47 protein-coding genes and 1 CRISPR repeat array (1 of these 48 running past the window's edge) are annotated in these 57,671 nt (G+C 45.2%); of the genes, 17 read left to right on the plus strand and 30 right to left on the minus strand.

The window, feature by feature from the left end:
- A partial coding sequence (locus tag J7529_RS10640) for a beta strand repeat-containing protein (protein ID WP_318728939.1) occupies positions 1–2,988 on the minus strand: 2,988 nt, incomplete at its 3' end.
- Between the two features lie 217 nt (positions 2,989–3,205).
- Entirely contained in the window at positions 3,206–4,315 is a 1,110-nt protein-coding gene (locus J7529_RS10645; RefSeq protein WP_318728940.1) for a TIGR03032 family protein, read from the minus strand.
- Positions 4,316–4,419: 104 nt separating this feature from the next.
- On the opposite strand from J7529_RS10645, the gene J7529_RS10650 reads away from it, so the two are divergent.
- Positions 4,420–5,994: a B12-binding domain-containing radical SAM protein gene (locus tag J7529_RS10650; protein WP_318728941.1), complete on the plus strand. Its 1,575-nt coding sequence runs from the start codon at positions 4,420–4,422 to the stop codon at positions 5,992–5,994.
- Positions 5,995–6,374: 380 nt separating this feature from the next.
- Here J7529_RS10650 and J7529_RS10655 read toward each other — a convergent pair whose 3' ends face one another.
- From J7529_RS10655 to J7529_RS10665, 3 genes are all read right to left on the minus strand, one after another.
- A complete protein-coding gene (locus tag J7529_RS10655) occupies positions 6,375–7,856 on the minus strand; it encodes a carotenoid oxygenase family protein (RefSeq protein WP_318728942.1) in 1,482 nt (493 codons plus the stop codon).
- 100 nt (positions 7,857–7,956) lie between these two features.
- Positions 7,957–8,244 carry a DUF2470 domain-containing protein gene (locus J7529_RS10660; protein ID WP_271938682.1) on the minus strand — a complete coding sequence of 96 codons (288 nt, stop codon included), beginning with the start codon at positions 8,242–8,244 and terminating at the stop codon, positions 7,957–7,959.
- A 67-nt stretch (positions 8,245–8,311) separates the two neighbouring features.
- Positions 8,312–10,630: a CRISPR direct-repeat array (repeat unit 37 nt; unit sequence GTTTCAATCCCTAATAGGGATTTAGGTTGGTTTCAAC).
- A gap of 318 nt (positions 10,631–10,948) precedes the next feature.
- Entirely contained in the window at positions 10,949–11,977 is a 1,029-nt protein-coding gene (locus tag J7529_RS10665; protein ID WP_318728943.1) for an isochorismatase, read from the minus strand.
- Between the two features lie 111 nt (positions 11,978–12,088).
- Between J7529_RS10665 and J7529_RS10670 the strand changes: the two genes are divergently transcribed.
- The 5 genes from J7529_RS10670 (at position 12,089) to J7529_RS10690 (ending at position 15,887) form a co-directional block, all read left to right on the plus strand.
- On the plus strand, positions 12,089–13,030 hold the full coding sequence (locus J7529_RS10670; RefSeq protein WP_318728944.1) for a hypothetical protein: 942 nt from the start codon (positions 12,089–12,091) through the stop codon (positions 13,028–13,030).
- A 62-nt stretch (positions 13,031–13,092) separates the two neighbouring features.
- Positions 13,093–13,323, plus strand: coding sequence for a hypothetical protein (locus tag J7529_RS10675; protein WP_318728945.1), 231 nt, complete (start codon positions 13,093–13,095; stop codon positions 13,321–13,323).
- 113 nt (positions 13,324–13,436) lie between these two features.
- Positions 13,437–14,015, plus strand: coding sequence for a Uma2 family endonuclease (locus J7529_RS10680; protein ID WP_318728946.1), 579 nt, complete (start codon positions 13,437–13,439; stop codon positions 14,013–14,015).
- 29 nt (positions 14,016–14,044) lie between these two features.
- Complete coding sequence (locus J7529_RS10685; RefSeq protein WP_318728947.1) at positions 14,045–14,671, plus strand: hypothetical protein; 627 nt, start codon at positions 14,045–14,047, stop codon at positions 14,669–14,671.
- A gap of 244 nt (positions 14,672–14,915) precedes the next feature.
- Positions 14,916–15,887, plus strand: coding sequence for a Rieske 2Fe-2S domain-containing protein (locus tag J7529_RS10690; protein WP_318728948.1), 972 nt, complete (start codon positions 14,916–14,918; stop codon positions 15,885–15,887).
- A gap of 304 nt (positions 15,888–16,191) precedes the next feature.
- Here the strand turns inward: J7529_RS10690 and J7529_RS10695 are convergent, their stop codons facing one another.
- Both J7529_RS10695 and ntcA read right to left on the minus strand, forming a co-directional pair.
- Positions 16,192–17,721 carry a DUF3084 domain-containing protein gene (locus J7529_RS10695; RefSeq protein ID WP_318728949.1) on the minus strand — a complete coding sequence of 510 codons (1,530 nt, stop codon included), beginning with the start codon at positions 17,719–17,721 and terminating at the stop codon, positions 16,192–16,194.
- A 445-nt stretch (positions 17,722–18,166) separates the two neighbouring features.
- On the minus strand, positions 18,167–18,838 hold the full coding sequence (ntcA, locus tag J7529_RS10700; protein WP_271938669.1) for a global nitrogen regulator NtcA: 672 nt from the start codon (positions 18,836–18,838) through the stop codon (positions 18,167–18,169).
- A gap of 339 nt (positions 18,839–19,177) precedes the next feature.
- Here ntcA and fabI point away from each other — a divergent pair, with 339 nt between their 5' ends.
- The 7 genes from fabI to petG all read left to right on the plus strand — a co-directional run bounded on the left by fabI (position 19,178) and on the right by petG (position 22,867).
- Complete coding sequence (fabI, locus tag J7529_RS10705) at positions 19,178–19,954, plus strand: enoyl-ACP reductase FabI (RefSeq protein WP_318728950.1); 777 nt, start codon at positions 19,178–19,180, stop codon at positions 19,952–19,954.
- A 15-nt stretch (positions 19,955–19,969) separates the two neighbouring features.
- On the plus strand, positions 19,970–20,134 hold the full coding sequence (locus J7529_RS10710) for a hypothetical protein (protein WP_318728951.1): 165 nt from the start codon (positions 19,970–19,972) through the stop codon (positions 20,132–20,134).
- A 78-nt stretch (positions 20,135–20,212) separates the two neighbouring features.
- Positions 20,213–20,446 carry a hypothetical protein gene (locus J7529_RS10715; RefSeq protein ID WP_318728952.1) on the plus strand — a complete coding sequence of 78 codons (234 nt, stop codon included), beginning with the start codon at positions 20,213–20,215 and terminating at the stop codon, positions 20,444–20,446.
- 109 nt (positions 20,447–20,555) lie between these two features.
- Complete coding sequence (gene hisB, locus J7529_RS10720; RefSeq protein ID WP_318728953.1) at positions 20,556–21,167, plus strand: imidazoleglycerol-phosphate dehydratase HisB; 612 nt, start codon at positions 20,556–20,558, stop codon at positions 21,165–21,167.
- 101 nt (positions 21,168–21,268) lie between these two features.
- On the plus strand, positions 21,269–21,532 hold the full coding sequence (locus tag J7529_RS10725; protein ID WP_271938660.1) for a hypothetical protein: 264 nt from the start codon (positions 21,269–21,271) through the stop codon (positions 21,530–21,532).
- Between the two features lie 8 nt (positions 21,533–21,540).
- Positions 21,541–22,704: a murein transglycosylase A gene (locus J7529_RS10730; protein WP_271938659.1), complete on the plus strand. Its 1,164-nt coding sequence runs from the start codon at positions 21,541–21,543 to the stop codon at positions 22,702–22,704.
- A 52-nt stretch (positions 22,705–22,756) separates the two neighbouring features.
- On the plus strand, positions 22,757–22,867 hold the full coding sequence (gene petG / locus J7529_RS10735) for a cytochrome b6-f complex subunit V (RefSeq protein ID WP_271938657.1): 111 nt from the start codon (positions 22,757–22,759) through the stop codon (positions 22,865–22,867).
- Between the two features lie 107 nt (positions 22,868–22,974).
- Here petG and J7529_RS10740 read toward each other — a convergent pair whose 3' ends face one another.
- The 3 genes from J7529_RS10740 to J7529_RS10750 all read right to left on the minus strand — a co-directional run bounded on the left by J7529_RS10740 (position 22,975) and on the right by J7529_RS10750 (position 25,965).
- Complete coding sequence (locus tag J7529_RS10740; RefSeq protein WP_318728954.1) at positions 22,975–23,337, minus strand: STAS/SEC14 domain-containing protein; 363 nt, start codon at positions 23,335–23,337, stop codon at positions 22,975–22,977.
- A gap of 234 nt (positions 23,338–23,571) precedes the next feature.
- On the minus strand, positions 23,572–25,122 hold the full coding sequence (locus J7529_RS10745) for an NAD(P)H-quinone oxidoreductase subunit N (protein WP_318728955.1): 1,551 nt from the start codon (positions 25,120–25,122) through the stop codon (positions 23,572–23,574).
- Positions 25,123–25,509: 387 nt separating this feature from the next.
- Positions 25,510–25,965: a regulatory protein RecX gene (locus J7529_RS10750; RefSeq protein ID WP_318728956.1), complete on the minus strand. Its 456-nt coding sequence runs from the start codon at positions 25,963–25,965 to the stop codon at positions 25,510–25,512.
- 122 nt (positions 25,966–26,087) lie between these two features.
- Between J7529_RS10750 and J7529_RS10755 the strand changes: the two genes are divergently transcribed.
- Positions 26,088–26,708 (plus strand): hypothetical protein, encoded by a 621-nt coding sequence (locus J7529_RS10755; protein ID WP_271938358.1) that lies wholly within the window; start codon positions 26,088–26,090, stop codon positions 26,706–26,708.
- A gap of 102 nt (positions 26,709–26,810) precedes the next feature.
- The gene (locus J7529_RS10760; protein WP_318728957.1) at positions 26,811–27,149 is read left to right on the plus strand and encodes a P-II family nitrogen regulator; all 339 of its coding nucleotides are present in this window, start codon (positions 26,811–26,813) and stop codon (positions 27,147–27,149) included.
- 206 nt (positions 27,150–27,355) lie between these two features.
- Here the strand turns inward: J7529_RS10760 and rdgB are convergent, their stop codons facing one another.
- The 15 genes from rdgB to ctpB form a co-directional block, all read right to left on the minus strand.
- Entirely contained in the window at positions 27,356–27,940 is a 585-nt protein-coding gene (gene rdgB / locus J7529_RS10765; RefSeq protein ID WP_318728958.1) for an RdgB/HAM1 family non-canonical purine NTP pyrophosphatase, read from the minus strand.
- Positions 27,941–28,006: 66 nt separating this feature from the next.
- Entirely contained in the window at positions 28,007–28,768 is a 762-nt protein-coding gene (locus J7529_RS10770; protein WP_318728959.1) for a Uma2 family endonuclease, read from the minus strand.
- A 118-nt stretch (positions 28,769–28,886) separates the two neighbouring features.
- Complete coding sequence (locus J7529_RS10775) at positions 28,887–30,362, minus strand: phosphoglucomutase/phosphomannomutase family protein (RefSeq protein ID WP_318728960.1); 1,476 nt, start codon at positions 30,360–30,362, stop codon at positions 28,887–28,889.
- 181 nt (positions 30,363–30,543) lie between these two features.
- A complete protein-coding gene (locus J7529_RS10780) occupies positions 30,544–31,005 on the minus strand; it encodes a hypothetical protein (protein WP_318728961.1) in 462 nt (153 codons plus the stop codon).
- 112 nt (positions 31,006–31,117) lie between these two features.
- Positions 31,118–33,916: a CHASE2 domain-containing protein gene (locus J7529_RS10785; RefSeq protein ID WP_318728962.1), complete on the minus strand. Its 2,799-nt coding sequence runs from the start codon at positions 33,914–33,916 to the stop codon at positions 31,118–31,120.
- 30 nt (positions 33,917–33,946) lie between these two features.
- Positions 33,947–34,657, minus strand: coding sequence for a DUF928 domain-containing protein (locus tag J7529_RS10790; RefSeq protein WP_318728963.1), 711 nt, complete (start codon positions 34,655–34,657; stop codon positions 33,947–33,949).
- A gap of 121 nt (positions 34,658–34,778) precedes the next feature.
- A complete protein-coding gene (locus J7529_RS10795) occupies positions 34,779–35,837 on the minus strand; it encodes an ABC transporter ATP-binding protein (protein ID WP_318728964.1) in 1,059 nt (352 codons plus the stop codon).
- Between the two features lie 308 nt (positions 35,838–36,145).
- Entirely contained in the window at positions 36,146–37,411 is a 1,266-nt protein-coding gene (gene sigC / locus J7529_RS10800) for an RNA polymerase sigma factor SigC (protein ID WP_318728965.1), read from the minus strand.
- Between the two features lie 593 nt (positions 37,412–38,004).
- Positions 38,005–38,958: an NAD(P)H-dependent glycerol-3-phosphate dehydrogenase gene (locus J7529_RS10805; protein ID WP_318728966.1), complete on the minus strand. Its 954-nt coding sequence runs from the start codon at positions 38,956–38,958 to the stop codon at positions 38,005–38,007.
- 87 nt (positions 38,959–39,045) lie between these two features.
- Positions 39,046–39,729, minus strand: a complete 684-nt coding sequence (locus J7529_RS10810; RefSeq protein ID WP_318728967.1) for a Uma2 family endonuclease — start codon at positions 39,727–39,729, stop codon at positions 39,046–39,048.
- 17 nt (positions 39,730–39,746) lie between these two features.
- Positions 39,747–40,472, minus strand: a complete 726-nt coding sequence (locus J7529_RS10815) for a Uma2 family endonuclease (protein WP_318728968.1) — start codon at positions 40,470–40,472, stop codon at positions 39,747–39,749.
- A gap of 20 nt (positions 40,473–40,492) precedes the next feature.
- Complete coding sequence (locus tag J7529_RS10820) at positions 40,493–40,618, minus strand: hypothetical protein (RefSeq protein WP_318728969.1); 126 nt, start codon at positions 40,616–40,618, stop codon at positions 40,493–40,495.
- Positions 40,611–41,369 (minus strand): class I SAM-dependent methyltransferase, encoded by a 759-nt coding sequence (locus J7529_RS10825; protein ID WP_318728970.1) that lies wholly within the window; start codon positions 41,367–41,369, stop codon positions 40,611–40,613. The genes J7529_RS10820 and J7529_RS10825 overlap by 8 nt, the downstream gene beginning before the upstream one ends.
- Positions 41,362–42,516, minus strand: a complete 1,155-nt coding sequence (grrM, locus tag J7529_RS10830; RefSeq protein ID WP_318728971.1) for a cyclophane-forming radical SAM/SPASM peptide maturase GrrM/OscB — start codon at positions 42,514–42,516, stop codon at positions 41,362–41,364. The genes J7529_RS10825 and grrM overlap by 8 nt, the downstream gene beginning before the upstream one ends.
- 453 nt (positions 42,517–42,969) lie before the next feature.
- Entirely contained in the window at positions 42,970–44,274 is a 1,305-nt protein-coding gene (ctpB, locus tag J7529_RS10835; protein ID WP_318728972.1) for a carboxyl-terminal processing protease CtpB, read from the minus strand.
- 287 nt (positions 44,275–44,561) lie between these two features.
- Here ctpB and J7529_RS10840 point away from each other — a divergent pair, with 287 nt between their 5' ends.
- The gene (locus tag J7529_RS10840; protein ID WP_318728973.1) at positions 44,562–45,287 is read left to right on the plus strand and encodes a YdcF family protein; all 726 of its coding nucleotides are present in this window, start codon (positions 44,562–44,564) and stop codon (positions 45,285–45,287) included.
- 68 nt (positions 45,288–45,355) lie between these two features.
- Here J7529_RS10840 and J7529_RS10845 read toward each other — a convergent pair whose 3' ends face one another.
- The 3 genes from J7529_RS10845 to sat form a co-directional block, all read right to left on the minus strand.
- Positions 45,356–47,026, minus strand: coding sequence for a tetratricopeptide repeat protein (locus J7529_RS10845; RefSeq protein ID WP_271938387.1), 1,671 nt, complete (start codon positions 47,024–47,026; stop codon positions 45,356–45,358).
- A 93-nt stretch (positions 47,027–47,119) separates the two neighbouring features.
- Positions 47,120–49,429 (minus strand): caspase family protein, encoded by a 2,310-nt coding sequence (locus J7529_RS10850; RefSeq protein ID WP_318728974.1) that lies wholly within the window; start codon positions 49,427–49,429, stop codon positions 47,120–47,122.
- Between the two features lie 141 nt (positions 49,430–49,570).
- Complete coding sequence (gene sat, locus J7529_RS10855; RefSeq protein ID WP_318728975.1) at positions 49,571–50,743, minus strand: sulfate adenylyltransferase; 1,173 nt, start codon at positions 50,741–50,743, stop codon at positions 49,571–49,573.
- A gap of 366 nt (positions 50,744–51,109) precedes the next feature.
- Between sat and J7529_RS10860 the strand changes: the two genes are divergently transcribed.
- Complete coding sequence (locus J7529_RS10860; protein WP_318728976.1) at positions 51,110–52,930, plus strand: aspartate kinase; 1,821 nt, start codon at positions 51,110–51,112, stop codon at positions 52,928–52,930.
- Between the two features lie 104 nt (positions 52,931–53,034).
- Here J7529_RS10860 and J7529_RS10865 read toward each other — a convergent pair whose 3' ends face one another.
- Positions 53,035–54,477, minus strand: coding sequence for a diguanylate cyclase domain-containing protein (locus J7529_RS10865; RefSeq protein WP_318728977.1), 1,443 nt, complete (start codon positions 54,475–54,477; stop codon positions 53,035–53,037).
- Positions 54,474–57,671, minus strand: the 3' portion of a protein-coding gene (locus tag J7529_RS10870; protein WP_318728978.1) for a PAS domain S-box protein. The gene runs 921 nt beyond the window's last position; only the last 3,198 of its 4,119 coding nucleotides appear in the window; its start codon lies off the right edge, out of view; it ends in the stop codon at positions 54,474–54,476. The genes J7529_RS10865 and J7529_RS10870 overlap by 4 nt, the downstream gene beginning before the upstream one ends.

The raw sequence follows: 57,671 nt of genomic DNA on the forward strand, positions 1-57,671 counted from the left end.
ATTCCAGGAAACATCCACAAATAGCCCCTGGTTCCAGCTAAGTCCTGGACCTTCCAAGAACCATGGGTGGAGTGGGGTGGGAGTTGGGGTGGGAGTTGGAGTGGGAGTTGGGGTGGGAGTGGTATCGTTATCAGCGATCGCCGCTGTCACACTAGCCAGAGTAATATTATTAAAACTCGCATCCGTGCTAGTGCTGGTATGACGAATTGTACTACTATGATTCCCTTCCACTGCCGTATCATCGACTGCTGTTAAAGTTGCCGTTTGCGGTGTATTCCAGTTTGCAGGAGTAAAGGTAAACGTCGTTGGATTGACCGTCGATTGATTATCGGGTGTTGCTGTAATGGTGACATTGGCAGACGGTTGTTGAGTTAAAACCAAGGTATAACTGTCCGTTGCCCCTCCTTCGGTTAAATTCGTGCTTCCTCCAGATTCTACAAAGCTCACTGAACCAGGAGAAGGAGATCCAGTGTCATTATCCGTAATGGTAGCGGTAACGGTTGGCACAGGGGAATTATTATAACCTGGATCGCTTGGAGCATTAACCGTATGGCTAATGGTACTACTGTGATTTCCCTCAGTCACATTATCATCGACTGCTGTCAGAGTAACGGTTTGGGCGATATTCCAACTGTTAGGAGTAAAGATAATCGTTGACGGTGCTGCTGTGGATTGATTATCTGGAGTAACACCAACAATAACATTACCAATCGGTTGGCGACTCAGACGTAGGGTATAAGTATCCGTATTGCCGCCTTCTGCGATCGCTGTACTTCCTCCAGTTTCCTCTACAATAACCCGTCCCACTTCCGCATTTGTCACGGAGACATCACTCGGATCGATACCGTTGTAGTTCGTATCCGTACTGGTAGCTGCTGCCAACAGCACTTGATAGGCAATATCGCCATCTTCAAGATTATCAGCAACTCCAGTAACTGTAACCGTTTGCACCGTATCCCAATTACTTGGTGTAAACACCAGGTTTTGGGGCGCAACCGTTCCTTCTGTGGTATCACTACTGCTAACCGGAATGGTCACATCTGCCGTTGGCTGGGTATTGAGTACGACTGAAAATTGGGCTGTGCCTCCGGCTTCCGTTGTCGTCAGTCCGGTGGTTGGATTAACCGTAATACCAACCGTGTCGTTATCTACATTAGTGGCGGTAACTTGGGAAGGAGAGAGGGTATTGTAATTGGTATCGCTACTGCTGGCACTGACGGCAATCGTATAATCAATATTACCATCAGCAATTTGATCGTTAACTCCAGTAAGAGTAACCGCTTGAGTGACATTCCAGTTTTGTGAAGTAAAGGTTAATGTGGCTGGAGAAACCGTCCCTTCACTGGTGTCATTACTGGTCAGATTAACGGTCACGTCAGCCGTAGGTTGGGTATTGAGAGAGACATTGAAATTAGCCGTTCCCCCCGCTTCGGTGGTGGTTAATCCGGTTTGAGGTTCGAGCTTCAAACCGGGAATATCATCATCTAAGATCTCTAAAACTGTAGTACTCTGCGAACCAAGTTCGGCATTACTGAGGTTATCCAGGTTAAAATTAATGGTTTCTGTGGATTCCGTTTCTGAGTCTTGTTGAATGGTAACGGGAACAGTTTTGGTGGTTTCATTCGGATTAAAAGTGACCGTGAGGGGGAAGTTACTATTGTCATAATCCCCATTTGCTCCTCCAGTGGCGGTTCCTCCAGTAATATTAACCTGCACTTGGGAAGTAACATCTAAGTTGCCACTGCGGTTGAGGGTAATTTCGCCATTGACGAGACTGCCATCTTCATTCACTTGATAGGTGGCTTCTGAGAATTCAATCAAGGTATTGGAGAGATAGCGTTGGGCGTAGATTCCTGTGGCATCGCCATCTTGGACTTCACTTTCCCAAGCGATCGCCAGTCGCCCATTATCAGACACTGCGATCGCGGGATTGTTCTGATCGTTCGCCGTCTCGGTATTGACTTGAAATTCCGCCCCTTGCGGTTGTCCTTGAGAATTATACTGCCGAGCGTAAACCCCGTCTGCATCGCCATCTTGCCCAGCACTTTCCCAGGTAATAAAAAAGCCACCACTATTCTCCATGGTGACTTCCGGCGATTTTTGCTGCCCCGTGGTAAAGGTATTAACCTGAAATTCCGCGCCTACTGCTGCACCATTACTATCGTAGCGTTGGGCATAAACCCCTTCCTGGCTTCCATCTTGACTGGCACTTTCCCATACAATGACAAATGCCCCATTATCATTCATGGATACTGAAGGACTACGCTGATCGTCAGCAGTAAAGGTATTAACTCTAAATTCTCCTCCCACAGCGCTGCCATTACTGTCATAGCGTTGGGCATAAATACCAGCACCGCTACCATCTTGCCCGTTACTTTGCCAAGTAATAATAAAATTGCCATTGGCATTCATGGCTACTGAAGGGAAAGCTTGAGAGCCATTGGTCGTGGTATTAACTCTGAATTCTGAACCAGCTACAGTTCCATCGCTATTGTAGCGCTGGGCATAAACTCCACCTTCGCTCCCATCCTGGCCATTGCTTGTCCAAGACACGACAAAGTTACCATTGGCACTCATCCCCAAGCTAGGAGCAGACTGGTTATCATTGGTTGCGGTATTAACCTGAAATTCACCTCCTTGAGGAGAGCCAGCACTATTGTAGCGTTGGGCATAGATTCCGTAGCCACTGCCATCTTGTCCACCGCTCGTCCAGGCGATCGCAAAATCACCATCGGAGTCAATCCCAATCGTTGGCTCATATTGAAAGTTATCCGTAAAGGTGTTCACTCTAAATTCGCCACCCTGAGCTACTCCCGCATTGTTGTAGCGTTGAGCATATACGCCAGATTGATCGTCTCCTGGCTGGAAGTAGCTTGTCCAGGTCACGACGAAATCACCATCGCTGTCTATGGCGATCGTTGGAAGTTGTTGAACGCGTGCTGTTGTCGTATTAACTTGGAATTCTGAACCAACCGGATTAACAGCCATTAGTTTTCTCTCCTAGGGGAATATAGGGTAAATGCAAGGATTATGGGGTAATTTATTGTGAGTTAATATTATCAATTGATTTCTCTTTTGGAGAACATCACCACAGAGTTTAATCATTACAGGTGAGAGGATTTTGAGATTTTATCAAATGAGCATTTATCTCGCGTCAGCGATCTCTCACAGGATTGCCTCTTCCCCTAAAGTACCCAAACTTGCGCTATCGCGGATCGCTAGACTCTCCCCTTTCCGAGGAAGGACGCAACCAATAGGCAAAGTCAGGAGCGCTAAAGGCTTGGCGAGTCGCTGGTTTTTCCAAATTTAACAGGGTGGGTCGATTGACTCCAGTAAGAACTTGGATATCATACAATTCTTGAGCACCACTGGAAAAGGTTAAGCGGCCCATCGGTTTTCCAGTTTTCAAGTCAATGAGCGCTACACCACAGACTAAACTCGGAAATCGAGTTTGCAGGGGCAAACCACCAAAAATAGCGGTTTCTCGAATTTGCGATAAGGCGACTAATGCCGTGTTTTCCACGAAGGCTAAACCGCGACCAAAGCCCGGTAAAGCACACACGATATCATAAGTGTGGGTTTTGGGATCGATACGCCACAGTTCCCCAGTGCCAGAGTTGAGCGTCCACAAATAACCCTGATACCATCGTGGAGAATGGGGCATGGATAGACCCTCGATGATGATTTCGTTGCTTTCTACGTCTAGAATAATGCCGCCTGTAGCTTTATGGGGTCGCCATCCTCCCACGGTATTACTTTTACCTAGAGCCGTGACATATTTGGGTTTTCCGTTAACCATGGCTAGGCCATTGAGGTGACATCGATCTTCGGGTGCCAGTTCAGTGATAAACGGGGGTTGCCATCGGGGAACAAAGCTAAATTCATGACTGAGGGTGGCTAGAGTGGAAAATCGGGTATTGACAATCCAAATTTCATCTTGGCCAAAACTGAGGTCATGGATATTCAGGTCTCCCGTCCAATAGCTAACGCGAGGCAGATAGAGGCTATCATAACGACCGGGTTGATGCTCGAGGTAGTCGGTTGCGAGGGTGGGGGAATTAGCACAGATAATCACTTGATGACGGGTGGCGATCGCTAAACGATTACCAGATACAGCTAACCCCATGGGTTTATCAAACTGGCGTAATAATAAATTAATCTGCTGTCCATTCCATCCGATCGCCGCTACGCTACCGGCTTGATAGGTGCTTAAAATGAGACTATGATTAGCCTTGGAGAGCCATTCAATAAATCCTGGATCGGCATGACAGGCGATCTGATTTTGGGGAGAAGCCAGTTGGGGGTCAAGAGTCATAGCACTGTTTGATCGGAGTTTCCAAGGGCGATCGGATGGAATCTTAATTTTCTTGTTATAACTAAGCTGTAGTCGTTATTTTTGGTGTGAGGGCAGCATACAGCGTGAAGGTCTTATTAATTTATCCCCTATTTCCACAAACCTTTTGGTCTTATGATACCCTCTTGGACTTAGTAGACCTCAAAGTGTTGTTTCCTCCATTAGGACTGATCACTGTAGCCAGTATTTTACCGCAAGAGTGGGAATTTAAATTATGCGATCGCAACGTGCGTCCCGTCACCGAAGCAGAATGGGAATGGGCCGATCTCGTGATCCTCTCCGCCATGATCGTTCAAAAACAAGACATCATTGACCAAATTCAAGAAGCCAAACAACGCGGAAAATTAGTAGCGGTTGGCGGTCCTTATCCGACCTCAGTACCGGGTGAAGTGCAAGCTTCCGGAGCTGATTTTCTTGTCTTAGATGAAGGAGAAATCACCCTTCCTTTACTCGTCGAAGCCTTAGAAAGAGGCGAAACTAGCGGCATCTTTAGAGCCACCGAAAAACCCGATGTAACCATCACCCCCATTCCCCGATACGATCTACTCGAATTGGATGCCTATGACTCCATGTCTGTGCAATTTTCCCGTGGCTGTCCCTTTCAATGCGAATTCTGCGATATTATTACCCTCTATGGTCGCAAACCCCGCACCAAATCACCTCAGCAACTCTTAAAAGAACTCGACTATTTATATGAATTGGGTTGGCGCAGAGGCGTGTTTATGGTCGATGACAACTTCATTGGTAATAAACGCAATGTTAAATTACTGCTCAAAGAACTCAAAGTTTGGCAAGCAGAACATGACTATCCCTTCCGTTTTAATACCGAAGCCTCCGTTGATTTAGCGCAAGATACAGAATTAATGGATTTAATGTGCGAGTGTTATTTTGATGCGGTCTTTTTAGGCATCGAAACCCCCGATGAAGACAGTTTGACCTTAACTAAAAAATTTCAAAATACAAGAGGCTCTCTATCAGAGGCTGTTGAGACGATTACTCGTCATGGTTTGCGCCCCATGGCAGGCTTTATTATTGGTTTCGATGGAGAGAAAAAAGGAGCCGCCGATCGTATTATTCGCTTTGTTGAACAAGCAGCGATTCCTACAGCCATGTTTGGCATGTTACAAGCCTTACCCACAACAGCGTTATGGGATCGGTTAGAAAAAGAAGGACGGCTCTTTTATGATGGGAAGCAGGATGTAAATCAACGGAATTTAATGAATTTTATTCCCACTCGTCCCATTGAAGAAATTGCCCAGGAATTTGTGGAAGCCTTTTGGAAATTATACGATCCTGAAGTGTTTTTAGATCGCACCTATCGCTGTTTCCTCAAATTAGGAGCGCCTAAAGCTACGCCTCCAGGAAAAGTTCCGAATTGGAAGGATGTGCGCGCTCTAAGTATTATTATTTGGCGACAAGGATTTCAACGGAAAACGCGTTGGAAATTTTGGCATCACTTATTTTCAATTCTGCGCCATAATCCTGCTGTTTTGGAGCATTACTTGATTGTTTGTGCCCATATAGAACACTTTATGGTTTATCGAACTATTGTTCGAGATGATATCGATCAGCAGTTACAAGAGTTTAAGAAAAAAGAGAGGCAACTTTCACAAATACCCTCTACACCACTAGGAATATAGCGTGAAGCTCTAGGCAATAGGAAATAGAAAATGTCCTAATACCATTTCTCTTTAAGATTGCCATTAATCGATCCTTGGGAGGCAAGGGGCTGGGGGCCCCTTGTTAAAGCGCATCATCATAGAGAAATGGGATAACTCTCCCGTTCTCTACTATAAAAGATAGGGCTGTTTAATTTGCCCTTCTTTAATCCCTGGTTGTAAGGGGAGAAACAAGAGAGCGTGACTAAATCAAACTGAATTTAGAGTTGAGTCAATTAACACTGAGACACTCTAAGAGAGTCTACAAGAACGGTATATGTAGGGGCGAAAATTTTTTCGCCCCTACAAAAACATCTCACTGTTATTTGAATTGACTATGAGACGTGACTTATACCCCTGAATCAACTGATTCCAAGTTGTTGGTTGGGTATCCAACTTCCATGTAACCCATAGGGAATATGATGTTGTAGATGGAGTCGCGCGATTGGCTCTTGTTCTAGGTTTTCTGCATCTAAGATAATAATATCAGAGCGATGGTTTTGGCTTTGGTAAACAACGGAAATAATCCAACCTTTATCTTCAACATCCGATCCAGGTTGAGGAATAAAGATGGGTTCACTGACAAAACCATGGGGAGCTGCACTCCAAAATTGTGTTTCTCCGGACTGGTTATCCCGTTTGAGAATCCCTTGTAAAGGAGCGCTACCCCGATTTTGATGTGCGGCTCCTAGATAAACATAGCGGTGGGATTGACCTACCCACTGGGGATGAATCTGGGGAAACTCACAACACCGAGATTCTAAGAGTTGGCGCGGAGCATTATCACCTCTTTTTTTGGTCAAGTCTAGTCGAAAACGCCATAATTGGCTAGGCGCAAGTCGATTAAAGTCTGTATACCGAAAATCACTGCCAGGCTCAACTTCCGGAAAGGATTCATAGCCGATTGAGTCTAGGATAATTTGGTTCTTTTCTTCAAAGGCATTGACGTGGTGAAACACAAACCCAGAGTCAATTTCTATCATTTTCATCGGTTGATTTTCTTGGCGTGGAATCACCCATGCCTTGGTTACATTATGGCGATCGAAGTCAATACATTCTCCAGGGCCAAGCAGTCCGAATAAGAAGGGAAAGGGATTAAAGGATACTGGATTTTGTAAAAATAGATAATATTGGGGTGTAATGGCGAAATCATGGATGAAGCAGAATCCAGGAATCTCGTGGGTACTTTGCCGTAGGGTTTGACCCTTGAGGTTGAATTCCCAGATGGTTAGTTGACTGTTTAAACCGGGTTGAATGGAGAAGTTGACTAAACAGGGGTTACTGCGATCGCCATACGGGTCGATTTTGGGATGGGCGGAAAAGGCTTGACCGGTTTTTAAAAGACCGTCAAGATCGTCTAATTCTAAGGTCTCTAAGGTCTGGGGATCGAGGCGATGGGGTTGTCCTCCTTCCCAGAGAGCTAAAAGGCGATCCGCCCAATAAATAATATGGGTATTGGCTAAATTTTTGAGCCGCAAGTCAAACAGGTTGGCGAACCATCCACCGGGTTTTTGGGTTCCGAAGACACCGCGATATAGGGGTTTACCGGCTTTTTGTTCTTCGATATATCCTTGGGTACGCACATAGCGATTACGATAATGGGCACGCCCTCCCTTAAAGGCGATCGCATTCACCATACCGTCTCCATCAAAGGGATGGGCGATCGGATATCCACCAATATCTAATAATCCGGGGCCATTGCGTAGCAGGGTTCCTTCTAACTGTTGGGGGATCTCGCCTTCTATGTCTTCGATCCAATAGTCGTATTCATGGGGTTGAGATTGATAACCTTGGCTCCACTGTTGGCGATCGTAGGATAAAGGTTGGCTAGAATCGAGTCGCATAATCCGATTTGAGAGGAGAAATGATACAAAACTTTACAAATTCTATCATTTTCTCCACAAAATGGGGGGTTGGTTGGGTCATCGAGTGAGCGAACTCAACTTAAGCAGAAGGCTTTTGTCGTGCTTGTTTCACCATTGCGATTAAGGTTTGGTGAGCATCCTCAGAGTCCACCAATTGATGATCGAAGGTAATCCGCAAGGAAACTGGCTGTCCTTCCACCTGAGCGGTGATATCCATTCCGTCAGGGTCGATCGCCTCCATTTTAGCGCTGCTGGCTAAAGGCATTTCGCCAAATGTTTGGGCGTATAGGGCGATCGCATCGCCATGATCTTCATTCATATGCTTGCAAATGCGATCGCTCACTTGAGCTGTAATTACGTCAGACATCAGTTTCAATTCCTCATCGGGATTTTGCTTCCAACCTCTTATCAAGTCTAATGGGTTGAGCTAGTCGATTTCAATCCCTAATAGGGATTTAGGTTGGTTTCAACGATCTGCGATCGCCTTCTGAATTTCCTCCGAATAAGTTTCAATCCCTAATAGGGATTTAGGTTGGTTTCAACCAATCTCAATATTGCCTTCCTGGTTCTTCTTTTCTGTTTCAATCCCTAATAGGGATTTAGGTTGGTTTCAACTATTATGTTGCGATGTATTATAAGAATACTGCTATGTTTCAATCCCTAATAGGGATTTAGGTTGGTTTCAACCTTGCGAGGTCATTGCGGTGCGTCTTTTGGATCATCGCTGTTTCAATCCCTAATAGGGATTTAGGTTGGTTTCAACAGCTATGTCTATGCGAGTAAAGTTGTTTTTGATTAGTTTCAATCCCTAATAGGGATTTAGGTTGGTTTCAACTCGCTAATATTCCAGTCGAAGTTCCAGATAAAATTGTTTCAATCCCTAATAGGGATTTAGGTTGGTTTCAACTCTCGTTCCTTGGGGACTCCTCCCTGCCTTAAAAGGTTTCAATCCCTAATAGGGATTTAGGTTGGTTTCAACTCGCGTTAGCTACGAAAAGCGTCGATCCGATATGGTTTCAATCCCTAATAGGGATTTAGGTTGGTTTCAACTTTCCTAATTTGTTCAAGCCCACCGTCATAGCATCCAGTTTCAATCCCTAATAGGGATTTAGGTTGGTTTCAACTCAGATAATTTTTGGTATAAGGGCGCAATATCCCTTGTTTCAATCCCTAATAGGGATTTAGGTTGGTTTCAACTCCCCCTTGATTCATTGGCGGCGGATGTGTGAAGAATTTGTTTCAATCCCTAATAGGGATTTAGGTTGGTTTCAACTTTCATGATTTTGAAGGGGAGACGGAACCCTGGAAGGTTTCAATCCCTAATAGGGATTTAGGTTGGTTTCAACGTAATGGGATCGATCATGGAAAATCTCCTTTTCTAAGTTTCAATCCCTAATAGGGATTTAGGTTGGTTTCAACTATCTGAATCAAATTAGGAGTAAGAATAAATATCTGGAAGGTTTCAATCCCTAATAGGGATTTAGGTTGGTTTCAACACCAGAGACCACCTGATGCTGGGCCAGAATTGAGCTGTTTCAATCCCTAATAGGGATTTAGGTTGGTTTCAACTCGAGTTGTGGATTGGGCAACTTGAAATAAAGGGGGAAACTGCGTTTCAATCCCTAATAGGGATTTAGGTTGGTTTCAACACAATATGCCATCAAGACAATGTTCAGCGAGTGGGGTTTCAATCCCTAATAGGGATTTAGGTTGGTTTCAACCATCATCCACAGTCGTTAATGGAGGTTCTTCTCGTTTCAATCCCTAATAGGGATTTAGGTTGGTTTCAACTGCAAGCTAGAGCAAGTTAGTGAGTGGTTGAGAATGTTTCAATCCCTAATAGGGATTTAGGTTGGTTTCAACTCAATCTTGGCAAGCGCGAACATCCGCTTAGGCTTCGAGGTTTCAATCCCTAATAGGGATTTAGGTTGGTTTCAACCCTGGCTCAATATCAGCATCCAGTTCTTCACCCTGGAGTTTCAATCCCTAATAGGGATTTAGGTTGGTTTCAACCAGTATTGACTAAAGAATCAATAACTATGTTGAATTTTCTATGTTTCAATCCCTAATAGGGATTTAGGTTGGTTTCAACTTCATCGAGCAGAAGATTGACTAGATTGTCTACGTTTCAATCCCTAATAGGGATTTAGGTTGGTTTCAACGCTAGAGACTTAGGGTTACACCATTCCACTGTTCAGGAAGTTTCAATCCCTAATAGGGATTTAGGTTGGTTTCAACATCATGTGCACTTATGCCCCTGGTTGTACTGGAAAGTTTCAATCCCTAATAGGGATTTAGGTTGGTTTCAACAAGTTCTTGCCAGCGCTGGCTTGCATGTAGGGGTGTTTCAATCCCTAATAGGGATTTAGGTTGGTTTCAACTCAATCTTCTGAAATGGAATAGACATGAAAGCCATTCAGGTTTCAATCCCTAATAGGGATTTAGGTTGGTTTCAACGCGATCGCCCACCTTTAACTCAGTTGTCGATTCTGTGTTTCAATCCCTAATAGGGATTTAGGTTGGTTTCAACACCGACGAGGTACATCGGATGAAATCTAAGCTTGTTTCAATCCCTAATAGGGATTTAGGTTGGTTTCAACGATAAAGGAGAATTAAGAGATTCTCAAAAAATGGAAACTCTCGTTTCAATCCCTAATAGGGATTTAGGTTGGTTTCAACTCCCAACCCATCATCTATGATATTGCTGGCGATCGCCGTTTCAATCCCTAATAGGGATTTAGGTTGGTTTCAACTGCTGGCTCCTGAGACCCTTACTGTATTCAGTTTTCAAGGTGCATTTCCGACGCTCACCTCCAATCATAGATCTCCCGGTACTAAAAAGCAAGTAGAAATCGCTGAAACCCTTGCCCTATATGGTCCGACGCACCCTCGAGAATCTAAAACGCTCTAAGGCAGACTGGGTAAGCAATCCAGCGATTTTGAACTCAGGGGTAATTTTCACACCCCCCCAGCGTCAGATTTTGAGCGAAATCGAGAAGGGATAATAATTGGTAATCTATAAACGGTTTTTCTCTTAAAAGTCCCCATTCCCCTATTCCCCCATCTCTAGCTCACCACTGAGGCCAAGTCTCTATCGGTTGAGTAGACTCTACTCGATGCATCCCTGCATCTGCAAATCTTGCAAATGTGGCATTGGCTTGTTCCGTAAAATCGACTGCTCCAGGGACAACCACAGGAGAGGTACAATCTTCCAAGAGATAGACTTTTTGCGCCCATTGGGGATCGCGGGCTAAGATTTCTGTGAGTAAGTCAGAAACCGTCCAAGCGACGCAATGACTTTTGGCTTGACCGGCAACAATCAGGCGATCGAAACTGAAGAGAGTATTGAGAAAGGACTCATTTTTAGAAGCAATTTCTTCCCCATTCACGGCCGTTAACACCTCCGCACGCAACACCGAATAATTCTCAGTTAAGGGATGATTACCCTTTAAATCGAACAAGGTTTGGCTATGGCGCACCAAATTATGGAAAAAAATCGCCTCTTCCACTGAAGAAACTAAGGCATGGCCAATGCCTCCTAACATGGAATGATAGGGCCAAACCGTAAGCGGATATTTGCCCTCATCGCTGAGAGTTTGCACATAATGCAAGGCATAGGCTTGTAGAGCGTCTCGATCGCCGCCCATAATAGACTGAGCTACAGCCGGATTCGCTTTCCAATGCCCTTCCCGAACAGCTTCTAAGGTAATGTTAGTCACCGCAGGGGTAGGATGCTCTCCAGCTTCATCGATCCAAAAGAGAGGATGGAAGATTTGCATTGCTGTGTGAGTATCGAGAGTAGGAGCGATCGCCGTCAGAGTTCCCAAGTTGCGATAAATAAACTCACACAAGCGTTGGTTATCTTCCACCGCACCCTTTCCTGATGCACCACCAACAAACAACTCAAACTCTGGTAAACAAAAGGTATTTTGTACATCGATCGCCAAGAGGCACACCCGCAGGCGATCGTCAGATGCTGGCAGAATACCCTGCTCTTGCGCCCAATATCTCGCCCGATCTGCCCGTTCCTGATAAGGGACTCGCCAAACTTCAGAGACTTTATCAGGGTCAAAAAAAGTAGGAATAGGATATTCAACCACGCTCAAAACTCCCAAAACTTAACACCAACTTGATTAAAATTTGGCACTGATCCCCAAATCCTCTTAAAATTCAGCTACACCCTCAAGAGATCTCTAGACCAGAATCCTCATATGACTGATTTCAGTTTAACCGGACTGCTCAGACTTGAACATTTCCCAAACCCGATCGCTTTTATTCCCTTACAACTGGGTATGATTGGCCTGGTGACCAGTTTGGGATTTGTGCTTTCTGCACTGATGTACTTTAAAGCCTATCGCATCGGTCGAGTACCGGTACTGATTAAACCCCAAGGTCGTTCCCAAAAACCGATTGATTTTTTCTGGTATCCGTATAAAGGCACGCCGAAATATAGTCAAGCCTATCAACAAGTTTATTGGGGATCGTTTTGTCTAGTTTCTTCCTTAATGTTATTGGTAGCAGCCGTTTCTCCTACGGCCTATGTGGGAGTGGCGATCCTGGTAATGATTGGGTGTATCGCTACTTTTATTAGCTTTGTACTCTTAAGTTCCGATTTAGCAGAAGTTGTCCTTTGGTCTACTGCCTTAGTTGCTCTACCCTTAGTCTTTATTCTCGTACAGTCTATAACCGGGCCCTCCGGTTTAGCCACATTAGCGGCTTTTATTTCCGGTGGATTAATCAGTATTCCTTTTTCTACCGCAGTCATGAAACGAGTGCGATCGCATCCTCGATTTTGGTGTAGCAGTTGTAAACGACCTTTGCAAACCCTGCACCCTCAAGATCTATTTGCCTATTTAACCGGATCGGAAAAACTAGCTCAAAAACAGGATCGGGTGATGTTTGAAGGTCTGGAATGCCCCTGTTGTAGCGATCCCACGGTTTATTCTGGCATTCATATTCGCGCCTATATCAAACCCCATCAACCCTCTTTACCCCTGCTTCCTCCTGCTCCCTCTACCGATCCGGGATGGAAAGTTTTACTCAATCGGCTTCAGTACCAGGTGCAAGCTTGGGTGCGATCGCAACTTCCGCCCCCTGCTGCTGCTGTCAAGGGGAAGGCGATCGCCACATCCTCTCGCAAGATCAGTTCTTAACCTCAGTTGGGCTGAAAAATTCTATATAATAGATTGCAGTTATTTGATGATACAAAGTTGAGGTGATTGATGACTATAAAAGTTTTTACGTTGGAAGTCCAACATCGTTAGATTATCCTCCTTTATTTGAATTAATGGCTAAGTATAAGAACCGTCCAATGGATTTAGTCGATGCTAAGTTAGTGGTAACTACTGAGTCTGTTAAGAGTCAGATAATTTTAACTTTTGATTCTGATTTTTTCTTTTGTTTGATCGATGAAAAAGAACCTTTTGAGGTTATCAATTTTTCCTAAGTGCCAGGGTGCGATCGCGCTCTTCTCTCTTTTTTTTGAGTGCGATTACACCTCTGCATTTTTTCGATTTTCTTCTTTTTTACCTACTTATACAAGATGTCTGATTTATTGATATGATTACCTCAGAACTCATTACCTTAAACCTAAAAACAGTTCACTTAAGCGATGAACAATTCTATCAACTCTGCCAAACTAACGCACAATATCAACTCGAACAAACCGCCCAAGGAGAATTAGTAATTATGCCCCTTGTTGGAGCTATCAGTGGCAACCGAGAATCCGATTTAAATGCTGATGTTGTGATTTGGAACCGTCAAACTAAACTGGGGAAAGTCTTTAGCTCCTCCACGGTTTTTGTCTTACCCAATGGTGGCAAACGCTCCCCTGATGTCGCTTGGATAGCCAATCAGCGCTGGGAAACCTTAACCTTAGAAGAACAAGAAAAATTCGCTCCCATCTGCCCTGATTTTGTCATAGAATTGCGCTCGCGAAGCGATTCTTTGACTCAACTGCAAGAGAAAATGCAGGAATACTTAGATGCTGGCTTAAAACTGGGTTGGCTCATCGACCCTCAAAACCAACAAGTCGAAATCTATCGCCCCAATCAACCGATAGAAACAGTTCAATTACCCACTACGCTATCAGGAGAAACAGTTTTACCCGGATTCACCCTAGAATTAGCCCCATTCTAAACCCTAAGTTCTGGACTTTTCGTTATATCATGTCTTATCGTGAATTCACCTTAGCAAAAGTAAAACAAGATTTTGGCTTAACCACATTCGAGCAAAGCAATATTTTTGCCGAATCTCCAGAATTGACAGCGAGCGATCTACTGATTGATATTTTAACTTATAATCAGCCGATCGCCTTGGGCAGTAATAGCGAAAAAGCTCGTTCCGAATTAATTATTTCACCCATATTAGTCGATCTACGCCGGCAGCTAAAGGAGAAAATCAATCTGTTTTCTGGAGTTGATTTTACGGTGGATGATGCGCGAGGTCTTAATGGTATTTGCGACTTTATTATTACCCAATCTCCAGAGCTTCTAATTGTGACAGCACCCGTTATTATTGTGGTGGAAGCGAAGAAGGAAAATATTAATGCAGGTTTAGGTCAATGTGCAGCAGCAATGGTAGCTGCTCAAATATTTAATGCGACCCATGAATCAAGTCTAGAAGATTCGGCTGACTATATTAACAGGATTTACGGTGCCGTAACGACCGGTAGTATTTGGCAATTCTTGAAATTAGATAAAAAACAACTGAGTATTGATTTAAGTGAGTATTATCTTAAAGATGTGAATAAAATTTTAGGTATTTTAGCAAGTGGTATTGCAGATGGGAATTGAATAATAGTTGATTCGATTAACACTAATATCAGGCAGGGCAAGAGATCCTCAACAGTAGTCCCCGCGCGCGAGATGGTTTGCTGGCAGACTCGGCTAGGGTTGTAGAGTGGGAGGTTCATCTTGGGCGCGATCGCTTTCTCGGCCAATAATCATCCGCTCAATGTTTTCCCTCAGGAGTACTTGACAGTGCAACTAAACACGCGTTTAATTAACTAAACGCCTGTTTAACTTACGCTAATTCATTATGCAACCGATTCTTCCTGGTGCGCCTTGGCTAATCGCGCACAAGTCCATGCTGGGTATCAATCACCCCTATAAAGTCACCTTGAATGCCCAAGATTATGTCCTTTGGCAGAATTCCTCTGGAGAAGTTTTCGCTCTCAATAACATTTGTCCGCATATGCAAGCTCCTTTATCCAATGGCTGGATTTGTGAGCAGCGCAATACGATCGCCTGTCCATTTCATGCTGTAGAATTCGATGGGTCGGGTCGCTTGTGGCGAGAAGGTCAGTTGAGTCGAGCGCCATTGGCTAACCCCTTAGAGTTAATTATTGATGGCGATTTGATCTGGACTTACGGTGGTTTTGAGCCTCGGCTCCCTGTCCCTGAGTTGCACCGACAGGTCGCCTCTGAGTACGAATTTCTAGGTGTAACAGCCCAGAGAAGCATTCAAAGTGATTTTTTGAGTAGTCTGATGATTAACTATGACCACGATCATCAAAATGGTACCCATCGAGAATTTTTTAAAGTTAAATCCTGTCAGTCAAAATTCCTAACTAAAGAGGGCATCTACGCCAAGGTTTCGCAAACTGCTGAGAAGGACGACTACACGGCAGAGGAAATTGCTGCAAATCCTATGCTAGGAGCTATTCCAGAGGTTATGCAGAATTTTCTAGAGTATGTATTTCCATCAACACAGTTCTTTTGCTTGGTTTCTCCCGATGTTCAAACCTATCAAGGTCATATTCTTTATCCGGAAACAGAGACGACAACCAAAACCTTTATTTTGCTCTATGCAAAATTCAGCGATCGCGCACTGAAATCAGTCATGCAAGAATCCTTACTCAATATGGCTTCAATTGTAGTGCAACAAGACGTTGAATGTCTTGAAAGTTTATATCCACGGCAAAAAGCTAAAATTCATCTGCCTAATGAAGAAATTATGTTCTACGCAGAAGACCTTTATCGACACTGGAACTCGATGCTGACGCTCTAATGCAGTGACAACTGGCACAGACATAAACCAATTAGGACTTATAAGCCCTCAAGGGGTGACAAGGCAGCTCAAAGGTCGCTATAGCGATCTTTTTCGGTGCTGTTTTGCTGAAAACATCAACTCAATGGTCGAAATCGCACAACCATAGTATCAGATTAGAGGGTTACTTGCCCAAAAAATCTCATACTATATACAGAAATTTTCAATGTTATTTAGTACATTTTTATCCCCCCAAGGCCCCTTTCTAAAGGGGATTTTTCTGACTGTTTCTCTCCAGTTTCTTCTATATAGGGATCGGCAAGTCCTACGGAGCAGACAGAGAAGATGTACGAAATACTTCTTCATTGCCAGCAAAAGCAACTAAGTCAATCCGCAGCGGACCTGCGGTATAGGTGGTTTCCGAGGCGATCGCTTGAATCGAGATCTGTGTGGGGTTTTCTTGAATTTTCTGCACAAAATCTATCAACGTCTCTGGTGAGCCATCTCCCACTTGTAAGCGGCTTTCTAAAATCCCACCTCGACGGGCCCGAAAGCGACAAGACTCAATCAAAATTCCGATTTGTTCCAGTAATTCTTCTTCACTCATCGTTGCACCATTTGCTATTCCTGTGGTAATTACTTCTCCCGCTTCAAAAACTACTTGGTTTAACGCCACATCTGCAAAAAATTCCACATTCGATTCCCCGCGAATATAGTTGCCTGCGGATAACAACCTGACCACATATTCTTGACCATCGGAAATTTGTTCTTGTAACCGTTCAACTTGTTCTGGAGTCACTTGAATAACCTGCTCATTCAGCTCTCCTGTTCCCGGTTTCACCTGTTCTCTGGCAAATTGATTGGCAATTTCCAATAACCGATTGACTGCTTGCACGGAACCTCGATCCTCAAGCACTTCTACCACCGCAGAAGCCAGAATTTGTCCTCGAAGTAAGGCTAAATTCCCTTGTCGTAAATCTTGGTAATCTTGGTAATATTGCTCAAAAATTCTCACTTGTCGCTCTAAGTATTTTTGTTGTTTTTCCAGTTCCTTTAATCGCACCTCCCGCTCTTCAATCACTTGATTGCGATCTTGAATTTCCTTATTTTGATTCTCAATTTCCCGATCGCGCTCGGCAATTAGCTCATTGCGATCCGCAATTTCTGCATCCCGTTGAGCAATTTGAGACCGAACCTCATCACGCTGACGAATGAGTTCTTGCCGCTCTTCCCTTAATTGCTCTAATTCCGACCGTAGAGTTTCGGTTTGAACTGTTACTTTTTGTAGTCGATCTTGGGCGAGTTGAAATTTACCCATGATTTCCTGCAACTGGCCTTGAGTTTGCTCAAAATTATCTTGAATGTCTCGTAACTGGCCTTGGGTTTGCTCAAAGTTATTTTGAACTTCTTTTAACTGAGCTTGGGTTTTTTTGAGATTGTCTTCTGTTGCCAACTTCTGAGTAATAACGGTCTGCAAACTGGCATTGAGATTATCTAAATTTTGCTCTACCAATTCCCGTTCTGCTCGTGCCTGAGCTAAGTCAATTTCAATTTGTGCCTTTTGAGCTTCAGTAGACTGGAGGTCTCGACGGGCTTGACGGAGTTTACGCTGGGTTTCATCATACTCAAAAATGCCTCGGCGCAAGGGCTGACTCATGGCGAACAGAATTCCTAGGGTAGACCCGGAAATCAAGGTACCCGTAACAATCGTGACTAAAATGGCAGTTTGTCGGGGGCGAAGATTAAACAAACTTAACCTGGCTTTACCCACTTTTGTACCTAGGCGATCGCCCAGGGTAGCGAGTAAACCCCCTAAAAATAAAATCGAGACAATCAGAATAATGCCAATAGTCATCGAAAATTTGGGCCCTTTACCCCGTCCTTCAAGGACGGCTTTACATTAAATGTGGTATAAGTATAGATATACCAAAAAGCGAAAACCAAGCAGTAGGTATAGCACCTTGAAAACTGGATATAAGGGGTTCTGTACAGAAAGGCTGGTACAGGTAAAATATCCAAGCAACAAGTACAAAAAGCGTTTTGCTGACACCGTACCGACGGGCTATCAGGATCGGCTCTCTGAAATGGGGGGAAAGTCTGTGGACTCTGTGTAAGACAGTACATGGTTGGTGAAAATCGTGGTATGCAACGGTGAATGAAGCAGAAACCTAAATCGTGAGTTTTAGGAATCACCGCACTTATAGGGCGGTGAGGAGGTCAAGGGTAGCTAGAGACGATCCAAAATCCAGATATAGCCTAGCCGATCGCCCCAACTACTAGAATTCATCCCTGAGTAGAATTTAAGCAAACTGTTGACTCAAAACGACCGGATTATGTACCGTAATCTTCTTCTTATGGATAGAAATCATTTTTTCGGCCCGTAAATCACCAAGCAAACGGGTTACTGTTACTCGCGTAGAACCGATCGCCTCGGCGATCGCTTGGTGAGACAGCTTCAGATCGATGGTAATCCCATCCTCCGCAGGAATGCCAAAATCTCGGCACAAAATCAACAAAAAACTCACCAGTCGCGATCCCATATCCCGGTGGGCCAAAGTCTCAATCATCATCTCCGTTTGTAAAATCCGAGAAGAAAGACCTTGTAGCATCACCATCGACAGATCTGGATTTTGTCGAATCGTCTTCTCTACCCGATCGATAGGCAGGGAAAGCAATTCCACTGGAGTAAACGCCACAGCATGGTAAAACCGATCTGAGCGATGGCCTGTAATCAAGGACAACACCCCAAAGACACTATTTTCCCGGAGCAGAGCCACGGTAATTTCTTCTCCAGCTTCATAAACCCTAGAGAGCTTAACCGCCCCTTTGAGCAGAAAATAAACCCGCTCGGCTGGATCGCCCGGAAAAAAGATCGTTTTACCACGCTCAAAGCTTTCCACCACTGGAGGAAAACCACCGCCACTGATTTGGCGAAACATAGCCGCTAGGGGTTTGTCATCACTGAGTATCATATTGCCTTACTTCTAATGTGTGACTGTGCGATCGCGATAGCATTGCCGAGCAATTTCGCTCTCCAACCAAGTGATCTGGTGAGCAGTCTATCACCTTCCACTACTGGCCTTAAAAGAAATTTAACGGAGTTTTTAACTAAAGGTGCTCTCTTCGTCAGGGATAGATAGGTATGAGTTTAACGAATCTGCGCCGGTTCGTGGAAAATTCGATGCAAAAAAATCTCTTCAACTCAGATCGGGCCGTCAGTCTGTATGAGATGATGCCAATAGACCCGACAAAGGAGCATTCTGCGCCTTGGTGGGGTATCTCAGCTAGATTTTATCGACGATCAAACCATCATGCTCAACTTAACTGGAAAAAACGCGCTGATTTTGGGAGTTGCCAATAACCGCTCCATCGCTTGGGGAATTACCCAACAACTGCATCAAGCTGGAGCTAACTTAGGAATTACCTATTTGCCTGACGAAAAAGACCGCTACCGTAAAAAAGTTGAAGATTTAGTTTCGCCCCTCAATCCGAGTCTATTTCTGCCCTGTGATGTACAGAATGACGATCAGGTGGCCGAGATGTTCGAGACAGTGAAAAAGGAATGGGGACATCTGGATATTCTGATTCATTCTTTAGCATTTGCGGGTAAAGACGAACTGAGTGGAGAGTTTAGCGACACGACACGCTCTGGTTTTCTCAAAGCGCTGGAAATTAGTACCTATTCTTTAACTCAGTTATGCGCTCAGGCTAAGTCCTGTATGGCTGAAGGGGGTTCCATTGTCACCCTGAGTTATTTGGGAGGAGTGAAGGTGATCCCCAATTACAATGTTATGGGTATCGCCAAATCCGGTTTAGAAATGAGTGTGCGCTATTTGGCTGCTGAATTAGGGCCCCAAAATATTCGCGTCAATGCCATTTCTTCTGGCCCCATTCGCACCTTAGCCTCTTCAGCCGTTGGCGGAATTTTGGACATGATTAAGCATGTGGAAGCAATTGCTCCTCTCCGACGCACAGTGACGCAAACAGAAGTCGGAAATACAGCCGCCTTTCTCTGTAGCGATCTCGCGAGTGGCATTACCGGACAGATTATTTATGTAGATGCCGGATATGAAATTATGGGAATGTAATCCGAGTTGATCGTTATGGGTAGGTTGAGTTCGCTGCGCTTGCTCGCTAACGAACCCAACTTACGCACGAATTTAGTTAAGCAAATAAAACAACCAAGCGCAATATCTATAGGTGAGCGATCGCTCTTTCGAGTCAAAGGCAAGCCTGTTTCGGAAACCATCCTCGAAGAACGGCGCTAGATAACTATAGCCAACTCCAAATAAATGGTCAAAGTCACTGTATAATTACATGATAAGCTTTAATCAACAATAACTAAGATGGCAATCGACTCTAAAATTTTAGCAACGATTCAACAGATGGGGAATACAGAGCGTTTGCAGATCGTTGAATTTACCCTAAGTTTAGTACGCGAAGATATGGTTAATTGGGAAAAAGTTAGCTTAGAGGAAGCGGCTCAAATCATGCGTCCTTACTACGCTGAAGGCAGTCAGTTATGCGAGTTCACCGATCTTGACCCTAGTGATTTTTACGAATATCAAGATTATGTTTAGAGGTGAAGTCTAGTTATATCAAGCCGATCCAATTCGCCAGCACATTTCCTGTCCGCGATCGGTCAAAGAACTGTATTATTGACTTATGTAGACGGAAATTCAGAGAACGATGGAAATCATTGATAATGCGACCCATCGCACGGCTTCGGTTCATCGAGTAACTGGAGAAACCGATGTTACGGTATGGTTAGATTTGGATGGTCAAGGAAAATGTAGCGCCAAAACTGGGATTCCGTTTCTAGACCATATGCTGCATCAAATTTCATCCCATGGACTGATCGATCTAGACGTAGAAGCTCAGGGAGACTGGGAGATTGACGATCATCATACCAATGAAGATGTGGGCATTACCCTCGGTCAAGCCTTGGCGAAAGCATTAGGAGATCGCAAGGGGATCGTCCGCTTTGGTCATTTTATTGCCCCTCTCGATGAAGCGCTAGTTCAAGTTTCCCTGGACTTTTCGGGACGACCTCATCTGAGTTACGGTTTATCTCTTCCCACAGAACGAGTGGGAACCTATGACACCCAACTGGTGCGCGAGTTCTTTGTTGCGGTGGTCAACCATTCCCAAATGACCCTCCATATCCGTCAACTCGATGGCATCAACTCCCATCATATTATTGAAGCCACCTTTAAGGCTTTTGCCCGTTCCATGAGAATGGCTCTGGAAATCGATCCTCGGCGAGCGAGTACAATTCCCAGCTCTAAGGGCGTATTGTAGTCGAAAGGGACTATTATTCATTCACCGATCGCCAAATCGTGATTTTAGTGCGATCGCGTCCGATAATAGTGTCTGGTGAGTTATTTTGAAATCCTACAATCATGCCTAGAACTCCAGATGAATATGCCGTCCATTTACTCATGAGTGGAGGACACCGAGAAGTGGTACGCTTTCCGACCATTAAAGACTTTCAGAAGTGGTACGCTGCCGAAGTAGTGCAGAAAAGAGACAGTGATGAGTTTGTCAGTGTACCCATGAAAACAACAGAAGGGGAATATATGGTCATTCGTCCTAACAGCATCCTAGCAATCCGGGTAGAACCCGTGTATACCAGCAGTATAGATCGAACTCCTATGGATGATTAACACTCTCTATGAAACCCCTCGTCACCTCCCTAATTTTAGCGGCTGGACTCAGTTGGATGCCTCCACTTTGGGGGCAAACTCCCTTACCCTCCCCTGCGGGTGATGTACTAGAAGTCACTCAGAGCGTAGAGAGTAATCTAGGTTGGGACGATCGCCTGTTTGGCCCTTCTGGAGATAAGAGAGCGCTCTTGAGGGCCATTGATTATAGTTTGCAGTATTTGCAAACCCCCAAGGCGATCGAAGACTATACAAAATTAAACCATCCAGACATTACCCGCGATCGCGTTCGTCGGTCTTTGATTCGCTTTCGCCAGCTTCTGGTAGCTTCCCGCAGCGAGGCAGAACTCCAGAGAGCAGTGAAGCGCGAGTTTACCTGGTATCAGTCCGTGGGCAATGATGGCCAAGGAACCGTCGGGTTTACCGGCTATTTTGAACCCACCTACGCTGGAAGTCTCACCCGAACCGCCGAATATCGGTATCCCCTTTATGCTCGTCCCAGTGACTTTGAAGACTGGAGTAAACCCCATCCTACTCGTGGCCAACTCGAAGGAGAAAATGGCCTAGGGTGGCAAAGTCCCCTGAGAGGAACAGAAATTGTTTGGCTTGGCGATCGCCTGGAAGCCTTTTTAGTCCATGTTCAGGGTTCTGCCCAGATCCAACTCCCCAATGGCCAGGTCATGACCGTCGGGTATGCTGGGAAAACCGATCATCCCTATACCAGTATTGGCAAAGAATTGGTGAATGCCGGCATATTTTCCCTAGAGTCGTTGACGCTACCGAAACTCATCGACTATTTCCACCAGTTCCCCGAACAGATGAACGAGTATTTACCCCGCAATCAAAGTTTTATCTTTTTTAAGGAAACCCAGGGACAAGCAGCAACTGGGAATTTAAGCGTTCCGGTAACGGCTTGGCGATCTATTGCCACCGATAAATCAATCATGCCTCCAGGCGCTCTAGCTCTCATTCATGCGCCCCTTCCCGAACCCAATGCACTCGGACAGCTAGAACCCACTCTAGTGAGTCGGTTTGTCCTCGATCAAGATACCGGAAGTGCCATTAAAGGAGCTGGACGGGTGGATGTATTTATGGGGACAGGACGCGAAGCCGGCGATCGGGCTGGGTTAACCAACTCCAACGGAGAGCTTTATTACCTGCTCCTGAAGCGATAGGATAGAAAACACACCGTTATCATCACACTCTTAACAAGGAGAACATAAACCCATGGTAGAACCCCTAATTTCCGGTATCGTGCTGGGCTTAATTCCCATTACTCTCGCTGGTTTATTTGTAGCTGCCTATCTCCAATACAAACGAGGCAATCAACTCGGTTAGATCCAGATAAGCATAATAGACATCTCCTAAAACCCCGGTAGGGTTACAGCCTAATTTTAGGAGATGTCTAATAAATAGGGCATTTTAGCCACCTTTGAGCTGACTTATCACTCCTTGAGAATCCACTGACGTGCTTGTTCTTGTTCTGACCAACCAAAACAGGCCACTTCTAAGGAAGGAAATAAGCGGCGAGCTAAAGGCAGTAAAGAATTAATCCACTTAGCATCACAAACCACAGCTTTTTTATCAAAATCCTTAAAGTGATTAAAACCAATTTTCAAATCTTCTAGCAAGGCATCAGGGGTAATCCATCCCAATTGCTTGACTTCCACATAGGCTTGTAAATGGGGAGAGTGTTGCAGTTTCTCTTCAATCGCTTGACTAATTTTCTCGATGTCCTCGCGCTCAATCTTGCCTTCAATGCTCATCGCAACGACTGAAGGACGATCCAAAGCAATTAACGTAAGCATCAGCAGGTTCCTCCCATGCTGGTTCTCTTCCTCGAGTATAGCAACTTTACTGGGCAATGAAAAACCGCCTCCCCCTAAGGGCAGGCGGCTAGTTCTAGGATGAAGTTATCATACAGCAGGTTGGATGGGTATGTGGTAGATGGCGATCCCCCCCAACCCCTATTCTCGCCTCTGAAATGAATGAACACGGGGATGCATAAAGGGGGTATCATGACCGCGCCAAGTGCTGTAACCCTAATCTGTAATATCTAACTGGGCAATGGATTCAACCGCAGGGGTGGAAGCTTGCAACAGGGGAGTATTGATCACCGCATCATTCGCTAGAGTAAATAATGGATTGGAGAAAATACCACCTAGGGAAGTGACTAATAGGGAAACAATTAAACCGACTTGCAATGGACGTAATCCGGGAATATTCCATTGAATTTCGGGATAATTTTCTACAGATTCCGACATTTCATGGGGTTCTTTAACCACCATCATTTTGACAACGCGGATATAGTAGTAAATGGAAACAACACTGGTGATTAATCCGAGTAAGACAAGGGTATACAAACCGGCTTGCCAACCTGCCCAGAAGAGGTAAATTTTGCCAAAGAAACCAACTAGAGGCGGAATACCACCGAGGGATAATAGGCACAGGCTTAATCCGAGGGTGAGTAAGGGATCTTTTTGGTATAAACCGGCATATTCACTAATTTGATCGGTTCCGGTGCGCAGAGAGAAGAGAATCACGCAGGTAAAGCCGCCCAGGTTCATGAAGAGGTAAACCAGGAGATAGAAAATCATGCTGGCATATCCGGCTTCAGTTCCGGCAAGGAAACCAATCATCACAAAGCCCGCTTGAGCGATCGAGGAGTAGGCTAACAGCCGTTTCATGCTGGTTTGGGCAAGGGCGACAACGTTTCCTAAGACGAGGCTGAAGATGGCAAGGGCGGTAAAGACAAAGTGCCATTGCTCGGAGACGGAGGGGAAAGCGGTGACGAGGAGGCGAATGGCGAGGGCAAAACCTGCGGCTTTGGAGCCAACGGAGAGAAAGGCAACGACGGGAGTGGGAGAGCCTTCATAAACATCGGGTGTCCATTGGTGGAAGGGGACGGCAGAGATTTTGAAGGCGATACCGGCGATAATGAAGACAAGTGCAATGACTAGACCGATCGCCGGACTGTTGGGATTTTGCGTAAAGCTTTTGGCAATTTCCCCCAGTTGGGTTTCTCCACCGGATAAGCCATAGAGTAAGGAACTGCCATAAAGAAATACCGCCGAACTTGAGGCTCCAATTAACAGATATTTTAAGGCCGCTTCATTGGAGCGGGGGTCACGTTTCATATATCCCGTCAGCAAATAGGAAGCAATACTGAGAGTTTCTAGGGAGACGAAGATCATGACTAATTCATCTGCTCCAGAGAGGAACATCCCCCCGATGGTAGCGGTGAGCAGAATCATCAAGAATTCGCCTAAAGCGGTTCCCGTTTCTTGGACGTAGGTGATGGACATGAGGATGGTGAGCGCCGCAGAGAGGGCGATCGTGCCTCGAAAGACCATACTTAAGGCATCACTGTTAAATCCGCCGAAGAAGGCGACTGGGTTGGTTATGTCCCATTGGAGGAAGAGAGCGCCAACGGAAGCTAATAATCCGGCGATCGCAATATAGGGAGTCCAGTTTGAGGCGTTGCGTCCGCCGATTAGGTCTGTAATCAGCACGACCAGTAAGGTTAGAATAACAATTCCCTCTGGTAATATGGCTCCAGCATTAAGCTGGGCAGCAAGGTTGGTAAAATCCATAGGTTGTTTTGAGTTGAGCTATGCATCTGGCGACGTAACATTTCCGCATTATACAGCGCTTCGTGCTAGGGAAAAGGCAAAGGGAAAGCCTTAGAAATCAATTGTTCTGGATATATCAGTGTGGGTTTGGCTGCCTATTGCTGGCAATAGGGACGGGAAAATTGCCCGTCGTTTTGCCATTGCTCCAGATTGGGCAATCGAAATTTTCGGTCTAGAACTCGGATAAACGGCGATCGCTCTACATCGGTGAAAACGCTTGAAGCCTTGAAGAAAAAAAAGTCCTAAGGATCGTTACCCCCAGGACTCTCAAACCTTTATTCTGAGATCTAGTATAACAGGTCTGTCAATCAATTGGACTTTGACTTGACCCATGTTACTCCTTACTCTTTAATGGATTTCCTCTCGCCAATAAGCCAAGACTTCAGTAGGATTAAATCCACGATATTGTAAATAGCGGTAGACCTTGGTTTGGGTTTGAGGATCGAGGTTAGCCCAATCAGTAATTTTATATTTGCGTTCTACCTTAGCTTGTAAGTCTTGGGTTTCGGCTAAGTTGTCTGGGGGTTCGGGTTGTTCCTGCCAAGCTTGTTCAAAGGTTTCTGAGGAAATCCCTTTGCTTAAGCATTTGCGACGAAGGGCAGCTTTACCATATTTTCCTTTGCCGCTTTCAATCAGCGTACTGGCTAATCGACGATCGGATTGATACCCTAAACTCTGTAAGTGGGCGATTGTCTCCGCAATTTCCTCAAGAGAAAAGCCCTTTTCTTGAGCCTTCTTTTCCAGTTCTTTAACGCTATAATCGCGGCGCGAAAGGAGAAGATTGAAATAAGTCTGACAAGTCATAGTGGCACAAAAGTAGAGAAAGAAAGAGTTAAACATTAATCGATCCAGGGTATAAGGCTCAGTTCTTGACGAATCCGACCGATTATTGCTCTAATAACAAGTACGATCCTCGGTAAAAGCTTATGACTTCTTTACCTTATACGCCTCCTCCCCGAAAGCCGGCAAAGCCTTCTGAACCCACGCAGAGCCAAACCGCCAACCCAACGGCTTCTCAGAAGTATTCGCCATCTGTACCGATTTCAGTGTATCGGGATTTAGCCAGTGAGGTGAAAGAAAAGCAAGTCATGCTGGAGAGTCTAAAACAACAGAATCAACAACTGATTCAACAAAATCAACAGTTACGGGGAGAAATTGAGCAGTTGGTGCGATCGGTGGTACGTCTGCAACAGATTGCCCATGCCTATGAGCCAAGTATACCGGTTGCGCCCCCCCTTCCAGATCCTCAAGAAGCCTTTACCCCGGAACCGAAGTTTACGCCAGAGCCGAACGTTGATTTAACTCCTCCACCCCCACCAGAACCCGAAGATCGCGATTCTCCTGTTGATTTACCTCCGCCTCCAGAGGATGTACCGTTGTTTAGTGAGGAGCAGCAACGCCCCTATCCCCATCCTAGCGCTCCAGAACGTTCATCGGATCTCAATGGTGTGGGTTTGGCGATCGCCATCTTTATTATTGCGGCTATGGCAGGAACAGCCAGCTTTCTGATTGTGCGCCCCTTGATTCACCAAGGCAATCCGAAGTAAATTTCGTAAAACAGGTAACAAAATTCTATTGCCAACGGGTGATAGTAAAATGCAGTCCTAGTCCAGTCTATTTGATTAACGAACCCTTAAGGAGTTAAAACGTTGAAAAAAATTCAAGCAATTATCCGTCCATTCAAACTGGATGAAGTTAAAATTGCCTTAGTCAATGCTGGTATCGTGGGGATGACGGTTTCTGAAGTTCGGGGTTTCGGACGGCAGAAGGGTCAAACTGAGCGATATCGGGGTTCTGAATACACGGTTGAGTTTCTGCAAAAACTCTCTTTAGAAGTCGTGGTTGAGGATGATAAAGTGCAGACCGTCGTTGATAAGATTATCAACGCTGCCCGTACAGGTGAAATCGGAGACGGAAAAATCTTTATTTCTCCTGTGGAACGGGTCGTTCGGATCAGAACCGGAGAGTCTAATTTAGAAGCAATCTAAGCTCTAATCTCAGAGAGTAACCGCAGTTGGCTAGTTGGTGAGGATTTTCATAGCTCTAGTTACACAATAGGTGATACTAGCCTTATCCTCACCTAGAGGTCTACCGCTAAATGGCTTCTAGATAATGTCTCAAGAAACTTCTCACCACTAACACTCAGACATAGCGCTCAGGGAAAATTGCTCTGGGCGCTTAGTGTTTTTTGGGATTATATGGTTGACTGCCAGAGCTGTTGAAATTGGGGTAAAAAGAGTTTAAAGGCTTCCCCTCGATGGGAAAGGTGGTGTTTCATCTCTGGGGTAAATTCGGCAAAGGTGCGTTGATGTTGGGGAAGATAAAAGATCGGATCGTAGCCAAATCCGGCGTTTCCTCTGGGAGCATGGAGAATTTCACCAGGACAAATGCCTTCGCTACTGAGAATGATGTTTCCAGAGGGATTGGCAAGGGCGATCGCACAAACAAAGTGAGCGCGGCGATTCTCTTGATTGGCTAATTCCTTCAGAACTCGTTCAATCCGTTCGGTATCCGTATTGCCATAACGAGCGGAATAAATGCCCGGAGCGCCGTTCAGAGCATCAATGGTGAGTCCAGAGTCATCGGCGATCGCCCATTCTCCGGTTGCTTTAGCCACTTCTGAAGCCTTTAAGCAAGCATTTTCTACAAAGGTATCCCCCGTTTCTTCAACGTCTAATTCTGGGGGTTTGGGCAGAAAGTGGATATCTAACCCTACAAAATAGGCTTTGATTTCTTCTAATTTACCGGGGTTGCCTGTGGCGACGACTAAAGATTTCATGGAACAGTTATAGATAGGGAACCAGAAACACTTGCAAGTGTGGCACTGGCGAGTGTTTCTACTCCATTATTCTAATTCATCGGGATCGATACCCAGTTTCCGTAAGTGATCGGCTAATTTTTCTGCCCGTTGGCGCTCGCTCAGAGCTTCTTGCTCTAGAGTTTTCAGTTTCTCTTGCTCGGCTTTAATCAAGCCTTCTACTAGGGGAGGATTGAGCAGTTCTTGCACGGATAAAACGAGGTCTTGAAACTGAGGAGATACCACTGTGTCCGTTTCTTTAAAGTCGGTATACTCATATCCTTCTTCATTGGTTGGATTGGTAAACACGCGCACCTGTTTCTTTTTGGGGTCAATAATCCAATATTCCGCAATTTCTGTTAGTTCGTATTCATTGCGTTTAACCACATAATCATCCCGACGATTGGTGCTAACCACTTCCACCACCAAGATTGGTTTTTCCGCAAAGTCTAATACTCCTGCCCCTTGGCGATCAGCCACTTGCTCCCAAATCTCTTGGCTACAAACAACAACATCTGGAATTCGAGAAGAGTTTTTTTCTGTTCGCACACCCGTTCCTAGGGGATTAGCAACTAGATCTAAGTTAGCCTCGGCAAAAAAACGTTGCAGGTAGTAGACTAGAAACTTACAGATCTGGGTGTGTAAATAGGTAGATGCGGACATAGGGATTAGTATTCCTCGGTGTAATTCATAGCAAACATCCGGTTCTCCTTCATATTCTAGATACTCCTCAAAGGTGAATAGATGCTCTTGAGTTTCTTGGGGCTGGGGAGCGATCGCTTGGGTTTCTGGAATCGTTGCTTGAGTCATCAGGTGAGACCTCGATCGTGCGTTATCAGTAAATTCTAGCCAAAATGCAGTTAACGCTTGACTCAGATAAGGAGCTGAGAGCAACTGGTCTGAGTCAAGCGTTATCAAGACGGGGAATTTAAGTGAAGGTATTTGCCCAATCTTTAATCCAATTTAAGGTGTCATGGACGTTTTCTAGGGTGGCGGCTTCACAATAAAGACGTAAAACAGGTTCGGTTCCACTAAAGCGAACGAGGAGCCAACTGCCATCGGCTAATCGGAATTTGTAACCATCAATGGTATTGCAGTCGGTAACAGCTTTACCCGCAATTTTGGTGAGGGGATTGGTTTCTAATTCTTGTACAAGACGCGATCGCACTTCCATGCTGGCTAAGGGGAGATCGATGCGATCGTACATGGAGGAAAATCCGGTTTTTTCTTGCAGTTGACTATACAGATAGCCAAGATTTTGCCCCGATTGCACCACGGCTTCGAGAACATAGAGGGCGGAAAGCAGGGCATCCCGTTCGGGAATATGGGTGTTATAGCCAACACCACCGGATTCTTCCCCGCCAATGAGGACGGAATTCTCTAACATGCGATCGGCAATATATTTATACCCGATCGCCGTTTCATGGACGGATAAGTTATACAGTTGTGCCACTTTGGGCATTAAATCTGAGCCACTGATGGTTTTAACAACTTCCCCCGTAAATCCGCGTCGGGTAGCTAAATGTTCGATCAGAACAGGAATCAGAATTTGGGTACTCATGTATGTGCCATCTTTATCTATGGCAGCGATGCGATCGCTATCGCCATCAAAGACTAAACCGGTGACTAAGTCTGAACTTTTTCCAGAGGTGGAAAAGTTCTTCATATCTTCTAATAATTGAGGTAAATATTTGGGTAGAGGTTCAGGCGCACCGCCACCAAATAGGGGGTCGCGATCGCTATTTAACTCTCGAATATCCACCCCTAAAATTTGCGCCAATCCTCCTCCGGCTGCTCCATGCATGACATCGGCAAACACGGTTAATTTACCTTGGATAATGGCGGATTGAATGGCTCCAATATCCACTTTAGAACGTAAAATCTCACAATAGGAAGGCCAAGGATCAAACGACTCTAGGGTTCCCGGTTTTGGGGCAGGGGGGAGGGTTTGGCCGAGTTTAGCTTCTATTTTTTGGGTGACTTCTGGGGAGACAGAACCGCCAAAGGCTCCCTTCACTTTTAAGCCAAGATATTTACCGGGGTTATGGGAAGCCGTCATGACAATTGCACCGAGGGCACCTTTTTCTTTCGCTGCCCAACTGAAGGCAGGAGTGGGGGCGTAAGTATTCGTGAGCAGCACATTAAAACCCGCATTTTGAATGGCTTCAGCAGCAACTTGGGCAAATTCTTCCGCTAAAAACCGGCGATCGTGGCCCACAATTACGGTACGATTGCTGCGATAAAACTCCGTTTCGCTGTCGCGATCGCCATAAACTTCTTCTAAAATCTGGGCGGCGATCGGGGCAACTTCAGCCACCCGTTCCATCGTGAAATCTGCCGCAATAACCCCGCGCCAGCCATCTGTACCGAATTTAATGGGGTTTTTAAAAGGTGTTACTGCCATAAACGCTGCCTCTTTCCATAAATACTCACTTCTTGAGTTTACCCCCAATTTTCGGCTGGTCTACTGTCTGTAAAAATATCAATATTTGTTACAAATTCTCTCAAAAACAGAATATAGCGCTCTTCCAAAGAACCCCAAAGGTATCTTTTCATATTAACTCTAATATCAAGTCATTCAATGATCAAGGATTAATTTTGATTTCTAACGGGTTGTATTCGATTTCTACTCTAGAGCCGTATCTGATTTCCGGAATCAAGGGTGAAAGGATTTCCAGAATGGATGGATTGTGAAAGTGACGGATCTTGGTTTCAGGATGGGGATAATAGACTAAACTGTCATATTTTTGCTCTTGAAATGATACACGACAGCGTGAAAAGGAAAAATCTTCAGGTAGAGTATGCTCTGTCCAATTTACAGATCTAAATGTAAATTCAGGTTCGACTAACTCGAACGTTTTGGGGCTAATGGCAATATTCAATGTTCCTGGGAAGAAGGGAGTTAAATCCAGACCTAATGCTTTGAAGAAAGGAGTCTGCATTTCTATTGTACCCCTAGGATAGGGACTATCTAATGCATTGCCAGAAGCCACCTGATGTCCGGGTTGTATCATCCCATCTACCTTTTGCCAAGAGCGATCGATCATCTGAATTATGTTATTATCACTGATTTTATTATAGAGCAGAGAAAGGGAGAATTAGAACATTTTCTATTACCTATTCCCTGCTCCCCAACCTGAAGCATTTCATCAGAGCCAATTAACCGAACTTGATATCATCTGTATTTAATCCGGTTTTAATCAAATGGCGAATTTCTTTTACTTGAAAATTATCGGCGAACTGTTGGAGTTTCAGCGCAAATGGGACATAGACAATATTATGATCTTGCAGGGCGATCGCCGCTTTCTCCAGACTATTAAGATTCCCTCTTAAGGCTAAATCGAGTAATTTCTCTAATATCTCCTGTTCTGGAAAAACCATCTGTTCTTCATGTCCATTATTCTCTGAGGAATGAGAGGCTATCTTCTGTTCTTTAAATCCAGAATCAACCAATCCTTGATTTTCATAAATCCACTCTAAATGCAAGTATTTTTGTAAGTAAACCAGCAACAAATCCACTTGTACAGGTTTCGGTAAAAAGGCATTTCCACCGACCTTTAAGCTTTCTTCCTGATCGGTACAAAATACTTTAGCTGAAGACACAATAATCGGGATCTCTTTCCATTCATCAGACTGGCGAACTCTTTTAATTAAATCCAACCCATTCATGATTGGCATCATGATATTAGTAATAATTAAATCTGGTTTATAGTTCTGTACTTGATCCAAGGCTTCTTCACCCTGGTTTGCTTGAAGACAAATAAACCCGATTGATTCTAACAAGCTGACGACAATTGCTCGGTTTTCCCACTTATCATCAACAATCAGAATGGTTTTCACTGACCCTTGAAATCCTATAATTTTCTGAGCTTTTTGATCGTAAGATTGATGCGGACATTCAGCCGGGACTTGCAAGGATAAATCGACCCAAAACCGACTGCCTTCACCTAAGCTACTTTCCACCTGAATCTGACTACCCATCAGCGCGACAATTCTTTGACTAATGGTTAAACCCAAGCCAGTTCCTTCTGATTTTTTTTGAGTTTCTCCAACTTGCTCAAAAGGCTTGAAAATTTGTGTCATTTGGTTAGCATTCATGCCAATACCGGTATCTTCTATTTCAAAGTGAATGCTGACGCTTTGATTATTGAAGGTTTTATTGGGACGATCTCCATCTCTTGAAGACAGATTTTTCACCTTAAAAATCACTTGTCCTCGATCGGTGAATTTTATGGCATTTCCCAGCAAGTTAATGAGGACTTGTCGAAGACGTTTTTCATCAGCATAAATACTAACGGGAAGCCAAGGATCGGATTGATATAGAAATTCAATATTTTTTTGTTTTGCTCGTAGGCGAAACATTTCGACAATCCCCATCAGAAATGAGGGTAAATGAAAATAGCTGCTTTCTAGTTCGAGCTTTCTCGCTTCAATTTTCGATAAATCCAAAATGTCATTAATCAACGTCAGTAAGTGTGATCCACATTGATGAATAATATCGATCCCATCAAACTGAGACTTGAGGAGGTTATCTGATCTTTGAAGAATTTGCGTATACCCTAAAATGCCATTCAGGGGAGTGCGGAGTTCATGGCTCATATTGGCTAAAAATTCGCTTTTGGCTTGATTGGCGCTATCGGCTGCAATTTTAGCTTGTTCCAATTCTTGAGTGCGATCGCGGACTTTTTCCTCTAAAGTCTGGGAATAGTCTTGTAATTGCACATTAGCCTGTTGTAATTGTCTTTGATAGCGGCTATTTGTGCCTAGAATGGCGGCAACTGTCAAAGCAGAGAGGGGAGCAATCACCGGAATCCACCATCCGATTAAAAACGCACCATAGCCAAATAAAACTATCCCCCCTCCACTAGCACTGACCGCTATAATCGTGAGACCGGGAAAACTGTGGGTCGCTGAAAGCTTAATTTGAGGCAGGGTATAACTCAACAGGACTCCGATCGCAGACCAAAACAATACCCACAGACCTTTCAAGGGTAAAGATAACACTGAGGTTAAGGGCCGGCCATCTAGGGCAGCACTTAACATCAGGCTGGCAATATTGGCATGAATAAAGACCCCAGGCATCGGCTCAGAGGTCTCTTGATTACGATTGCTGTAGGGAGTATGAAAAAAATCATTCGTGCTGTGAGCCACCGAGCCAATGAGAATGAGGCGATCGCGGATTAATTCGGGATCAAAGTCCCCTTGCAGTAATTTCATCATACTCAAGGACTCAAATTGATCTGGAGTGCCCCGATAATTGAGCACAATTTGATAGCCCCCTAAATCCGCTTGACGATAACTGCCATTTTTGGAGGTTAAGGGACGAAATTCTGCTTGTCCTAACCCGTAAAACCGACGGTCTGAATCAATAGTTTTTAATTCAATTTCTTCCCCATGCAAATAATCTAAACTGGTTCGTACTCCTAAAGTTGGCAATAATTGTCCCTCTTCATCCAAAGATACAATCAGCGCTCGTCGGACTTTAGAGTCAGCATCTACTACTAAATCTGCTAGGGCAACTTGCTGGTTTTCTTCTAGGGCAGAAGGGGGGGCAACTCCTTCTCCTACTGCTTTTTTAATCCCGATTAAATGGGGCGTTTGAGCGATGACTTCCATCCATTTTTCGGTTCCTGGAGCAACCGGTAGATCGCGATATAAATCTAAACCAATCACCCTCGGATGATGTTGATTGAGGATAGAAATGATTTGCGCTAATGTGCCATCACTGAGTGGCCAAGTTCCCAGTTCCTGAATATCGCGATCGTCAATGGTGATGGTGGTAATCCGTTGTTCTGGTTGTTCTAGGGGGCGATGGCGAAAAAACTGGTCTAGAGTTGCCCATTCAAGCAGTTGAAATCCTCCAGCCATTCCGGCAATCATCACCGTACCGGTGACACTTGGAGCAATGGTAAGCAAGGGGTGCCATTGCTGAACATAGTGCTTGAGACGATGCCACATAAGGAATTGCCAGATATCAGTATGCACAGCTTAAGGTTGGGATTTGAGGATCGGTTGATTGGCGATCGCCTCTAGTCCTACGGATGATAATAGCTCTGTCCAATTTTCGATCAAGGATAGATTATCGGGTTCCTGTTTTTTTAATTGCACCAAAGAAAAAATGGTGTCATACCAAAGTTTGGCTTGGGCGAGATCTTGGACTTTTTTTAAAGAGAGTTCGGAGGAAATAGAATACTCTTCTCGAGGCAAACGACGAACCCACCCAACATATTCTGGACTGTCCGGTTCTAACACTTCCCCACAAATGAAGGCCATCCTCCATCGATAATTGACGTTTTCTTTTAAGGGGGGTGCATCTTCTGGCAGTTGCACGCCAATAATTCCAGGGGTTTCTGGTAACTTCATTTGGTGCTGAAAATGCTGTTCTCCGGTCTCGGTTTGTAGACTAAAAAATATCTGTTGAGCTGAAATTTGGGGAACATAGATATAAATCGTTGGCCTTTCAGCAACCGTAAAACCGATCTGGGTTTTTGGAAGTAGGGGAGTGATGGGTGATAAACTCTCTTGGACTGAAACGCACTGTTGGGGATTGCGCGCTCCTCCCCCTAATGTGGAGTCGGGAGCTTGATCTTCTGGGGGTTCAAAGATCACAGCTTCCGCTGAAGTTGCCATTAAACTTAGAGTAACTGCTGCAATTAAACCCGGCAGTCTGGATCGAGAAACTGGAAAGGGTTTACTCATAGCGATAGGGTTGATGAGGGTTTACAGGGTGCTTGATTCTATTGTGCTTGCTTTTCCGGCAAAATCCAACCCGTTTAAAAAAAATGACAACGGTAGTTAACTGGGTCTCCGCTTCCCCCTATTACCCCATCGGGGGGAAGATTTGCCAGGTTTTAGCCGTCACTTGAAGGTTGACTTTTGTGCCGATGGGTAGGGGGTTAATGGTGTTGCTTCTGGCTTTGAGTTCTAGTCCGGAAGAGGTGTGCAAAGTATAACGATGTTCGCGACCGAGAAATTGGCGATCGCCGATTTTGGCGATCGCGTTTTCATCCGGTTTGAGCTGAATATCTTCTTCGCGAATCATTAAATCTCCTTGCTCTAAGTCTTCTGAGTCAGGGACGAAAAATGAGCCGATTTCCGTATCCCATTGGGAACCGTTGCGACGAGCAGGGATAAAATTGGCTTGAGTGACAAATTCCGCGACAAACCGAGTTTGAGGATGACGGTAAATGATTTCTGGCGGCCCAATTTGTTCGAGTTGTCCGTTGTGCATCACGCCCACCCAATCACAGATAGAGAGCGCTTCTTCTTGATCGTGTGTAACAAAAATAGCTGATATGCCACTCGCTTTGAGAATGCGGCGAATCTCGGATCTCAGGCGCACTCGCACTTGAATATCTAGGTTGCTCAGGGGTTCATCTAAAAGGACGATGGTGGGTTCTGGTGCTAGAGCGCGAGCTAGAGCAACTCGTTGTTGTTGTCCTCCAGAGAGTTGGTGAGGATAGCGGTTTTGGAGTCCTTCCAAGCTCACCAGGGAAAGGGCTTCTAAGAGCCGTTTTTCAACCGTTCCTGTGCCCGAGCCTCGACGATGCTTCAAGCCAAAGATAATATTTTCTGCCACGGTTAGATGGGGGAATAAGGCATAATCCTGAAACACAATGCCCACATCTCGCTTTTCAGGAGGCACAGAAAAACGAGCTGTTCCCACCTCTTGCCGCCGTAATTCAATCTTGCCCCCAACCGGTTGCTCAAATCCAGCAATTAACCGGAGTAAGGTCGTTTTTCCACATCCTGAAGGCCCTACTAAGCCTAAAATATCGCCTTGCTTTAAGGTGAAACTGACCTGATTGACCACAAATCCTCTCTTTGGGTCAAATTGTTTGCTCACCTCTTCTAGGTTCAACACCACCGTCTCTGACATGCTTTGCCCTGTAACCGTTCAATCGATTAAAACTGCTATTACAGTAGCATAGTTTTTAGGCATCTTTTGAGAAGAGTTCTTAGTCTATTGGGGGACAACTCTGGGCCATCTCCATTCAAAAGAACAGATGACAGAGAAGAAGACCCGTTCCTCTTCTCTGTCGAATCTTTACTCGGAGAACACCAAGAGTTACTATAACTTTGTTGAAAATAATTGTCAATACATTAGAAAAAAAAAAGTCGGGAAAGACCTTTCCCGACTGCTTTAGGATCGAATGAGTGATGACGGAGTAAAAGACGCGGAGGCAGTTAACTGAGAGATTCAAGATAATCCCGAACTCGGTTACGGCGCTTAGGTTGGCGGAGCTTTTGTAAGGCTTTGGCCTCAATTTGCCGGACTCTCTCGCGAGAGAGTTCTAGGGCGCGGCCAATTTCGGCTAAGGAATAGGGATGACCATCACCGAGGCCAAAGCGCATTTGAATGACATCCCGTTCCCGACTGGTTAAGTCCGCCATCAGGTGGCGCAGGTCTTGTTGTAAGGATTCGCGCATTAAGGATTCTTCAGGGGAAATGCTATCTGTTTCTAGAAGTTCTCCCAGTTCTGTATCTTTATCTTTACCCACCTTGGTTTCCAGGGATACTGAGCGAGGAACCCGCAACAGCACTTCTCGAATTTGGCTTGGGGTCATGTCTAGTTCTGCCCCTAAATCTTCGATAGTAGGGGTGCGCCCTTTGTCTTGGGCCAGTTTGCGTTGGGCTTTTTTGATCTTATTGAGTTTTTCGGTAATGTGGACCGGTAGGCGGATCGTGCGGCTTTGGGTGGCGATCGCCCGGGTAATCCCTTGGCGAATCCACCAGTAGGCATAGGTGCTAAAGCGATACCCTTTAGTGGGGTCAAATTTTTCTACTGCTCGTTCTAGTCCCAAGGTTCCTTCTTGAACCAAATCTAGCAACTCTAAACCCCGATTTTGGTATTTTTTGGCCACTGAGACCACCAGACGCAAGTTAGCCTTAATCATGTGGTCTTTCGATTTCAGGCCAGCCGATTGCATTTCGTCTAACTGTGCCACGGTTAATCCAGCTAACTGTGCCCAATGGCGTTTCCCTTCGACCAAAGCGACTTTAAGGGCTGGCACATGGGTTTGAGCAACTTCTGCCCAGCGCTCCCAACTGGGGCGATGTCCAAGCTGGGACGTGAGGCGATCGCGAATTTCTATTAATCGCACATACTCTTGAATCGGCCCAGTTTCCGATTGTCCAGCTTGATTGCGTAATTCGATCAGTTGAATATAGCGCTGGACTTGTTGAGCTTCTGCAACTTCCTCATCGCGACCGAGCAAGTGGACTCTGCCAATTTCTTGGAGATACAACCGGACTAAATCCGTTGTGCGACGGTTGACTGAGGTGGGCCGGTTACGGGATTCCGTAGACTCCATTTCCAGTTCAGCCATTGTCTCTGAGGAGGTCAAGTCTTCTTGGGAAGTGAAATCCTCCGACGCTTCTAACTCATAGCTAGAGGTAGAGGATTCATTGTATTCAGGGTTCGGGCCAAAAGCAGTTACTGGCGTAGTCATCGTCTCAGTTGCTCCAAGTCATGAAAGGGAAGCATTTACAGGGTTCCCATCCGATTAGGGTTCCCTAATAGGGGGATGAATGACAGAATCTTTAGATTTTTTTAAGAAATCTATCGGTCTGTGACTTCATCAACTCAATCAAGTTTTCCGAGTTTTGAGGGAGTGAACTTGAGTCTCAATTGCCTAAGCCAGAATGGGCCTCAACCACAGAGATTCAGTTTCTCTAAGAACTCAGGAGTAAGCTTATCAACTTTTACTTACTGTTGTTTACGGTTAAGCCGGTTTTATGGCGTTTTAGCCTTAAGTTAACCAGTTCTCATATTTTTTTATTAGGAGAATCAATTCAGATGGACTATGAAATCCTGCACCCTGATTGATTGAGCGTTCGACTGCGTATCCTATGTTTTTTTGCAAGTCCACTCTACTATAGATAGAGGTTACCTTAAGGGAAGTGACTTGGGTCAAAGGTTGAATTAATCTGTATCACTAAGTTTTGTGAGATCAAAAGATCTTCACAAGTGTGAAACCCATGCCCAGATTGGGGTAGCCTGGATTGGACTCCCCTTGTCTTTCTTCTTATTCACGCTCTCAAATCAGGATTCAGGTTTAATATCTCTTAACATCAGGGCATGAAGCGCCTGATGGGGACTGATTTTCCCTTGCAGTAGTAAATCAACTTGAGTACAGATCGGGATAGGAATGTGATGAGTTTGGGCCAATTGGACTAAAACTTGTGTCGTATTAACCCCTTCTGCGGTTCCTTCCAGATGGTCGAGAATTTCCCATAGGGGTTTCTCTTTTGCGAGTTGATAGCCGACTTGATAGTTGCGGCTGAGGGGACTATTACAGGTGGCTAATAGGTCGCCTAAACCGGAGAGTCCGTAGAAGGTTTCGGGTTTGGCTCCCCAATGAGTACCGATGCGGATCATTTCAGTTAGGCCCCGTGTGAGCAAGGCGGCTTTGGCGTTGGTTCCCAGGTGTAGACCGTCACAGACTCCAGCGGCGATCGCCAAAACGTTTTTTAAGGTTCCCCCCAGCTCTACCCCTAGGGGGTCGTCATTGGTGTAAACCCGAAAGCGGGTGGAGGAAAAGACCTGTTGCACCCATTGTGCAGCTTGGGGGTCTCGACTGGCAACGGTAGTTGCAGCAGGGAGACCTTGGTTAATTTCTTTGGAGAGGTTTGGCCCTGCTAAAACGATGACATTATTCTCAGGAAAAGCATTTTGCCAGAGCTGGGAGGGCGTGATGCGATCGCTCGGATCGAGGCCTTTAGTAACTGTGACAATCGCAGTAGAAGGGTTCAGACCACAAGTTTGAACTTGCTCAATCACGGGTTTTACCCCTTTCATCGAAACAGCGCTCAGAACCAGGGACGCACCAGCAAGAGCTTCACAGAGGGGGAGATCGCCGCGACGAGACCAAAGGGTGACGTGATAGTGGCGCTCTCGGGCGAGTTGAGCGAGGGTTTTCCCCCACACTCCACCCCCGATAACGGCAATGGAGAGTACTGGATGTGAAGCAAAAGAGGATGATAGTTCAGAAGTCATGGATGTCTTCAACTTGGGTTTTCTATTGATCTATTACCCTTGCAGCTCTGGTGACCCATGAAAAGAGGTTTTTTGGCCGGAGAGGCCCTATTCAATACTATCGGGGTCGATGTTGAGTTCCCACAATTTAGCCGCTAGGCGATCGGCGCGTTGAGTTTCGCGATCGGCAATTTCTTCCGGTGTCAAAACTAACTCCCCTTCGGCTGTGAAAAAGCGTAATTGGCGATCGCGCCTTCCCAAATATAATCCCAATTCCTCGCTCCACAAGTCTCCTGATTCATTGGCAGCGATCTCTGCATAGTCACCACCCTTGAATATAAATCCCTGTAACTCCAGCGTTTCTAGGTCAAACCAGAAATATTGTGGCGCTCTAAAAATCTTTTGGTAAAGCTCTTTTTTCCATTGGCGATCGGCTGATGTGTTTTTCTGCGAGAAGATTTCCACAATCACATGGGGATATTTACCATCTTCCTTCCAAACCACCCAACTTTTGCGCGGTTTTCTCTCCGTTTTCAGGGCCACAAAGAAATCTGGGCTGCGCCAGTTCCCTGATTCGATTTGTTGGCGACTATAGTAGACCGAGAGATTACCCGCAACGTAGAAATCCTGGCGAGATCTCCAATGTCTTTCTAAAGATTGAATTAAGAGGATAACTTGTTTTAGATGCAGGTCGCTGTCCATGGGAGGTTCATTGCTGTAAAGATCGCTAGGGGGGAAGATAATCTCTGCTTCCGATTCGGTATTGGATACTAAGGTTGAGGAATCAGTCATGGCAAAAAATAGAGGAATTAGAGCGTATCGGGATCGATGTTAAGTTCTCTAAGTTTAGCCGCTAGGCGAGTAACTCGTTGAGCTTCTGTTTCAGCTCGTTGAGCTTCCGCATCGGCTCGTTGAGTCTCTCGGTCGGCGATTTCATTCGGTGTCAAAACCAACTCACCTTCGGCTGTGAAAAAGCGTAATTGGCGATCGCTCCTGCCTAAATACAATCCGAGTTCTTGACTCCATAAGTATCCCGACGGGTTGGCCGCGATCGTCTGATATTGACCCCCAAGCATAACGAATCCTTCAAACTCTAAAGTATCGGGGTCAAACCAGAAATATTCCGGAGTACTAAAAATATTTTCATAAATCTGTTTTTTTAATCCCCGATCTACCGATGCCGTTTTTTTGGATAAAATTTCCACAATCACATTGGGATACTGACCATTTTCCTGCCAAACCGTCCAACTTTTGCGGGGTTTGCGCTCTGTTCCTAGGACGACAAAGAAATCGGGGCCGCGAAAGTCTTCTGATTTGAGTTGTCGGGGACTATAGTAGATGGTGAGGTTCCCTGCTGCGTAGAAATCTTGGCGAGATCTCCAGAGTCTTTCTAAACATTGAATTAATAGGATAATTTGTCTTAGATGCAGTTCACTTTCCACGGGAGGTTCATCACTGTAAAGGTCACCAGGAGGGAAGAGAATCTCTTCTTCTGTGGGTTGGATATGGGATAAGGTAAGGGAAGAGGCAGTCATGGCGGTACAAAATAGAGGAATTAGGGCGCGATCGCCATCAGCAGGAGTTTTGCTTGAACTGGATATATTTTAGCTGATGCCAAAAATGACAGATTTTGTAGGGGTAAAAAATCTTTCGCCCCTACATGCTTGTCGCTATTACCCATTATCAGGGCGTTGGCCGATATAAAAAACGTAGCCATAATATTGACTGTAATGGCGATAGAGATCGATTTCTTGTTGTTCGTTCTCTAAAACTTGTAAGGATTCTGGGTCATTTTGATACTGTATTTTAAGCTGATTAATTTTGTTCTCTACAGGCGTATAGTAATCCGTCCACCAGGCAATTTCTGGCAACACAAAGGTATCAACGATCGCGTAACCGGCCGTTTCCATGGCGGTCCGATTCTCCTCTAAGGTTCTCATGGAGGGATAACCTTCTTGCCAAAACTGCTTGACGGGTTCAGGAGGATTGGGTTTTAACCAGGTGATTTCGGTGACTGCGATGTATCCTCCGGGTTTGAGGAGCGATCGCCACTTGCTCAAGCCGCGATCGAAACCCATAATATAAATCGCACCTTCCGACCAAATTAGATTGAAAGACTGCGCTGCAAAGGGCAAGTCTGCCATATCTGCACAGACGACTTCCAGGCGACTTCCCCATCCTTGAGTCTCGAATCGTTGTTTCAGCTCATCCAGATAGGCTTGATGGAAATCAACCGCAGTAATGGTTCCATTGCTCAGAGTGGCCAGATCCAGGGTTTGTTGTCCCGGCCCACAACCAACATCTAAAATTTGGGGACAGTTGGGTAACGCACTCAAGCGAGAAAAGGCCTGTTGAGTCGAGGCAAAGTTGCCGGGGCCTTCCCTGGGAAGATTACTGTGAATTTGCCAAAATACGGGATGAAAATCAGACATGGGTCAGTCCTAAAGATTCTTCTAAACGTTCAACCACTAAATCGGTAATCATTTGTTCATAATATTGACATGCCATGGTTTGTGAAGAGCAAAAGGTTTTATTTTCCCAATATTTGTTACTGGCAGAACCTCCGCCACAAATTCCATAGTATTGACAAGTTTGTTGGCACAGTTCGACCCCAGCCGTGATATCGGCATAGATGTGTTGGAATTTTTCGCTCTGGCATACGGATTCTAAGCTATCGGTGAGGATATTACCGAGGATAAAATCACCGTATTCTGCGGTTTTAATCGCTAACAATTCCGGATCGAACATGGAAAAATTGCCCTGATGATCGACGTTGAGAATGACGAAGGGGGTGGTTAAGCCACTGCGAGGGATGCGATCGCCGTTATAAATCAAGTTGCAAATCCGCTCAAATTCCCGTAGTTTGAATTCTCCACCGCTTTGAGTGGTCAAATCCCAAAATCGGCGAATAAACGCCTTGTAGCGCCTTTTAGCGTCCGTATTGGCGAGGGATGAGGACTGGTGTCCCCCCTCTAATTCCTCGATATTAAAGCCCACATCCGTCATGCCATTATCCATGAAAAAGGCAAACAGTTCATCAGCGCGATCGAGGGAATCTTCGGTAATCACGGTGATAATGTTAAATGGCACATCCTGTTCTTGTAAGTGGCGAATCCCGCGCATCGTGCTGTGATGGGTTCCCCGTCCCGTGCGGGTTTTCCGATGGGCATCATGGATAAAATCAGGGCCGTCAAGGCTCACCCCAACTTGTACGTTATAGCGCTTAAATAGATCGCACCACTCTGGTGTAATTAAGGTGGCGTTGGTTTGTACCGATTGACCAATTTCGCACCCCGTTTTATTTAAGGTTTTATCCAGTTCTGCAATCTGAGAGAGGGCAGTTTCATAGAACGAAATGGGAACAGCGAGCGGTTCCCCCGCGTGCCAACAGATGGTAAAGCGATCTCCCACAAACGGACTCTCGAAGATCGCGCGAAACACCGGTTCAATCAGATCCAGGGAAAACTGCTGCTTCAGATGGCGATCGGGTAAATAACAATAGTCACAATCAAGATTACAAAAGGATGTCGTTTGCAGAATCACTAAATCTAAGGGGCCAAAGTTAGAGAAATCCAACATACGAGTTATTCATAAGGGTTTATTGTGACTCCATTCTACAGAATCATCCTATTCCCTATCATTCCCGATTCTGTTGCATAAGCGGTGATCCTCATCACTCAAAGGAGCATGAGGATTAGATAAATAAGGGCGAAGTTTCTGGCAAGTTCTCTGCATTAAAGAGTCAAAGTCCACATCCCACACCTTATTAAGCAATTAAGCGCAACTTCATAGAGAAATGGTATTAGGGAGATACTGATAAGAACCCACCCAAATAATCAGCGCATGACCTGTGGCAAAGAGCATCATCCCAACCTCCCCTTTAAGTATTTGCTTAAGTCTCTTGCTCTATAGTGCCAGACACCGAACAAAATCTAATGCATCAAATTAGATGAAACAGTCCACTACTAGCTACTAGCTGAGACCCGATTTGTAGGGGCGAAAAATTTTTCGTCCCTACAGGTGAGGATTCAATCAATTTTCAAACGCCGTGGCTAAAGGTTTCGGAGACAATTGAGCAACTAAAGAGGCGATCGCCTGGGTATAATGGCGATCGGAAGACGTTGCACGCAAACGAGTATTTCGTACTAAGCGCCGTTGCTCTTGTTGACTCAACTCTATCGTCACATCTGGCGTAATCCCCATTTTACTGATATCGGTTCCTTTTGGCGTGTAATAATGGGCAACGGTCACCGCTAATCCAGACCCATCGGAGAGGGAATGAACTGCCTGCACTAAAGCTTTACCAAAGGTTTTCATACCCACAATTTGAGCGCGATGATTATCTTGCAGAGCGCCAGTGAGAATTTCACTAGAACTAGCCGATTTTTGATCGACTAAAACCGCTAAAGGTCTTTTCGTTAAGGCCGTACGGTTTGCTCGCACAGACTCCCAATTACCATCACGGTCAATGGTACTGACAATTGCCCCATTGTCAAGCCACATACGGGCAATTTCAATGCTTGATTCTAATAATCCCCCTGGGTTACCGCGCAAATCCAACACAAACCCATCAACTTTTTGATCTTCTAAATCCTTAATCGAGCGCTCCATTTGTTCTGCTGCATGGGAGCTAAATTCATCTAAGCGAATATAGCCGACTCGCAGGGAACCCTCTTGTTTCACTTCATAATTAACCGCAGGCACTTCCACCGTAGCTCGGACTAATTCTAATTCAAAAGGCCCCCATCCGGGTCGGGTTAGTTTCAGTTTAACTTGACTGCCCACATCCCCTCGAATCAGTTGGCTCACGGTTTGTATAGACATGCCTTCCGTAGACTGACCATCAATGGCTAAAATGATGTCTCCAGCCAGAATCCCCGCTTTTAAGGCAGGAGAGTTTTCATAGGGTTTAACCACGGTTAATCGGCGGGTTTGGGGATGGATTTCTAAAGAAATACCCACCCCTGATAATTCCCCAGAGGTTTGCTCGGTCAGTCGTTGAAACTGCTTAGGGTCAAGAAAACGGGTATAGGGATCATTGAGCTGTTTGAGAGCGGCTCGAATGGCTCTATAGGCTTGATCCGGACTGGTATATTGGCGATCCAGGAGATCCTGTCGCACATTTAACCAATCGACTTGATTAAAATTGGGGTCAACATACTCGCGGTTCACAATTTGCCAGGTTTCATCCACAATGGATTTGGGACTATCCTGTAGGGCTGCACTTACGGATTGACACCAGGCTGTACCCAGTAAACCTAAGCTTGCTGTGGTAGTTAATGTGCCACTGAGCAAGGCAATCTGAAGCGGTTTTAAGCAGTTTTTATACCAATTCATTGGGATTATTCGCGATGGAGGTTAGAGAGTGAGCCGTCCTATTCGGTCTTCATCTTCATTTTATCGATTAATTTAGTCGATGAGCCGCAATACTGAATTAATCGAAGAAGGCAAAAGGCTCAAGGAAGCCCTTTGAGGCTACTTCAAGGGGAAAATCTCACTTTCCCTATTGTGGGCCACTTTTCCCAGGGTTCGACCCGTGAACATAACATAACTTTACATCGACTCAGCAAAATGGCGATCGCCTATACTCAGAATCGCATGGATGGTCGGTTCGTTGGGAGGTGATGATGAAGATTTGGGCGCGACTCGGCTCTTGGGTGCTGCCTCGTTGGTTGCTGTTTGGCACTTTGGTAGGACTTAGTTTGATTATAGTGATTGGCAGTGGTTGGGCGATCGCCACGTCACAAAAACTTTCTGCTGCTTCCCAATCTCCCCTTGATGCCTATCTAATGCTAGGGGGTAGTATTCGCCGAGAAGTCCATATGACGCAAGTCGCTAAAAATAATCCCAACATTCCTATTTTAATCTCCCAAGGAGCCGATGATCCGTGCATTATTCGCCTATTTGAAGTTAATACTGCTCCCCAAAATCAAGTGTGGTTAGAACGTTGCGCCCATTCCACCTTTGAAAACTTTTACTATACGTTACCCATTCTGAAACAATGGGGAGTTCACCACGTGCAAATGATTACCTCTGCTCGGCATCTCCCTCGTGCCCAATGGTTAGGACAAATTATCCTCGGTAGTCATGGCATTTGGATGGAAACGTATACGGTCGAAGAACAAGGCATTCCTGGCAATACGGAATCGAGTTTAAAAACGGGATTAGATGTGATTCGTAGTCTCATTTGGGCAGGACTTAGCCAATTTTATCAACCCAGTTGCGGGCAGTTTTATCGCCTCGTAGACTCTAATTTACAAGAGTGGATAGCCCAAAAATATCGCTGTGAAAATCAATGGGATTTACGCCATATTTTTAAGGATATGCCTGGAATAGGGAATGGGGAATAGGGCGTTATCTCCGCTCCCTTCGACTCTGCTCAGGGAGCGTCTGCGTCCTCCTCATTCGCCATGTTTCCCTAAGAGGCAGAACCAGCAACTTTCAATTCTCCTGCCATGATTCGCTTAAAGACTTGATGGTTGCGAACTGATTCTAAGTCGGCATCATTTTGAGCCACTTCCCGATACATGGGATTAATTTTAATGGCCCGATGGAGACTAATGAGGGAAGATTTTTGATCGCCCATTAAGGCATAACAATAGGCTTTATTGTAATGGGCATTGGCATGATCGGGTTTACATTTTAGGGCTTCATCAAGACTCGATAGAGCTTCTTTATAGCGTTTCAGTTTACTGAGGGTGTATCCCCGGTTATCCCATGCTTCATATTTATCGGGTTGTATGCGAAGGGCTTGTTCGTAGGAGGCAATTGCCTCATCAAAGCGATCTAATTTTTCTAAAGTATTGCCCCGATTATTCCAATAATCGGCTTTATTCTCTTCTAACTCGATCGCCCGATCGTAGGCTTCGAGGGCTTCTTCATACCGGTTTAATTCATACAGAACATAGCCTTTTGCATACCAAACTTCGGGATTATTGGCTTGCAAACTCAGAACCTGGTTATAGGAATCTAAAGCGGGTTCATAGCGCCGGATTTGGGCTAAAGAATTACCGCGTTGTTGCCAAAGTAAGGGATCGTCAGCACGATATTGAATGGCTTTATCATAGGCAGAAACGGCTTCTTCATAGCGCTGAAGTTTCACCAAGACATTGGCTAAATTCATCCAAATTAGGGGGTCAGATTGTTTATACGCAACGGCTTTATTATAGGACTCTAAAGATTCTTCATAGTGTTGTAATTTAGCCAAGGTTCCACCGCGATTATTCCAGGCTTCAGGAAAATTCTCCCGTAATTTTAACGCCCGATCGTAGGATGCGATCGCTTCTGAATGGCGGCCGAGTTTGGCTAATGCACCGCCGCGATTATTCCAGGCTTCAGGAAAATGGGTTTGATGGGCGATCGCCTGATCGTAAAGGGTAATCGCTTCATGATACCGACCTTGCAAAAATTGGGTATCTCCTTGCCTCAGATACTCATTGGCTGCTTTAGAATAGGATGGAGGGGGAGGGGGTTGGGCAGGATTTGCCCCATTTGTGCCATTTGCCCCATTTGTGCCATTGATTCCATTGCTTGCTCCATGGCCATTTTGCATAGCATTGGCTGCTTCCGTTAACCGAGGTAAAACTTCTGCTAATTTTTGATAAATTTCATCTTTTGCTTTTTCGGTCTCAGCCGCAATTTCCCTAAGTTCCGATACGGCTTCTGACTTAGCGTGACTGATTTGTTGTTCAGCTAATAATTCTTTTTCAGCGATCGCCTCTAACACGGTTTCGGCAGAACCAATGGTCTGTTTAATCGAGGATACCGCATCCTGTTGAAAGCTGGCCAACTCTTGTTTATGAAACTCCGTTTGCTGCTTTAACCGTTGCAGTTGGAGCCAAAAGCCAATGGTCACCAGGGCAAAAAACAGCGCCAAAAACGCCACAAACAAGGCATTCATGGAGATCATCGTACTAAAAAACGTCGCCTCTACTTCATCGGCGATCGCATCCCGCACGTCAGAATCTAATCTTCCCCCCTGTGCAATAAGCTGTTCTTCCTGTAACTCTTGAGCGGCTGAAGGTTCAACCACTGCCAAATTTGCCAGTCCTCCCGTAGACCATATGAGGGTCGAGAGGATGAATGCCATCTGATTGTTCATTTGAGTGCCCGGTAAAACCTGCCAGATTTCTCCAAATTATCCCATTTTTCGTTAAATTGACGAGTGTATTCTAATTCACTGCTAGACGACACGGTAAATAAAGCTTAATGAACACCAAGCCTTAACCGAAAACGCATAACTATCAGGTTTGATCCATTCTGGAGCAAGTTCGGCCCGACTGGCTTGGTGTAAATCTTCTAAAATCGCTTTAGCTGTAGCTCCAGGGTTTTTGACCGTACCCGATACGCCCTTTGATCCAGTTGAAGATTCAGCTAACTTCAAGACTTTAGCCGTTTGCGTAAAAGGAGCCACACTAAAGAGGATTTGGGTGTGGGCTAATCCTTCCCCACAGCATACCGTCCATTCAACTGGGGCGATCGCCTCTGGCAAAAAAATACTGGCTCCTGGAGGAATGACTAACTGTTGATTTTCTACGGTAACATTCAGCTCTGTCTGGCTTCCAGAAGTTGGGCTGGCGCTTTTGGGGGATAAGGAGACTTTAGAGGGTTGAAATAGCTCTAATGCTCCAGAACGATCCAAGCCGAACAACATCACGTATAAGGGGCGATCTTCCTGGTTATGGAGACGGTAACCGATGCGAGAGCCGATCTCTAGATTAAGCAAGGAGGGGATTTTTGCGGCTGAAGTCCGGGGAAGGGGCGATCGCACGGGTTCCTGCCTAGCGATAATTTCTCGTTCGGGAGTAAGCTTCTCCAAAGTAGCTCGCACCGCCAAACGAGACGATCCAGGATTAACCGTTAACTGTAACAGTTTCATCGCCCACAGGCCATCCAGGGTGGGCATTAACCGCCGAATTGCTGTTTTAACGGCTTCATCGGTTTCTCCCATGGTATGGGGAATTAAGTCTAATCCAGGAGAAAATAAGCCATAGCTGTTGTGGGAATTAATACCCTGGGAGAGATTGGAATTAATTCCCTTACTAAACACACAATTAACCGCTTGGGTTAATTCTCCTAAAACCACGGTAGACACATTGGGAATACCTGAAAAGGCACTGGTGGCATCAACCCGTTCTATACGTTCTAAGTCTTGGCAAATCCCCACGACTAAGTTTAGGGAACGGGAGAGATAACGCACCGATTCTTGAATCAGGTGTCCTTCCTCTATGTCTAGGTCAACGTTATTGCCAGGAACCATTACGGCTTTTGCCTTTAAGCCTTCAATCGAGCGCAGTTGAATCAGGGGGGTTGACGCTGGGGGGGACTCTGGCGTTGGGGTGAGAGTAAATAGGGAAGAGGGCTGATAGTTATTGAGGACTTCTGGAGGCAGTCCACCGAGCCACAGAGTCAAACTTTTACCATCTTCGGCGATCTCCTCAACCATCCCTTCGGCTCCTTGGAGATCGGGTGCTTTCCACTGGGTAAGGGTTTGAGTCGCGTCCTGACTTTTGGCACCACTTAAATGGGGTTGTTCGCGATCGCCCGCCAATTTTTGTACCTGATTCGAGACAGTCGCTAAACTCACCGATAAGCGAGTTTCAGGGACAGCTAACCACAGATGTTGCGTCAACTCATAGGTCAACAACCCTGCACTAAAACCATTCCATTGACTCTCAAATGCGTTTTCCCCCAATCCTTGACTGGGGGCTTGTTCGATGGGTCTCTGAATCGGCATCGCCGCAGAAATCACGACACCCGGCAGTTGTCCAAACCGACGTTGTATCCGCAATTGTTCGGCATCGGCTTTGAGATCGTCGCGCAGTTGGTCTTGCAGTGCTTGTACTTCTGGAGTCAGCTCCATACTGCGAGTGTTCCAACTCTCTTTTAAATGGGGATAAGAGCGTCCCCGTAGCACTCCCATCTGTTGCCGCTCTAGAGTTCCATAACTGGTATCGAGAATGGTCACCACTTGAGTAGTTTTTAGGGATTTGAGCAACAGTTGTAGAGTCGATTCTAGAAGATCGTTGATTTGCCCCCCAGAGGCTTGTGGGAGAGTGCCATCAATGGGGACTAAGCTGCTTTGTAGTTCGGCTGGAGTCTCTCCGGTTTGAACAGAGCGACCATAGCCACTAAAGTGGAAGACTACCACATCATCGGGTCGCACTTGGGAAATCAGATGATTGATAAAAGCCGATTCAATCTGTTCACGGGTGGCTTGCTCATTGGTGAGGGTTAAGATATCGCGGGAACTGAATCCTAAGCGATCAACTAACAGTTCTCGTTGCAGTTCCACATCGGTTAGGCATCCTTGGAGTTTGAGGCTCTCTTTCAGAGGATATTGATTAATCCCCACCAAAAGGGCTAACTTCCGAGAGGTGGGTTTGGCGATCGCCGCTAAAGCGCGATCGCTCAACTGCCATAAACTCGCTTCACTTATGCCTAACGTCGCTAAGGCTAAACCTGCCTGCTGTAGAAATTCCCGCCGCTTCATAATTTGCCATCAGCTATCCGCTCTCCGCTATCAGCCTATCAGCTTTTTAGCCCTTTGCGTGGGTAATGGGAAGTCAGCAGTGAGCACTCAGCAATAAGGTAAGCATGGCCCACCTTATCACAACTGACTTCTGAACCCCGTCTATTGCTGAATCTGCATCGCTTTGGCCAATTCGGCCGCTACTTCTGGGCGAGAAAATTCTGGGGGCGGAAGTTGACCAGACCGTAACATTTCCCTAACTTTAGTGCCTGACAAATGAATCCGATCTTCTTTTTTGCTGGGACTGGTTTTTGCCGTAGCCATACCTCCCGTTAATTTGCAGTAAAAGGCATGTTCAAATTTCATCGGCACAATGCCCAATTCTGACGGTTCAAACTCATCAAAAATATATTGAGCATCATAGGTTCCATAATAGTCACCAACCCCGGCATGATCTCGACCGACAATAAAGTGAGTACAGCCATAATTTTTCCGCAGAATGGCATGGAAAATCGCTTCTCTGGGGCCAGCGTAGCGCATGGCAGCAGGATTAATAGCCAACATCACCCGGTCTTGGGGATAATATTTTTCGATAATAATTTCATAGCAGCGCATCCGCACATCTGCCGGAATATCGTCACTCTTGGTGGCTCCCACCAGGGGATGGAGCAAGAGACCATCCACCGTTTCCATGGCACATTTTTGAATATATTCATGGGCACGATGAACTGGGTTGCGAGTCTGAAACCCGACAATGGTTTTCCAGCCTTTTTCTTTAAATGCAACCCGTGTATCTGCGGGGTCAATTTGATAGTTAGGGAAGAGGGGATGGGGGTCGCGTTGTAAGAGCCAAATGGGGCCCGCTAAATTCACTTCTCCTTGTTCATAAACGACTTTTACGCCGGGATGTTTTTCGTCGTCTGTACGATAAACATTTTTCACTTCATGGGTTTTGTTATATTGATATTTCTGGGTTAACTCCAAAATGCCCACAAAGCGCCCTTGAGGATCGTCTAAACGTACCCAAGATCCTTCATTTAAAGGCTCTGCTACTTCTGGGGTTACCGATAAGGTAATGGGAATGGCCCAGGGGAGTCCATTTTGGAGATGCATATCCGTGACTACGGTTTCATAGTCTTTTTGCTCCATAAAACCGGTTAACGGGCTAAATCCGCCAATGGCAATTAATACGAGGTCGGAAAAGGCGCGATCGTCGAGTTGAACCCGAGGAAGGGTGTCGGCTTTTTGTAAATATTCTTGCTTTTCTTCTGGGGTAACCACTCGGTTGATCAGTTGACCACCATGGGGAGGAATGCCATCAGGATGAATCGTCATAAGATAGTGCGCTTCGCGCGATAATTGGGTAATTTGTAATGGGTCAGGCGAAGGTATGGCCTGGTCTGCTCACCGGTGCTAGGAAGCGTCTCTGATAACAGCGAAAATTGCTGTAAGGCTGTCCGTGGGGACATAAAACCAGGTTGTGCCGCCTTCATCGTACCAAGTTTTGTTCCCCCATCAGGAAACCCGTTTCAATTCAAAATTCAAAAGTAGAAATTAAAAAAATTCTGGGTATGGGTCGGTTGGGCTGATGATCGCAAATCGATCTGGTACATTAGTTAAGCTAACTACTCATAATTGGGTAAAATGCACCCTTAATCTGATTCACATCAGGTTTGTAAGTATGGCAGGGGAATAAGACATATGGCCTTAATCGTACAAAAATATGGTGGCACTTCCGTGGGTACGGTCGATCGCATTCAAGCTGTTGCCGATCGCGTACAACGAACGGTAAACGCTGGTAATTCTGTGGTAGTGGTCGTTTCAGCCATGGGCAAAACCACGGATGGATTAGTAAAACTCGCTTCAGAAATTTCCGCCAACCCCTGCCGCAGAGAAATGGATATGTTGCTCTCAACTGGGGAGCAGGTATCTATCGCTCTCCTGAGTATGGCCCTAAAAGAAATCGGACAACCCGCAATCTCCTTGACCGGCGCTCAAGTGGGTATTGTTACGGAAAATAATCAGCACACCCGCGCCCGTATTCTGAGCATTAATCCCCAACGCATTGAGCGCCATTTGGGGGAAGGGCAAGTTGTGATTGTGGCCGGTTTTCAAGGAATTGCCCTTTCTGAGGATGTCGATAGTAAAATTCCAGAGGTAGAAATTACCACATTGGGAAGGGGCGGCTCAGATACCTCAGCCGTGGCTTTAGGCGCGGCACTCAAAGCTGATATTTGTGAAATTTATACGGATGTTCCCGGTATTTTGACGGCTGATCCCCGTTTGATTCCCGATGCCCAATTGATGAGCGAAATTACCAGTGATGAGATGCTGGAATTAGCCAGTTTAGGAGCCAAGGTCTTGCATCCTAGAGCAGTGGAAATTGCCCGCAATTACGGTATTCCTTTAGTGGTTAAGTCCAGTTGGACGGACGATCCGGGGACGAAGGTAACCTCTGCCAAACCTTTCCCCCGTCCCTTGGAAGGACTGGAACTGGTGCGTCCAGTGGATGCAGTGGAATTTGACACCGATCAGGCAAAAGTCTCTCTATTGCGGGTTCCCGATCGCCCAGGGGTAGCGGCTCAGTTGTTTGGTGAAATTGGCGACCAGAATCTGGATGTAGATCTGATTATCCAATCGATTCATGAAGGGCAAACCAATGATATTGCCTTTACGGTGACAACAGATTCCCTCAAACGCGCAGAAGCCGTTTCAACTGCCATCTTACCCGTTCTTGCCCAAGGGTCTAGCCTCGATAATGCTGAGGCGATCGTCAAAGAAAACATCGCCAAAATTAGTATCTCTGGTGCGGGCATGATTGGCCGACCGGGGGTCGCGGCACAAATGTTTACAGCCTTATCTGAAGGGGGGGTCAATATTCAGATGATCTCAACTTCTGAGGTGAAAGTCAGTTGTGTCGTCGAAGCCACAGAGTGCGATCGCGCTGTGGAAATTCTGACCTCAACCTTTGACGTACAAGTTCAGGCGGCTAAAGCGATCGACTCCGGTACTCAACCTCCCGTTCGAGGTGTCGCCTTAGATCTTAAACAAGCTCGGTTAGCCCTGCTCCGTGTGCCCGATCGCCCCGGAACTGCCGCCGAGTTGTTCAAACTGTTAGCCGAACATAACATTAGCGTGGATATGATTATCCAATCCCAACGCTGTCGGGTGATTAATGACCTCTATACCCGCGATATCGCCTTTACCGTCGCGCAAGCTGATGCCCAAGCCGCTCGCACGCTCTTAGAGGAACTGGCTTCAGGATGGGGATCGTCAGAAGTGGTTGTGGATGAAGCGATCTCCAAAGTCAGCGCCGTAGGCACAGGAATGATTAATCATCCCGGTGTAGCGGCAATGATGTTTGCGGCCCTATCTAAGGAAGGGATTAACATTCAGATGATCGCTACCTCTGAAATTAAAATTAGTTGCGTCGTCGATCAAGACTCTGGAGTAAAAGCATTGCAAGCCATCCATGCCGCCTTTGGCCTCGCTGGCAGCCAAAAAATCACCGTCCCCGCCTGATGGGGGAATGGGGGAAGCGGGGACACGGGGACATGGAGAGAGCCATGAAGAAACCGGGTTTCTATATCCCTATTCCCTATTCCCTAGTGCGAAGCGCTATAGTTTTAAACACCGATCGCATAGCGATTTCGGCCTTTGTATTTCGCTTCATACAATGCTCGATCCGCAAAATCAACCAGTCTGATCAGATGAGAGTGTTGAGTTGGCGTTACACAAGCAATCCCTAGGCTAATCGTCACAATAGGTTCAGGTAACTCGGTTGCCATATGGGGAATGTTTAGGTTACCGATCGCCTGTTGCATTTGTTCTGCTACAGTGATGGCTCCTTTGAGAGGAGTATTGGGTAAAATTGCAGCAAACTCTTCTCCTCCATAACGGGCAATTAAATCAGCTGGGTTTTTAAGGGTAGAAGAGAGGGCTTGGGCAACTTGTTCCAGACAGTGATCGCCAATGATATGACCATAGGTATCATTGTATTGCTTGAAATAATCAATATCACAAAGAATGAGGGACAATGGCAGTGCTTCCCGTTGCAGTCGTCGCCATTCATGTTCTAAATACTGATCGAAATAACGACGATTAGCGACTTGGGTTAAGGCATCCACATTCACCAAACGCTCTAATTCTTGATTGGCTTGTTGCAGTGCATCATACAATTGGGACTGTTTAATGGCGATCGCAATTTGTTCAATAATCCGGACTAAAATCTCGTATTCAGGAGAATGCCAGGCTTTAGAGATATCATCGCGATCGACAATTAATATACCCCAGAGGTCATTCTGTTGATAGATGGGGACACTCAGTTGCGTTTTCACTTGGTTACGATCTAGACCGACTGGAGCATAGATCTCAAACTGGCTATCCTTCGATTCTGGATTGACAAAGGATTGGATCTTGACGGTTTCACCGATGGATAGCGTCTTTGCCTTGGGAGAATCGGCGATCGCCACAATTTGATATTCTCCCTCAAATACACAACGACAAATCATCACCCGACTCGCGCCAAACAACGCCTGGATACTGAAAACTGTGGTCGTTAAAATTTCTTCTAAATTCAGAGAATAATGAATTCCCTGAAGAATTTTGAGTAAAATTAGCTCTTTTTCGGCTTGGCGCTGACTTTGTTCCCGTAAATGCTTTAACTCTAAATGAGTTTTCACCCGTGCCAAAAGTTCCGGAGGATGAAACGGTTTCCTTAAATAATCAATCGCTCCTTTCTCAAAGGCTTGGAGGAGATGATCCATCTCTTGACTTGCTGTTAAAAAAATCAGAGGAATATCCTTAAACGTTGAGTCCGCTTTCAGCCACTCGCAAACTTGAAAACCATCCATATCTGGCATCATTAAATCCAGTAAAATCAAATCAGGTTTTGCCTTTTTTACTCGGTCTATGGCTTGTTGTCCTCCCATGGCAAATGTCAGCTTGTAACCAATGGGAGATAACACCCCCCGTAAAACCTTCAAATTGTCTGGATTATCATCTACAACCAGCAATAAACAATCTTCCGGTTTCATCAATTGGGCTTCAGAGTTGAGGAATTCGGTCAAGATCGGTCCACCTCCTCTGCGACGTTCTCTAAAAGAGTTTTGAATTTCAGTACGGTTTGGGGTATCATATCCCAATCAAAGTTATCCAATTGTTTCTCTAAATTTTGAATATAATTGACTAAAGGTAAATAGTGATATTTTATCGTAAGAGTCTGTAAATCTTCAACAAACTGCTCAACTTCTTCAATTTCTAACGTTTTAGATAAGCTAACCCAAGAGTTCTCTTCAAGAATTGTTAGTTTTTCTAATAGTTCAGCTAAATGAACGGGAATGAGTGGCGACTCAAAAGAATTGACTTCTGGATTAACTGGGGCAATATCGTTCGGGCTGGAGGAAGAGTCCAACTCTTGAGAGGGAGGGAGTAGGGACTGAAGGACCCGAATCAAATCACTTATCTTGACCGGTTTGAGCACAAATCCTTGACAGATGGATTTAAGTTGTTGTTCATCTTTAAATTCAGAAGAAGCAGTAACAATGACAATGGGAATATGGTTAGTTTTTTCATTTTCTTTGAGAAAATTGGCGACTTCCCGGCCATTCATCCGTGGCATCCGCAAATCTAATAAAATCAGGTCTGGGACATACTTAAACGTTACTCGAATAGCTTCTTCTCCATCTTCTGCAAACAATAAGGTATGAGCTGTATCTCTAAAATATCCTCGAATCAGTTCTCGATTAGATACAATATCATCAACGACTAAAATGGTAGAAGGCTGAAACTGATTCAAGTCAGAAATTAGACATTCTTGAACACTTTCTAGGACTCGAGAATGACTAATTGGAACATCAGGAAAGCGAAAAATAAAGAGACTACCCTTAGCCAATTCGCTCTGTAGTTCAATCGTTCCTCCCATCATATCAACTAAACGGCGTGTAATAGCTAGTCCTAATCCAGTACCGCCAAACTTACGGTTACTTTGACCTTGACTTTGGGTAAAGGCATCAAAGATATATGCTTGATCGCTTTCGCTAATTCCAATTCCGGTATCTCTAATCCTAATTTCTAGATTGATTCTATCTTCGTTATCAGAAGCCAAGGAGCATTCTAAGCTAATCTGAACGGTTCCTGAAGCCGTGAATTTAATCGCATTCCCAACCACATTAAATAAAATTTGACGCAAACGAACTTCATCAAATATGACTAAATCTGGTAAATGGTCATCCAGGTTCATCTGGAGACTCAGACCTTTATCTTGAGCTTTATGTAGAAAAATATTATAGATATCGTTAAAGATATTTTTTAAATAGCTGGGTTCGGGGTCAAGTTCGAGCCGACCGGCTTCGATTTTAGACAGATCGAGGATATCGTTAATTAAAGATAATAAAGTTTTACTACTGGCAGCAATTGCTTGTAAGTATTCTTGGGATAATGGTTTTTGCAGTAAGGGTTTGAGGAGTTCGGTAAATCCCAAGACAGCATTCATCGGTGTACGAATCTCATGGCTCATATTGGCTAAAAATTCACTTTTGGCTCGATTTGCACTATCGGCCATTACCTTGGCTTGTTCTAATTCTTGATTTTTTTGGATTAATTCTTCTCGTTGGTTAATTTCTTTTTCCAGTAATGAAGCTTGGGCGATGGCAATACCAAGTTGTCCCGCCAAGGCTTCGATCAGTTCAATATCCTCTTTTGTCCAATGACGATAATCATCACATTGGTGTAAACCAATTACTCCATTAATTTGTCCTTGGTAAAATGTCCCTACTGACAGCATGGATTTGAGGTGGATTTGCTCACAGGTGGGTTGCAGATTGGCTAGCAATGGATGAGTATGGATATTATCACAGGCGATCGCCTCTTCCTGACTCATGAGTTGTTCTACATGGGGATTCCCTTCTAGAGGAACGGCAAAATCTTGCAATGAAGCATAATTACCCCTCAAATATTCTGCTACAACGGGGATAGAGACTGTCCATTCCGGGTTATATAAATGAATCAGGCAACGGTTTACCTGGAAGGTTTGGCCAATTTTTTCAGCAGCTACCTGAAAAATAGTGTCAATTTCTAGGCTTTGACGAATGGCGGTGGTTATTTCTTGCAGTAGTAGGGCTTTGTTGAGTTGATAAACTAGAGCAGCTTCTTGCTGTTTGCGGTGGGTAATATCTCGAATAACAGCTAATACACTCTCGTTATCAAAGGGAATCAAACGACATTCTTCACAGTAAACCGTTCCTTGAAGGGGGATTTCATATTCATAGCTCTGAATCGTTTGGGTATTGAGGGTCGTTTGGATATATCCGATTCGTTCTGGAGTCACCAGTTGAGGGAGAGCTTTCATCAGATGCATTCCCGGAAATTGTCTTTCTGGTTCTGGAGCATTAAGGTCGGCAGGATGGACGTTCATTACATCGAGAAATTGACCTGTTCTACTCAATCGAATCATTAAGTCAGGGATGGCATCCATTAAAGCGCGATTGGTCGTTTCGGTTTTCTTGCGTTTCGTAATGTCCATGACTGTACCGAAATAACTGGTGATATCGCCATTATCATTGCGAACGGCAATCGCACTTCCCCAAACCCAGACGATCTGACCATCCGGTTTCTGAAAACGGTATTCTAGGTCAAATGGACGGCCTTGTTGGCTTGATGCAGTCCATTCCTCAAAAATAGCTTCTCGATCCTCTGGATGTAGGGCTTGCTGCCAAGCATCTCCTAAATAGCTTTCGGGTTGATAGCATCCTGTCATCTCTGCCCATTTGGGATTAACATAGAGGAATTGACCTTGGAGATCGGTCTGAAAAATACCAACTGGAGAGTGGGAGACTAGCACTCGAAAGCGTTGTTCACTGTTTTCCAGAGCAATTTGGGCGAGTTGGCGATCGCTAATATCTTGTACTAAATAGGAAAATCGGGGACGCTCTGGATGGACAAATCCAATAAAGCTCACGGTTGCCCACAAGAAATATGACCTGTTTTCTACATAGTGTTCATACTCAAATTCAATTGGCTCTTGGGTTTCCATTGCTTCTCGGTAATAGCTGATCCATTTCTGAATATGTTCGGGAGAAGCACCCATGAGACTCGCTCGCTGATTGGCCATTGCGTCTGGGGTTGTGCCCAAAAAACGAGCGGATGCTTGATTATCAGACAGATGTACAACATCATTTTCGAGCAGTTCTACAATTCCCATCATTATGGGAGAGCTATTATAAAAACTCCGTAGCATTGCCTCTCTTTCTTCTAGTTTTAATTC

The organism is Roseofilum sp. Guam (genome assembly GCF_017746735.1).
Lineage (GTDB): Bacteria > Cyanobacteriota > Cyanobacteriia > Cyanobacteriales > Desertifilaceae > Roseofilum > Roseofilum reptotaenium.

What these genes read in the sequence shown, in the direction of transcription:
- J7529_RS10645 (WP_318728940.1), bottom strand. Translation starts at nt 4,315, where the DNA reads ATGACTCTTGACCCCCAACTGGCTTCTCCCCAAAATCAGATCGCCTGT.
- J7529_RS10655 (WP_318728942.1), bottom strand. Translation starts at nt 7,856, where the DNA reads ATGCGACTCGATTCTAGCCAACCTTTATCCTACGATCGCCAACAGTGG.
- J7529_RS10660 (WP_271938682.1), bottom strand. Translation starts at nt 8,244, where the DNA reads ATGTCTGACGTAATTACAGCTCAAGTGAGCGATCGCATTTGCAAGCAT.
- J7529_RS10670 (WP_318728944.1), top strand. Translation starts at nt 12,089, where the DNA reads ATGACTGATTTCAGTTTAACCGGACTGCTCAGACTTGAACATTTCCCA.
- J7529_RS10680 (WP_318728946.1), top strand. Translation starts at nt 13,437, where the DNA reads ATGATTACCTCAGAACTCATTACCTTAAACCTAAAAACAGTTCACTTA.
- J7529_RS10685 (WP_318728947.1), top strand. Translation starts at nt 14,045, where the DNA reads ATGTCTTATCGTGAATTCACCTTAGCAAAAGTAAAACAAGATTTTGGC.
- J7529_RS10690 (WP_318728948.1), top strand. Translation starts at nt 14,916, where the DNA reads ATGCAACCGATTCTTCCTGGTGCGCCTTGGCTAATCGCGCACAAGTCC.
- J7529_RS10695 (WP_318728949.1), bottom strand. Translation starts at nt 17,721, where the DNA reads ATGACTATTGGCATTATTCTGATTGTCTCGATTTTATTTTTAGGGGGT.
- ntcA (WP_271938669.1), bottom strand. Translation starts at nt 18,838, where the DNA reads ATGATACTCAGTGATGACAAACCCCTAGCGGCTATGTTTCGCCAAATC.
- fabI (WP_318728950.1), top strand. Translation starts at nt 19,178, where the DNA reads ATGCTCAACTTAACTGGAAAAAACGCGCTGATTTTGGGAGTTGCCAAT.
- J7529_RS10710 (WP_318728951.1), top strand. Translation starts at nt 19,970, where the DNA reads ATGGGTAGGTTGAGTTCGCTGCGCTTGCTCGCTAACGAACCCAACTTA.
- J7529_RS10715 (WP_318728952.1), top strand. Translation starts at nt 20,213, where the DNA reads ATGGCAATCGACTCTAAAATTTTAGCAACGATTCAACAGATGGGGAAT.
- hisB (WP_318728953.1), top strand. Translation starts at nt 20,556, where the DNA reads ATGGAAATCATTGATAATGCGACCCATCGCACGGCTTCGGTTCATCGA.
- J7529_RS10725 (WP_271938660.1), top strand. Translation starts at nt 21,269, where the DNA reads ATGCCTAGAACTCCAGATGAATATGCCGTCCATTTACTCATGAGTGGA.
- J7529_RS10730 (WP_271938659.1), top strand. Translation starts at nt 21,541, where the DNA reads ATGAAACCCCTCGTCACCTCCCTAATTTTAGCGGCTGGACTCAGTTGG.
- petG (WP_271938657.1), top strand. Translation starts at nt 22,757, where the DNA reads ATGGTAGAACCCCTAATTTCCGGTATCGTGCTGGGCTTAATTCCCATT.
- J7529_RS10740 (WP_318728954.1), bottom strand. Translation starts at nt 23,337, where the DNA reads ATGCTTACGTTAATTGCTTTGGATCGTCCTTCAGTCGTTGCGATGAGC.
- J7529_RS10745 (WP_318728955.1), bottom strand. Translation starts at nt 25,122, where the DNA reads ATGGATTTTACCAACCTTGCTGCCCAGCTTAATGCTGGAGCCATATTA.
- J7529_RS10750 (WP_318728956.1), bottom strand. Translation starts at nt 25,965, where the DNA reads ATGACTTGTCAGACTTATTTCAATCTTCTCCTTTCGCGCCGCGATTAT.
- J7529_RS10755 (WP_271938358.1), top strand. Translation starts at nt 26,088, where the DNA reads ATGACTTCTTTACCTTATACGCCTCCTCCCCGAAAGCCGGCAAAGCCT.
- rdgB (WP_318728958.1), bottom strand. Translation starts at nt 27,940, where the DNA reads ATGAAATCTTTAGTCGTCGCCACAGGCAACCCCGGTAAATTAGAAGAA.
- J7529_RS10770 (WP_318728959.1), bottom strand. Translation starts at nt 28,768, where the DNA reads ATGACTCAAGCAACGATTCCAGAAACCCAAGCGATCGCTCCCCAGCCC.
- J7529_RS10775 (WP_318728960.1), bottom strand. Translation starts at nt 30,362, where the DNA reads ATGGCAGTAACACCTTTTAAAAACCCCATTAAATTCGGTACAGATGGC.
- J7529_RS10780 (WP_318728961.1), bottom strand. Translation starts at nt 31,005, where the DNA reads ATGATCGATCGCTCTTGGCAAAAGGTAGATGGGATGATACAACCCGGA.
- J7529_RS10785 (WP_318728962.1), bottom strand. Translation starts at nt 33,916, where the DNA reads ATGTGGCATCGTCTCAAGCACTATGTTCAGCAATGGCACCCCTTGCTT.
- J7529_RS10790 (WP_318728963.1), bottom strand. Translation starts at nt 34,657, where the DNA reads ATGAGTAAACCCTTTCCAGTTTCTCGATCCAGACTGCCGGGTTTAATT.
- J7529_RS10795 (WP_318728964.1), bottom strand. Translation starts at nt 35,837, where the DNA reads ATGTCAGAGACGGTGGTGTTGAACCTAGAAGAGGTGAGCAAACAATTT.
- sigC (WP_318728965.1), bottom strand. Translation starts at nt 37,411, where the DNA reads ATGACTACGCCAGTAACTGCTTTTGGCCCGAACCCTGAATACAATGAA.
- J7529_RS10805 (WP_318728966.1), bottom strand. Translation starts at nt 38,958, where the DNA reads ATGACTTCTGAACTATCATCCTCTTTTGCTTCACATCCAGTACTCTCC.
- J7529_RS10810 (WP_318728967.1), bottom strand. Translation starts at nt 39,729, where the DNA reads ATGACTGATTCCTCAACCTTAGTATCCAATACCGAATCGGAAGCAGAG.
- J7529_RS10815 (WP_318728968.1), bottom strand. Translation starts at nt 40,472, where the DNA reads ATGACTGCCTCTTCCCTTACCTTATCCCATATCCAACCCACAGAAGAA.
- J7529_RS10820 (WP_318728969.1), bottom strand. Translation starts at nt 40,618, where the DNA reads ATGGGTAATAGCGACAAGCATGTAGGGGCGAAAGATTTTTTACCCCTA.
- J7529_RS10825 (WP_318728970.1), bottom strand. Translation starts at nt 41,369, where the DNA reads ATGTCTGATTTTCATCCCGTATTTTGGCAAATTCACAGTAATCTTCCC.
- grrM (WP_318728971.1), bottom strand. Translation starts at nt 42,516, where the DNA reads ATGTTGGATTTCTCTAACTTTGGCCCCTTAGATTTAGTGATTCTGCAA.
- ctpB (WP_318728972.1), bottom strand. Translation starts at nt 44,274, where the DNA reads ATGAATTGGTATAAAAACTGCTTAAAACCGCTTCAGATTGCCTTGCTC.
- J7529_RS10840 (WP_318728973.1), top strand. Translation starts at nt 44,562, where the DNA reads ATGATGAAGATTTGGGCGCGACTCGGCTCTTGGGTGCTGCCTCGTTGG.
- J7529_RS10845 (WP_271938387.1), bottom strand. Translation starts at nt 47,026, where the DNA reads ATGGCATTCATCCTCTCGACCCTCATATGGTCTACGGGAGGACTGGCA.
- J7529_RS10850 (WP_318728974.1), bottom strand. Translation starts at nt 49,429, where the DNA reads ATGAAGCGGCGGGAATTTCTACAGCAGGCAGGTTTAGCCTTAGCGACG.
- sat (WP_318728975.1), bottom strand. Translation starts at nt 50,743, where the DNA reads ATGACGATTCATCCTGATGGCATTCCTCCCCATGGTGGTCAACTGATC.
- J7529_RS10860 (WP_318728976.1), top strand. Translation starts at nt 51,110, where the DNA reads ATGGCCTTAATCGTACAAAAATATGGTGGCACTTCCGTGGGTACGGTC.